General features: G+C 66.0%; 49 protein-coding genes and 1 pseudogene (1 of these 50 running past the window's edge). 14 read left to right on the top strand and 36 right to left on the bottom strand.

Features of this window, described 5'->3' with window-relative positions:
• The 4 genes in view from N1F91_RS10775 to N1F91_RS10760 are tightly spaced (at most 26 nt apart) and all read right to left on the bottom strand, a layout consistent with a single transcriptional unit that may run on beyond the window.
• Positions 1 to 949 carry the 5' portion of a TRAP transporter substrate-binding protein gene (locus N1F91_RS10775; protein ID WP_289992035.1) on the bottom strand. Its footprint begins 110 nt before the window's first position, so the window shows 949 of its 1059 coding nt (coding positions 1–949); the start codon lies at positions 947 to 949; the stop codon falls past the left edge of the window.
• Between the two features lie 26 nt (positions 950 to 975).
• Positions 976 to 2301, bottom strand: a complete 1326-nt coding sequence (locus N1F91_RS10770; protein WP_289992031.1) for a TRAP transporter large permease subunit — start codon at positions 2299 to 2301, stop codon at positions 976 to 978.
• Entirely contained in the window at positions 2298 to 2807 is a 510-nt protein-coding gene (locus N1F91_RS10765; RefSeq protein WP_289992028.1) for a TRAP transporter small permease subunit, read from the bottom strand. The genes N1F91_RS10770 and N1F91_RS10765 overlap by 4 nt, the downstream gene beginning before the upstream one ends.
• Entirely contained in the window at positions 2800 to 3621 is an 822-nt protein-coding gene (locus N1F91_RS10760) for an N-formylglutamate amidohydrolase (RefSeq protein ID WP_289992026.1), read from the bottom strand. Before N1F91_RS10760 ends, N1F91_RS10765 begins: the two co-directional genes overlap by 8 nt.
• A gap of 150 nt (positions 3622 to 3771) precedes the next feature.
• Between N1F91_RS10760 and N1F91_RS10755 the strand changes: the two genes are divergently transcribed.
• From N1F91_RS10755 to N1F91_RS10745, 3 genes are all read left to right on the top strand, one after another.
• Complete coding sequence (locus N1F91_RS10755; RefSeq protein ID WP_289992024.1) at positions 3772 to 4602, top strand: MurR/RpiR family transcriptional regulator; 831 nt, start codon at positions 3772 to 3774, stop codon at positions 4600 to 4602.
• A gap of 208 nt (positions 4603 to 4810) precedes the next feature.
• Positions 4811 to 5995, top strand: a complete 1185-nt coding sequence (locus N1F91_RS10750) for an efflux RND transporter periplasmic adaptor subunit (protein WP_289992215.1) — start codon at positions 4811 to 4813, stop codon at positions 5993 to 5995.
• A 20-nt stretch (positions 5996 to 6015) separates the two neighbouring features.
• The gene (locus N1F91_RS10745) at positions 6016 to 9162 is read left to right on the top strand and encodes an efflux RND transporter permease subunit (RefSeq protein ID WP_289992214.1); all 3147 of its coding nucleotides are present in this window, start codon (positions 6016 to 6018) and stop codon (positions 9160 to 9162) included.
• Positions 9163 to 9180: 18 nt separating this feature from the next.
• Here the strand turns inward: N1F91_RS10745 and N1F91_RS10740 are convergent, their stop codons facing one another.
• The gene (locus N1F91_RS10740; RefSeq protein WP_289992022.1) at positions 9181 to 9912 is read right to left on the bottom strand and encodes a DUF4386 family protein; all 732 of its coding nucleotides are present in this window, start codon (positions 9910 to 9912) and stop codon (positions 9181 to 9183) included.
• A gap of 188 nt (positions 9913 to 10100) precedes the next feature.
• On the opposite strand from N1F91_RS10740, the gene N1F91_RS10735 reads away from it, so the two are divergent.
• Positions 10101 to 10727, top strand: coding sequence for a TetR/AcrR family transcriptional regulator (locus N1F91_RS10735; RefSeq protein ID WP_289992020.1), 627 nt, complete (start codon positions 10101 to 10103; stop codon positions 10725 to 10727).
• A 40-nt stretch (positions 10728 to 10767) separates the two neighbouring features.
• Here N1F91_RS10735 and N1F91_RS10730 read toward each other — a convergent pair whose 3' ends face one another.
• The 11 genes from N1F91_RS10730 to N1F91_RS10680 all read right to left on the bottom strand — a co-directional run bounded on the left by N1F91_RS10730 (position 10768) and on the right by N1F91_RS10680 (position 23312).
• Positions 10768 to 12390 (bottom strand): ABC-F family ATP-binding cassette domain-containing protein, encoded by a 1623-nt coding sequence (locus N1F91_RS10730; protein WP_289992018.1) that lies wholly within the window; start codon positions 12388 to 12390, stop codon positions 10768 to 10770.
• Positions 12391 to 12575: 185 nt separating this feature from the next.
• Positions 12576 to 13751 carry an ABC transporter substrate-binding protein gene (locus tag N1F91_RS10725; protein WP_289992016.1) on the bottom strand — a complete coding sequence of 392 codons (1176 nt, stop codon included), beginning with the start codon at positions 13749 to 13751 and terminating at the stop codon, positions 12576 to 12578.
• 23 nt (positions 13752 to 13774) lie between these two features.
• Positions 13775 to 15688 (bottom strand): long-chain fatty acid--CoA ligase, encoded by a 1914-nt coding sequence (locus tag N1F91_RS10720; protein WP_289992014.1) that lies wholly within the window; start codon positions 15686 to 15688, stop codon positions 13775 to 13777.
• 33 nt (positions 15689 to 15721) lie between these two features.
• A complete protein-coding gene (locus tag N1F91_RS10715; protein ID WP_289992012.1) occupies positions 15722 to 16543 on the bottom strand; it encodes an ABC transporter ATP-binding protein in 822 nt (273 codons plus the stop codon).
• Entirely contained in the window at positions 16543 to 17328 is a 786-nt protein-coding gene (locus tag N1F91_RS10710) for an ABC transporter ATP-binding protein (protein WP_289992010.1), read from the bottom strand. Before N1F91_RS10710 ends, N1F91_RS10715 begins: the two co-directional genes overlap by 1 nt.
• Complete coding sequence (locus N1F91_RS10705) at positions 17325 to 18425, bottom strand: branched-chain amino acid ABC transporter permease (RefSeq protein WP_289992007.1); 1101 nt, start codon at positions 18423 to 18425, stop codon at positions 17325 to 17327. The genes N1F91_RS10710 and N1F91_RS10705 overlap by 4 nt, the downstream gene beginning before the upstream one ends.
• Before the next feature lie 4 nt (positions 18426 to 18429).
• Positions 18430 to 19305, bottom strand: coding sequence for a branched-chain amino acid ABC transporter permease (locus N1F91_RS10700; protein ID WP_289992006.1), 876 nt, complete (start codon positions 19303 to 19305; stop codon positions 18430 to 18432).
• A gap of 96 nt (positions 19306 to 19401) precedes the next feature.
• Positions 19402 to 20442, bottom strand: coding sequence for a zinc-binding dehydrogenase (locus N1F91_RS10695; RefSeq protein WP_289992005.1), 1041 nt, complete (start codon positions 20440 to 20442; stop codon positions 19402 to 19404).
• Between the two features lie 14 nt (positions 20443 to 20456).
• Positions 20457 to 21425, bottom strand: a complete 969-nt coding sequence (locus tag N1F91_RS10690) for an NADPH:quinone oxidoreductase family protein (protein WP_289992004.1) — start codon at positions 21423 to 21425, stop codon at positions 20457 to 20459.
• A gap of 4 nt (positions 21426 to 21429) precedes the next feature.
• Complete coding sequence (locus N1F91_RS10685) at positions 21430 to 22671, bottom strand: acyl-CoA dehydrogenase family protein (RefSeq protein ID WP_289992003.1); 1242 nt, start codon at positions 22669 to 22671, stop codon at positions 21430 to 21432.
• Positions 22668 to 23312 carry a TetR/AcrR family transcriptional regulator gene (locus N1F91_RS10680; RefSeq protein ID WP_289992002.1) on the bottom strand — a complete coding sequence of 215 codons (645 nt, stop codon included), beginning with the start codon at positions 23310 to 23312 and terminating at the stop codon, positions 22668 to 22670. The genes N1F91_RS10685 and N1F91_RS10680 overlap by 4 nt, the downstream gene beginning before the upstream one ends.
• A gap of 145 nt (positions 23313 to 23457) precedes the next feature.
• Between N1F91_RS10680 and N1F91_RS10675 the strand changes: the two genes are divergently transcribed.
• From N1F91_RS10675 to N1F91_RS10660, 4 genes are read left to right on the top strand one after another with little or no spacing between them, the layout of a single operon-like run.
• Complete coding sequence (locus N1F91_RS10675; protein ID WP_289992001.1) at positions 23458 to 24276, top strand: SDR family oxidoreductase; 819 nt, start codon at positions 23458 to 23460, stop codon at positions 24274 to 24276.
• Positions 24277 to 24286: 10 nt separating this feature from the next.
• Positions 24287 to 24778, top strand: coding sequence for a MaoC family dehydratase (locus N1F91_RS10670; protein WP_289992000.1), 492 nt, complete (start codon positions 24287 to 24289; stop codon positions 24776 to 24778).
• On the top strand, positions 24775 to 25809 hold the full coding sequence (locus tag N1F91_RS10665) for a phosphotransferase family protein (protein ID WP_289991999.1): 1035 nt from the start codon (positions 24775 to 24777) through the stop codon (positions 25807 to 25809). The genes N1F91_RS10670 and N1F91_RS10665 overlap by 4 nt, the downstream gene beginning before the upstream one ends.
• A gap of 3 nt (positions 25810 to 25812) precedes the next feature.
• A complete protein-coding gene (locus N1F91_RS10660; protein ID WP_289991998.1) occupies positions 25813 to 26589 on the top strand; it encodes an SDR family oxidoreductase in 777 nt (258 codons plus the stop codon).
• A 29-nt stretch (positions 26590 to 26618) separates the two neighbouring features.
• Here the strand turns inward: N1F91_RS10660 and N1F91_RS10655 are convergent, their stop codons facing one another.
• The 6 genes and pseudogenes from N1F91_RS10655 to N1F91_RS10630 form a co-directional block, all read right to left on the bottom strand.
• Positions 26619 to 27407: a GGDEF domain-containing protein gene (locus tag N1F91_RS10655; RefSeq protein ID WP_289991997.1), complete on the bottom strand. Its 789-nt coding sequence runs from the start codon at positions 27405 to 27407 to the stop codon at positions 26619 to 26621.
• Between the two features lie 89 nt (positions 27408 to 27496).
• Entirely contained in the window at positions 27497 to 28051 is a 555-nt protein-coding gene (locus N1F91_RS10650) for a sarcosine oxidase subunit gamma (protein ID WP_289991996.1), read from the bottom strand.
• Positions 28044 to 31037: a sarcosine oxidase subunit alpha gene (locus tag N1F91_RS10645; protein ID WP_289991995.1), complete on the bottom strand. Its 2994-nt coding sequence runs from the start codon at positions 31035 to 31037 to the stop codon at positions 28044 to 28046. Before N1F91_RS10645 ends, N1F91_RS10650 begins: the two co-directional genes overlap by 8 nt.
• Before the next feature lie 464 nt (positions 31038 to 31501).
• A pseudogene (locus tag N1F91_RS10640) lies at positions 31502 to 31774 on the bottom strand (sarcosine oxidase subunit delta); the annotation flags it as partial.
• A gap of 15 nt (positions 31775 to 31789) precedes the next feature.
• Positions 31790 to 32215 carry a hypothetical protein gene (locus N1F91_RS10635; RefSeq protein WP_289992212.1) on the bottom strand — a complete coding sequence of 142 codons (426 nt, stop codon included), beginning with the start codon at positions 32213 to 32215 and terminating at the stop codon, positions 31790 to 31792.
• Between the two features lie 11 nt (positions 32216 to 32226).
• Positions 32227 to 33480: a sarcosine oxidase subunit beta gene (locus N1F91_RS10630; protein ID WP_289991994.1), complete on the bottom strand. Its 1254-nt coding sequence runs from the start codon at positions 33478 to 33480 to the stop codon at positions 32227 to 32229.
• Between the two features lie 219 nt (positions 33481 to 33699).
• On the opposite strand from N1F91_RS10630, the gene N1F91_RS10625 reads away from it, so the two are divergent.
• The 5 genes from N1F91_RS10625 to N1F91_RS10605 all read left to right on the top strand — a co-directional run bounded on the left by N1F91_RS10625 (position 33700) and on the right by N1F91_RS10605 (position 37770).
• Positions 33700 to 34095, top strand: a complete 396-nt coding sequence (locus tag N1F91_RS10625; RefSeq protein WP_289991993.1) for an SET domain-containing protein-lysine N-methyltransferase — start codon at positions 33700 to 33702, stop codon at positions 34093 to 34095.
• A gap of 190 nt (positions 34096 to 34285) precedes the next feature.
• Complete coding sequence (locus N1F91_RS10620) at positions 34286 to 35806, top strand: ATP-binding protein (protein ID WP_289991992.1); 1521 nt, start codon at positions 34286 to 34288, stop codon at positions 35804 to 35806.
• Between the two features lie 97 nt (positions 35807 to 35903).
• Positions 35904 to 36197, top strand: a complete 294-nt coding sequence (gene rpsU / locus N1F91_RS10615) for a 30S ribosomal protein S21 (protein WP_289991991.1) — start codon at positions 35904 to 35906, stop codon at positions 36195 to 36197.
• Between the two features lie 163 nt (positions 36198 to 36360).
• Positions 36361 to 37203: a tetratricopeptide repeat protein gene (locus N1F91_RS10610; RefSeq protein WP_289991989.1), complete on the top strand. Its 843-nt coding sequence runs from the start codon at positions 36361 to 36363 to the stop codon at positions 37201 to 37203.
• A 90-nt stretch (positions 37204 to 37293) separates the two neighbouring features.
• Positions 37294 to 37770 (top strand): DUF992 domain-containing protein, encoded by a 477-nt coding sequence (locus tag N1F91_RS10605; RefSeq protein WP_289991988.1) that lies wholly within the window; start codon positions 37294 to 37296, stop codon positions 37768 to 37770.
• Between the two features lie 115 nt (positions 37771 to 37885).
• On the opposite strand, the gene N1F91_RS10600 is transcribed toward N1F91_RS10605, so the two are convergent.
• From N1F91_RS10600 to N1F91_RS10585, 4 genes are all read right to left on the bottom strand, one after another.
• A complete protein-coding gene (locus N1F91_RS10600; RefSeq protein ID WP_289991985.1) occupies positions 37886 to 39286 on the bottom strand; it encodes an NAD(P)(+) transhydrogenase (Re/Si-specific) subunit beta in 1401 nt (466 codons plus the stop codon).
• Between the two features lies 1 nt (position 39287).
• Positions 39288 to 39707, bottom strand: a complete 420-nt coding sequence (locus tag N1F91_RS10595; RefSeq protein ID WP_289991984.1) for an NAD(P) transhydrogenase subunit alpha — start codon at positions 39705 to 39707, stop codon at positions 39288 to 39290.
• Positions 39707 to 40981 carry a Re/Si-specific NAD(P)(+) transhydrogenase subunit alpha gene (locus N1F91_RS10590; protein WP_289991982.1) on the bottom strand — a complete coding sequence of 425 codons (1275 nt, stop codon included), beginning with the start codon at positions 40979 to 40981 and terminating at the stop codon, positions 39707 to 39709. The genes N1F91_RS10595 and N1F91_RS10590 overlap by 1 nt, the downstream gene beginning before the upstream one ends.
• A 61-nt stretch (positions 40982 to 41042) precedes the next feature.
• The gene (locus N1F91_RS10585; protein WP_289991981.1) at positions 41043 to 41270 is read right to left on the bottom strand and encodes an aa3-type cytochrome c oxidase subunit IV; all 228 of its coding nucleotides are present in this window, start codon (positions 41268 to 41270) and stop codon (positions 41043 to 41045) included.
• A gap of 117 nt (positions 41271 to 41387) precedes the next feature.
• Between N1F91_RS10585 and N1F91_RS10580 the strand changes: the two genes are divergently transcribed.
• Entirely contained in the window at positions 41388 to 41993 is a 606-nt protein-coding gene (locus N1F91_RS10580; protein WP_289991979.1) for a Uma2 family endonuclease, read from the top strand.
• Between the two features lie 36 nt (positions 41994 to 42029).
• Here the strand turns inward: N1F91_RS10580 and N1F91_RS10575 are convergent, their stop codons facing one another.
• From N1F91_RS10575 to N1F91_RS10530, 10 genes are all read right to left on the bottom strand, one after another.
• Complete coding sequence (locus N1F91_RS10575) at positions 42030 to 42872, bottom strand: ABC transporter ATP-binding protein (protein ID WP_289992211.1); 843 nt, start codon at positions 42870 to 42872, stop codon at positions 42030 to 42032.
• Positions 42873 to 42956: 84 nt separating this feature from the next.
• Positions 42957 to 44279 (bottom strand): ABC transporter substrate-binding protein, encoded by a 1323-nt coding sequence (locus tag N1F91_RS10570; RefSeq protein ID WP_289991978.1) that lies wholly within the window; start codon positions 44277 to 44279, stop codon positions 42957 to 42959.
• A 130-nt stretch (positions 44280 to 44409) separates the two neighbouring features.
• Positions 44410 to 45489 carry a branched-chain amino acid ABC transporter permease gene (locus N1F91_RS10565; protein WP_289991977.1) on the bottom strand — a complete coding sequence of 360 codons (1080 nt, stop codon included), beginning with the start codon at positions 45487 to 45489 and terminating at the stop codon, positions 44410 to 44412.
• Between the two features lie 11 nt (positions 45490 to 45500).
• The gene (locus N1F91_RS10560) at positions 45501 to 46454 is read right to left on the bottom strand and encodes a branched-chain amino acid ABC transporter permease (RefSeq protein WP_289991976.1); all 954 of its coding nucleotides are present in this window, start codon (positions 46452 to 46454) and stop codon (positions 45501 to 45503) included.
• A 9-nt stretch (positions 46455 to 46463) separates the two neighbouring features.
• Positions 46464 to 47288 carry an ABC transporter ATP-binding protein gene (locus tag N1F91_RS10555; RefSeq protein ID WP_289991975.1) on the bottom strand — a complete coding sequence of 275 codons (825 nt, stop codon included), beginning with the start codon at positions 47286 to 47288 and terminating at the stop codon, positions 46464 to 46466.
• Positions 47285 to 49270, bottom strand: a complete 1986-nt coding sequence (locus N1F91_RS10550; RefSeq protein WP_289991974.1) for an AMP-binding protein — start codon at positions 49268 to 49270, stop codon at positions 47285 to 47287. Before N1F91_RS10550 ends, N1F91_RS10555 begins: the two co-directional genes overlap by 4 nt.
• Before the next feature lie 298 nt (positions 49271 to 49568).
• Entirely contained in the window at positions 49569 to 50243 is a 675-nt protein-coding gene (locus tag N1F91_RS10545; RefSeq protein WP_289992210.1) for a Crp/Fnr family transcriptional regulator, read from the bottom strand.
• 107 nt (positions 50244 to 50350) lie between these two features.
• Positions 50351 to 51127 carry a hypothetical protein gene (locus N1F91_RS10540; protein ID WP_289991973.1) on the bottom strand — a complete coding sequence of 259 codons (777 nt, stop codon included), beginning with the start codon at positions 51125 to 51127 and terminating at the stop codon, positions 50351 to 50353.
• Positions 51128 to 51481: 354 nt separating this feature from the next.
• A complete protein-coding gene (locus N1F91_RS10535; RefSeq protein WP_289991972.1) occupies positions 51482 to 53788 on the bottom strand; it encodes an EAL domain-containing protein in 2307 nt (768 codons plus the stop codon).
• 123 nt (positions 53789 to 53911) lie between these two features.
• Positions 53912 to 57379, bottom strand: coding sequence for an indolepyruvate ferredoxin oxidoreductase family protein (locus tag N1F91_RS10530; RefSeq protein ID WP_289991971.1), 3468 nt, complete (start codon positions 57377 to 57379; stop codon positions 53912 to 53914).
• Positions 57380 to 57671: the final 292 nt, after the last annotated feature.

Below are 57671 nucleotides of genomic sequence, written 5' to 3'. Positions count from 1 at the left end.
ACGTCATCGCCGCCGCTTCGACCTGCGCCCATTCCTCTGCCGGAACGGTGGTCAGCTTCAGCTTGTCGCCCGTGGCGCGCAGCTTGGCCTCGCCGCCCCAGTACCACTGGTTGCGATAGGTGTGGCCGGCGTCGACGCAGGCGAGCCAGAGCTGCTTGAGGTGCTCCGGCGTGTCGGCCCACTTCTTCTCGTTGGCGAACCAGGAGCCGATCCACGCGCCGGAGATGTTGTTGGTCGTGAAGTGGTCGGTCACGTCGGCCCAGCCCACCGTGTAGTCCTCGGTGATGCCCGACCAGGACATGCCGTCGAGCTCGCCGGTCTGCACGGCCACCTGCACGTCCTCGTAGGGGATCGACACCGGGACGACGCCGAACTGCGCCAGGAAGCGGCCCGCCGTCGGGAAGGTGTAGAGCCGCAGGCCCTGCAGGTCGGCGAGCGAGTTGATCGGCTTCTTGGTGTTGAAGTGGCAGGGGTCCTGGCCCGCCGCCGACAGCCACACCACGCCTCCGGCCGCCTTGTACTGCTCGCGCCAGATGTCGGCCAGGCCGTACTGGTTGAACAGCACCGGCACGTCGAGGATGTGCTTGGTGGCGAAGGGGAAATAGCCGCCGAAGACAGAGATCTCGACCGGCGCGGCCATCGAATCGTCGTCGGAATGGACGGCATCGATCGTTCCGGCCTGCATGGCACGGAAGAGTTCGCCGGTCGGCACCAGCTGGTCGGCGTAGTAGAGCTCGATCTCCATCTCGCCCTTGGCGGCGGCGTTGAACATGTCGACCGCCGGTTTGGTCACGTGCGGGCCGAGTGCGGCGCCCGCATAGGTCTGGAGCCGCCACTTGATCGGCGCCTGGGCGATCACCGCCGGGGCCGCAAGCGTGGAGGCGCCGGCAGCACCCGCGGTGACGAGGCCGGCCTTCTTGATGAATTCGCGTCTGCTCTGCTTGATCATTGTTCCCATCCTTCTCGTTGCACGCGTCACTTCGAATAGTAGTAGTCGGGCAGCCACGTCGCTATCTCGGGATAGAGCGCGAGAACCAGCAACGTGAACAGCATGATCCCGACGAACGGCCACACAGACTTGTATATGTCCGTCAGGGTCACCTCCGGCGGCGCCATGGCGCGCATCAGGAAGAGATTGTAGCCGAAGGGCGGCGTCAGGTAAGCGATCTGGCATGTGATGGTGTACATCACGCCGAACCAGACGAGATTGTAGCCCAGTGCTCCGGCCAGAGGAATGAAAAGCGGCGCCACGATCACCAGCATGGCGGTGTCGTCGAGGAAGATGCCGAGAATCAGGAAGGTCGCCAGCATGAGGGTCAGGACCTGCCAGGGTTCGAGACCCATGTCACCGAGAAACAGTCCCTCGATCGAACGTACCGCCCCGAGACCGTCGAAGACCGCGCCGAAGCAAAGCGCGGCGGTGATGATCCAGAAGAACATCGCCGAAATGCCGAGCGTCTTGCGTGTCGTCTCATGCAGGACGGCCAGGGTGAGCCGGCGCCGCAGCGCCGCCGCGAGGATCGACGAGACCGCACCGACGGCCGAGCTTTCGACGAGGCTCGTGACGCCGGTGAGGAACAGGCCGGTCATGGCGAGGAAGATCGCAAGCGGTATGAGCCCGGCCTGCGCCAGGGCAATCTTCTGGCCGAGCGTGTAGCTCTCCCGCTCTTCCTTCGGCAAGGCGGGGCCAAGGCTCGGCTGCAGCACGCAGCGCACGACGATGTAGAGGATGAAGAGGCTCGCCATCAGCAGCCCGGGGAACACGCCTGCCATCCACAGATGGCCGACCGGCTGGCGCGCGATCATGCCGTAGAGCACGAGCACGACGCTCGGTGGCACCAGGATGCCGAGCGAAGAACCCGCCTGGATGACGCCGGTAACCATCACCTTGTCGTAGCCGCGCCGCAGCAGCTCCGGCAGCGCGATCGTGGCGCCCACCGCCATGCCGGCCACCGACAGGCCGTTGATGGCCGAGATGATGACCATCATCAGGATCGTGCCGATCGCCAGCCCGCCCCGGACAGGGCCGAACCAGACGTGGAACATCTTGTAGAGGTCGTCGGCGATTCCCGACTCCGCCAGCATGTAGCCCATGAAGACGAACAGCGGCAGGGTCAGCAGCGGATACCACTTCATGACCTTGATGGTGGCCGTGAAGGGGATCTCGATGCCGCCCGTTCCCCACAGGAAGAAGGCCGCGACGGCGCCGACGATGCCGATCACCGCGAAGACCCGCTGCCCGGTCAGGAGCAGCAGCATCATCGAGGAAAACATCAGGAGAGCGATGAGTTCGTAGCTCACTGGATCGGCTCTCCCCGAGCCGTGGCCCAGTCCTTGAAGAAGAGCGAGATCGCCTGCAGCAGCGTGAAGAAGATGCCGACGTTCAGCACCACCTTCACCGGCCACATCTTCGGCGCCCAGGCCGAGAAGCTCTTCTCGCCATATTCGATGGCGTAGATCAGCGAAGAGATACCACCGATCTGCAGCATGACCAGGAACAGGATCAGCGCCACGCCGGTGAAAAGGTCGACACCGGCCTTCTGGCGCACACTCCAGCGTCCGTAGACGAGGTCCATGCGGACGTGATCGCCCTCCTTCAGCGTGAAGGCACCGCCGAGCGTGAAATAGGCCACCATCACGAACTGGGCCATCTCGACGGTCCAGAGCGAGGGCAGGAAGAACACCTTCATGATCGAGGCATAGCCGAGGATGCCGATCATCGCGAAGACGAGATACATCGCGAAGAGCCCCATCCAGTGGCTCATGGCATCCACGACCCTCACATAGGTCTTGATGGCTTCAGGCACGCAGGATGATCCCCTTTTCGCGAGTTGCCTTCGCCTCCCCTTCGGTCACGCCCGGTTCTTGGATGCCGGACAGAATGGTTGCGAGACGGTCGGCCCAGAGTGCCTGGCCGGCCGGATCGCAGATTTCATCATTGCGGATTTCGATCATCGCGCAAGGCAGTTCGCGGGATCGCGCATGCCTTTCGAGCGTGTAGTAGACGCGGTCGGCCGGCGCATAGGGCTCGTTGTTGCCGACGACAACGCCATCGATCACCGAAAGTGCCGCGATCATCGGCGCGGACAATCGCTCGTCCTCGTCATGGATGATGCCGACGTGCCACGGCCGCGAGACACCGCGATAGACGGGCGTGAAGGAATGGACCGAGACCAGCATCGTCGGCCGGCCCGCGGCCAGCCTGTCGGTCACGATGGTCTCGATCGCGTCGTGGAAGGGCACATGGGCGAGCGCGATCCGACGCGCGCGTTCCTCGGCCGGAACGGCCTGGTTGCCAAGAATAGCCGTCGTCTCGCTCAAGGCCGGCATGAGGTCCGGTGCTTCGAGCGGGCGGTTGCAGTCGACGATCAGCCGCGAGATCGCCGATTCCACCAGCACTGCGTCGAGCCGCTCGGCCATGCGGCGAGACACCGGTGCAGCGCCCGGATCCCAGGCGATGTGCCGCGTCAGTTCGCTCTCGGGCAGTCCCAGCGTGCCGTAGTCCTCGGGAATGCGATTGGACGCATGGTCGCAGACAAGCACGAACGGTCCGGCGGCATCACGGTTGAAGACCCGCACGGGTCCCGTCTCTGCCTCGCCTGTCGCCAGCCCCGAAATCATGTCCGACCTGTTCCCGCGCGCTGTATCGATTGTTACGTTTTTGGTATCTTTGCGCCTCGGTGGATGATTTGATACGCCCTCTGCCGGTTTGTCAAACCGCATTTTCCGCCCGGGAGGATCGGGCGCCGGGTTCCTGGCGAAGGAGGTCGCATGGGCACGAGCATTGCCGAGCTGATCACCGACCGCATGGACGCGATGCCGGCGGGCGAGCGTCGCGCTGCCCAGACGCTGATCGCCAACTATCCGCTGGCCGGGCTGAAGACCGTGGCGGACTTTTCCCAGCATGCCGGGGTCAGTTCGCCGACCATCCTGCGCTTCGTCGCCCGCCTCGGCTTCCACAACTACGCGGAGTTCCAGGCAACCCTTCAGCATGAACTCGCCGCACAGCTGCAGTCCCCGCTCTCTCGCACCGAGCGCCAGTCCGGACACCGCGGCGAAGAGCCGGCCATGCTGGCCGCCACGCTCGACAACATCCGCGAAACCTTCGGCCACGTCTCGCCGCGCCAGATGGACGAGATCGTCGCGCTGCTGGCGCATCCCCGCGCGAGCATCCATCTGATCGGCGGCCGCTTCACCGACCCGATCGCGCGCTACATGGCCGCCCACATGACCATCATCCGCCCCGCCGTCTTCCACCTCTCCGGCCAGGAGAGCAACTGGCGCGACCGGCTGATCGACATGGGGCGGCGCGACGTGCTCTTCGTGTTCGACATCCGCCGCTACCAGGACAGCCTGCTGCAACTGGCCGAGACGGCCCACAAGCGCGGCATCCAGATCGTGCTGGTCACCGACCAGTGGCTGTCGCCCATTGCCCGCTTCGCCCGTCATGTCGTGGCCGGTCGCACGGCGGTGCCCTCAGCATGGGATTCCTCGGCCGCGCTCTTCGTCTTCGCCGAGGCGCTGATCGGCGAACTGACGCGCAGATTGGAGAGCGAGAGCGCCAAGCGGATCGGCGAGCTGGAGACGTTGCGCAAGGGCTGACGCCGCTATGCCCGCCTCCATTGATCCGCCGACCCTTTGGACGCGTATTACCGAACGTTAATCCTGTTCCGCGTGCATACCTGCCGCAGGATGTACATAATGGATGCTTATGAGCGTGCGCAGGCGCCGGCGGATGTCGAGCCCTGGAAGCGGAGAGGGGTACGACGGTCCCACCCGCGACGCCACGCATCTCGAAACGGAGTACCGGATGTCGATCTGGAAACAGGCAGCGCTGACCCTCGTTCTTCTCGTTGCCGCATTCTTCGGATGGCTGCAGTTCTACCCCGGCGCGCCCGCGACGCTGGCGAGGCTTGGGATCGAGAACGTCCCCTTCGCCCCGGAAGCGGCGCCCGCGGGACCGGGTGGCGGAGCGCCGGCTCAGGGCGGCAACCGCGGTGGCGGGTTCGGCGGACAGCAGTCCGCGGTCGTGGCGCAGCCGGTTCTCGAACTGACGATCAACGATCGCCTTTCGGCCATCGGCACCGGTCGCGCGGTCCGCTCCGTCGTGGTCACCCCCTTCACGAGCGGCCGGCTGACGGAGGTGCTCGTCGAATCCGGCGCCACCGTCGTTCGCGGTGAGGTCATCGCCCGCCTCGATTCCCAGGCGGAGCGGATCGCGCTCGACCGTGCCCAGGTGGCGATCCGGGACGCGCAGGCGCGGGTGGAGCGGTTCCAGGCGCTGCGCAACTCCGCCGCCGCGACGGCCGTTCAGCTCACCGATGCCGAAGTCCAGCTCGACAATGCGCGGCTTGCGCTGCGCGACGCCGAACTGGCGCTCGAGCGTCGGTCCGTCGAGGCGCCGATCGGCGGCGTGGTTGGCATTCTCCCGATCACCGCGGGCAACTACGTCACGTCGCAGACCGAGATCGCCACCATCGACGACAGGTCCGAAATCCTGGTCGATTTTTGGGTTCCCGAGCGTTTCGCGGGCATGATCACGGTCGGCTCCTCGCTCACCGCCGCTTCCGTGGCGCGCCCGGGCGAAGTTTTCGAGGGCAACGTGAGCGCGGTGGACAACCGGATCGAGACCGACAGCCGGACGCTGCGGGTGCAGGCGCGGCTTCCCAACGCCAACGACAGGCTGCGCGCCGGCATGGCTTTCGAGGTCGGCATGCGCTTCCCGGGAGACACCTTCCCGGCGGTCGATCCGCTGGCTGTGCAATGGGGCACCGAAGGCGCTTTCGTCTGGGCCATCCGTGATGGCCGCGCAGAGCGCGTCGCCGTCCGCATCATCCAGCGCAACACCGACAGCGTTCTTGTCGATGCGCCGCTGACGCTGCAGGACGCCGTGGTGACCGAAGGCCTGCATGCGGTGCGCGATGGCGCGGAGGTGCGGATAGCCGGCCGTGCGGGCGAAACTGCAGCACCCGCGGCCGCGGCCGGCGGTTCCTGAAGGGAGGCTCGACCATGGACATGAAGACCGAACGCCAGGAAAACAGCCTGACCGCGCTGTTCGTGCGTCGTCCCGTTCTCGCCTTCGTGTTCAACACGCTGATCGTGGTGGCGGGCCTGGCCGCCTTGTTCGGCGTCGAGATCCGCGAACTGCCCGACGTCGACCAGCCCGTCATCACCATCCGGACCGATTTCGACGGTGCCGCCGCCGAGACCATCGACCGCGAGCTGACCGGGGTCATCGAAGGCGCGGTCTCGCGCGTGGCGGGCGTGAAATCCATTTCCTCCTCGTCCTCGTTCGGCGAAAGCCGCGTGACGGTCGAATTCCGAGACGACGTCGACATCGACACCGCTGCGTCCGACCTGCGCGACGCCGTCGGACGTGTGGTCAACAACCTTCCCGAAGATGCCGATGCCTCGCGCATCGTCAAGGCGGACGCCAATGCGCAGGCGGTCGTGCGGCTCGGCGTCACCTCCGACCGGATGTCGGTCGAGGACATGACGGTGCTGGTCGAGGATGAGGTCGTCGACGCGCTGTCGGCCGTACCGGGCGTCGCCGACGTCCAGGTCTATGGCGACCGCAGCAAGATCTTCCGCATCGACATCGATCAGGGCAAGATGGCAAGCCTGAACCTGACCGTCGCCGACCTGACGAGCGCCCTCTCCTCGATCTCGTTCGACACGCCGGCCGGCTCGCTCACGTCCAACACCCAGGACCTGATCGTCCGCGCCACTGCCTCCGTGAACTCGCCCGAAGCCTTCGAGGACCTGATCATCAACCGTCGCGTACGTCTGGGCGACTTCGCCACGGTGACGCTCGGCCCCGACATCGGCCAGTCCCAGCTGCGCGCCAACGGCAAGGCGGGCATCGGTCTCGGCATCATCCGCGCGGCGCAGTCGAACACGCTGGAAATCTCGCAAGGCGTCCGCGAAGCCGCCGCCCGAATCCAGCAGAACCTGCCCGCGGGCATGGCCATCGAGATCACCAGCGACGACGCCACCTTCATCAACGGCGCCATCCACGAGGTTGAGATCGCCCTTCTGATTTCGGTCAGCGTGGTGCTGCTGATCATCTTCCTCTTCCTGTGGGACTGGCGCGCCACGATCATCCCTGGCCTCGCAATGCCCGTGGCGCTGATCGGCACGCTGGCGGCGATCTATCTCGTGGGCTTCTCGGTCAACATCCTCACCTTGCTCGCCCTTGTTCTGGCGACGGGCCTCGTCGTCGACGATGCCATCGTCGTGCTTGAAAACATCGTGCGCCGCCGCAACGAGGGCATGGGCCCGCGCGCCGCTGCCGTGCTCGGCACCGAGGAGGTGTTCTTCGCCGTCATCGCCACGACGGCGACGCTGATCGCCGTCTTCGTGCCGCTGTCCTTCCTGCCGGGGCAGACCGGCGGCCTGTTCCGTGAATTCGGCTTCGTGCTCGCCATCGCGGTGTTTCTTTCGTCGCTGGTCGCGCTGTCGCTCTGTCCCATGCTTGCGTCGCGCATCCTCAAGGAAGGCGCGCAGCAGGAGGGGCATGGCGGCGTGATCGGCGGGATCGGCGGCGCTCTCGCCGGAGCCTACCGGCGCATGCTGCGCGCATGTCTCAATGCCCCGATGGTGGTCGTCGCGGTCTCGATCCTATTCGCTGCCCTCGCAGGCAGCCTCTATCCGACGATCAAGTCTGAGCTGACACCCTCCGAGGACCGCTCGCAGGCCTTCCTGCGCATTTCCGCGCCGCAGGGCGTCAGCCTCGACTACCTCGCCCAGCAGATGCGCGCGATCGAGATCCTGCTCCAGCCGCTGCGCGACAAGGGCGAGATCACCAGCACCTTCGCCATCGCCGGTTCCGGCGGCTCGTCGAACAGCGGCTTCATGGTGCTGCGGCTGGCTCCTTGGCAGGACCGCGAGCGCTCGCAGCAGGCGATCGTCGGCGACATCAGCCGCATCGTCCAGAACGTGCCGGGCGTGCGCGCATTCGCCTTCCAGCCCAACAGTCTCGGCATCCGCGGCGCCGGCAGCGGCCTTCAGTTCGCGGTCGCCGGCAATAATTACGCCGACCTGCGCGAGGCAGCGCAGAAGATCGTAGCCGACCTCGAGCGCGACCCGCGGTTCAGCCAGGCGCGGCTGTCGACCGATGCCAGCCAGCCGCAGCTCTCCGTCTCGATCGATCGCGAGCGCGCCTCCGACCTGGGGATCGAGATCAACGGCCTCGGTGCGGCCATGCAGGCGATGCTCGACGGCCGCCAGGTCGGCCAGGTGTTCATCGACGACCGCTCCTTCGACGTGAAGCTGGTCTCGACGACCAATCCGATCAACGATCCGACGGACCTCGAGAACGTCTTCATCCGAACGGGCGACGGCCGCTTCGTGCCGGTCGCCACCATCGCGACGCTGCGCGAGCAGGCTGTTCCGCCCGGACTCGATCGTGAGCAACAGCTTCGATCGGTCGGCATCACGTCAGCGCTTGCACCGAACTTCGCTCTCGGCGAGGCCTACCAGGTCGCACAGGCGGTCGCCGAGCCGCATCTTCCGGCGGGGTCGCGGATCATTCCGCTGGCGGAGGCAGCAACGCTCGGCGAACAGACTTCGTCGATGGCGCGGACGTTCGGCTTCGCCATCGTCATCATCCTGCTGGTGCTCGCCGCGCAGTTCGAGAGCTTCGTCTCGGCCGTCATCATCATGGCGACGGTTCCGCTCGGCCTTGCCTGCGCGGTCTTCGCCATGCTGCTCACCGGAACGAGCATGAACGTCTACAGCCAGATCGGGCTGGTGCTTCTCGTCGGCATCATGGCGAAGAACGGAATCCTGATCGTGGAGTTCGCCAACCAGTTGCGCGACCGCGGCCAGGGCGTTCGCGAGGCGATCGAGAACGCCGCCAACATCCGGCTGCGCCCGGTGATGATGACCATGATCTGCACCATCGTCGGCGGCGTGCCGCTGATCCTGGCGCAGGGCGCCGGTGCGGAGGCCCGCATCGCGCTGGGTTGGGTCATCGTCGGTGGCCTCGGCCTCGCCACCGCCTCGACGCTGTTCCTGACCCCGGTAGCCTACCTGATCCTCGGCCGCTTCGTCACGCCCAAGGCGCACGAGGAGGCCCGGCTGCACCGCGAGATCGAGGCGGCGCGGCAGCCGGGTTCCTACGGGACTGGCGAAGGGGTGCCCGTCGCTCCCGCTGAGTAGGCCGTTTCGAAACGCGGTTCAACGGCGTCTCGCCGCTTCCTGTCCGGCGCGTTCGGGACGAAGATGGACAAGTCCGGTCGCGATCAGCCATACCGTGAGGCCGAGAAATCCGCCGATGGTAAAAAGCGAGAACACGTCCCCGGCGCGGCCGAGCGCAATCGCTATTCCCTCGTTCGTGCCCGTGGCGATCGCCATCGCCGCGAGGAAGCCGATTGCGGGCGCCGCTCTCAGACCTCGGCGCCATTGCAGCGCCGACAGGCTCAGCATGAAGAAGACCAGGAGCCACTGGCCAAGATGCTCCCCGATCGCGACGCCTCCATAGGCGTTGAGCACACCAAAGCTGTGCGCCGCGGCAGCGCGCGCCGCCGCATCCGCCGAGGAAGCGGAGTATTCTCGCGCCAGGTCCGGCACGACGAAGACCCATCGCCATAGCCCTATCGACTGGGTCACGCCCGACAAGGCGCCGGTCAATGCGGCTGCGATCGAGAGCCGCTCGGAAGCCCCGCGGTTCTCCGCCGTCAGGGCGAGGCCGAGGGACAGAGGGACGAACAGGAGGGCAGCCCATGCGAAGGCGTGCCACGTCAGGATGAGCACGGCTCCGCCTTCGCTGAACAGCGTCAGTGCTTCGCCCGCGGGGCGGCGCAACACGGCAGGATAGTCATAGCTTTGCGCAAGAGCGAGGTACGGCAGGTTGAATCCTATCGCCATGCCGATGGCGCTGAGGCCGATGAAGGGAGATCGCTGGGTCATCTGACGGTTCCGCTACGGTTTCGGTCGCAAGGCTGCGGAGACGCGTCGGGGGCGCGCAGCACTGCCGTTGACTGGTGCACTGCTGTGTTAGTCACCGATCGGTGACATTACAAGTCACCTTTCGGTGATACCAGTCTTGCCGGACGCGCGCGCATTGCCTATCACCCTTGGATGCAGTGGAAGTCGAGATGACTGAGGGCAAAGCAGCAACACCGCGAGATCGAGCCGCGACCGAAGATCGGATCGTCGAAGCTGCGCGGCAGATTCTCGTCGAGAAGGGGCCAGCAGCGCTCGGCATCAACGCCGTGGCTCGCGCAGCCCGCGTGGACAAGCAGTTGATCTATCGCTATTTCGATGGGCTGGACGGCCTGCTTGCCGCGCTCGGCGAAAGGATCGCGGCGTGGTGGGTGCAGCGTCTCACCGACGAAGCGCCGGGCGTTGCGCCCTCCTCCTACCCGGAGATGGTCGAACAGCTGGCGCTTCGGCTCCTGCGGGTGATGCGAACGGAGCCGCTGGCGCGCCAGTCCTTGTTGTGGGAGCTCGCAGACACCGCCGGCGCTGTCCAGCCGCTGATACGGGCACGCTCACGGGCGATGGTGGAGTGGTCACAGCGCGTTCGCGGCGACCTCGTCCCGCCGGCTGGCATCGATGCTCCGGGACTCAATGCACTGATTATCGGCGCCGTCAGCTATGTGGCGCTGGCGGAGCAAAACGCCCGCAACGTAGCCGGTCTCGCCTCAAGCGATCCGGCGAACTGGGACCGGATCGAGCAGGCACTCATCCGCATGATCCGCGGTGCCTATCGGCTGGAATGAGGATGCGACGGCGGCCGGCAAGCCCCGCCTGTCCCGGCTGTCAGGTTCTCAAACCAGGCGCTTCCTGGCCTGTCCGCTCGACATACTCGACATACCCGCCGCCATAGGCTTGCATGCCGTCCGGCGTCAGCTCCAGCACCCGGTTCGACAGGGCGGCGAGGAAGTGCCGGTCGTGGCTGACGAACAGCATCGCGCCCTCGTATCGCGCCAGCGCCTCGATCAGCATCTGCTTGGTGGCGATGTCGAGGTGGTTTGTCGGCTCGTCGAGCACGAGGAAGTTCGGCGGGTCGAACAGCATCCGGGCCATGACCAGCCGCACCTTCTCGCCGCCCGACAGCACCCGGCACTTCTTTTCGATCTCGTCGCCGGTGAAGCCGAAGCAGCCCGCGAGCGCCCGGAGCGGCGCCTGGCCGGCCTGCGGAAACGAATCCTCCAGCCACTCCAGGATGGTCGCCTCCCCGTCGAGCAGTTCCATCGCGTGCTGGGCAAAATAGCCCATCTTCACACTCGGGCCGCGCGCGACCGTGCCATCGTCGGGTTCTGCAGCGCCGGCGACCAGCTTGAGCAGCGTCGACTTGCCGGCGCCGTTAACGCCCATGACGCACCAGCGTTCGCCGCGGCGGACCTGGAAGTCGAGGCCTTCGTAGATGCGGCGCGAGCCGTAGCTCTTGTGGACGCTCTTCAGCGTCGCGACATCCTCGCCCGAGCGCGGCGCCGGCTGGAACTCGAACCGCACCGTCTGCTGCCGCTTCGGCGGCTCGACCCGGTCGATCTTGTCGAGCTTCTTCACCCGGCTCTGCACCTGGGCCGCGTGGCTGGCGCGCGCCTTGAAGCGCTCGATGAAGGCGATCTCCTTGGCCAGCATCGCCTGCTGGCGCTCGAACTGCGCCTGCTGCTGCACTTCGGCCAGAGCCCGCTGCTGCCGATAGAACTCGTAGTCGCCCGAATAGGAGGTGAGCGTGCCGCCGTCGATCTCGATGATCTTCGACACGATCCGGTTCATGAACGCGCGGTCGTGCGAGGTCATCACCAATGCGCCGTCGAAGCCCTTGAGGAAGGATTCGAGCCAGATCAGGCTTTCGATGTCGAGATGGTTCGAAGGCTCGTCGAGCAGCATCACATCCGGCCGCATCAGCAGGATCTTCGCGAGCGCCACGCGCATCTTCCAGCCGCCGGACAGCTTTCCGACATCGCCGTTCATCATTTCGTCGCTGAAGCCGAGCCCGCCCAGCACCTCGCGTGCACGACCGTCGAGCGCATAGCCATCCAGTTCGTCGTACTTGGCCTGCACCTCGCCATAGCGCTCGATGATCTCGTCCATGCGGTCGGCCTGCTCCGGATCGCCCATGGCGGCCTCGAGTTCGGCCATCTCGGCTGCCAGCACGCTGACGGGACCAACGCCGTCCATGACCTCGACGACCGCGCTTCGACCAGACATGTCGCCGACATCCTGGTTGAAATAGCCGATGCGCACGCCGCGATCGACCGAGACCTGGCCTTCGTCAGGCAGTTCCTCGCCCGTCATCATGCGAAACAGCGTGGACTTGCCGGCACCGTTAGGACCGACGAGCCCGACCTTCTCGCCGCGCTGGATCGCCGCCGACGCCTCGATGAAGACGATCTGCTTGCCGTTCTGCTTGCCGATGCTTTCAAGACGAATCATGCGGATGGAACCTGGTTTCCGGGGGCTGACGCCCTTCGCAACTGCGAACGGACGCGTTCCTAAACCATCGCGGCGGCGCGGGCGCAAGTCCCGTCGCATAACCGGCCGTACAGCCTGGCATTGACTGGAACGAGAAGAGGCCGGCGGATCGCTCCGCCGGCCTCCTGTTCGTCAGTTTCGATCGATCAGTTCGACTTGGTCGGGTCCACGCGGCCGACCTCGACCCACTTGCCGCCATCCACCTTGGAGATGACGATCAGGTCGCCGCCCTGGTGGTCGGCGCCGTAGTTGACCGGCACGTCGTTGACGACGTCATCGTACTGCAGGCCTTCCATCGCCGTGCGGAAGCTGTCCGAGGTCAGGTCCTTGCCAGCCGCCTCGAGCGCCTTCACCAGAGTATCGGCTGCGCTGTAGCCGAGCTGGGCGGCCGTGTCGGCCGGCTGCCCGGCAAAGGCCTGGAACTTGTCGGCCCATTCCTTCACGGCCGGAGTGTCGAGACGGTTCTCGTAGTCCGACCAGCCGGCGGCGGCGTAGTAACCCTCGGTCACGCCTTCCGGCACCTTGGCGACGGCGGTGTTGAAGCCCGCCGACGAGCCGATGAACGACACGTCCGTCCAGCCGAGCTTCTTGGCCGTGCCGAAGGCGACGATGGTCTGGCGCACGCCGAGCGCGGTGGCGACGATGTCGCAGCCCGCCTCCTTCAGCTTCTGGATCGAGCCCACGAAGTCCTGCTCGTCGGGCTTGTGCGTGGTCTCGGCCGCCCAGGTCAGGCCCATGGCCTCGGCCTGTTCCTTGGCGCCTTCCTCGATCTCCTTGCCGAAGTCCGACGGGATGTACATGGCGCAGACTTCCTTGGCGCCCTTCTCCTCCGCGAGCAGCTTCACGCCGGCGCGCAGCTGGTCGTAATAGGACGAGAAGCCGGCATACTTGAAGGCGATGTCGCCCTCGAGCATCTGGCGCGCCGCCGTCAGCGGACCGACATTGGCGACCTGCTTGGAAGCCATGATCGGGAAGCCGGCGATGTTGTGCGGCGTCCCGAGGTTCAGGATCATCGCGAAGACCTGGTCGGAATTGACCAGCTTGTTGAAGTTCTGCACCGCCTTCGGCACCTGATAGCCGTGGTCCTCCACCACGAAACGGATCTTGCGGCCGTGGATGCCGCCTGCCGCATTGACTTCCTCGAAGACCTGCTGCGCGGCCTTGATGGCTCCGACGTTGAAGGCGGCGAAGATGCCCGACAGATCGCCATTCGAGCCGATGACGATCTCGGTGTCGGTCACGCCCTGCGTGGCGTGCGCGGCCGAGGCCATGCCGGCCGCAAGGCCCATGGCGAGCACGCTCTTTCCGATGATGGACTTCATGATTTCAGTCTCCTCCTGGTTGTTCAGTTCCCGGCATGGCCGCTCTGGCCATACATATCGTCGATCAGCTTCTTGTGTTTCTGTTCGACGAAACTCCTCTTCAGCTTCATCGTGGCCGTCAGCTCATCGTCCTCCGCGGTGAGCAGCACATCAATGAGGCGAAAGTCCTTGATCTGTTCGACGCGAGCGAACTCGCTGTTGGTCTCGGCGACGACGCCGCCGATCAGGTCGCGCACCTCCTGCGCCGCGCAGAGCGAGCGGAAGTCGTTGAACGGAACCCGGCGCTCCTGCGCGAATTTCTCGACGTTCTCCTGGTCGATCATGATCAGGCACGACAGGAACTTGCGCTTGTCGCCGATCACGACCGCATCGGAGATGTAGGGCGAGAACTTGAGTCGGTTCTCGATCTCGGCGGGCGTGATGTTCTTGCCGCCCGCGGTGATGATGATGTCCTTGACGCGGCCGGTGACGGTGACGAAGCCCTGGTTGTCGATCTTGCCGACGTCGCCCGTCTTCAGCCAGCCGTCCTCGCTGATCGTCTCGGCGGTCTTCTCCGGCTTGTTCCAGTAGCCCTTGAAGACGTTGCCGCCCTTGTACTGGATCTCGCCGTCCGGGGCGATGCGAACCTGCCCGCCCGGCACCACCGGACCGACGCTGCCGGTCTTGTAGGTCTCGATCAGATTGACCGAGATGACGCCGGAACTCTCGGTCATGCCGTAGCCCTCGAGCACCGTGATGCCGACCGACTTGTACCAGCGCAACAGGTCGGGCGAAATCGGCGCTGCCCCCGTCGTTCCGCGGCGCAGCCGCTCGAAGCCGAGCATGCGGCGCAGGTTCTTCAGCACCATGAAGTCCCAGAAGGCGTACGCGAGCCTGGTTCCGACCGGCACCGGATCGCCGTTCTCCAGCGCCTCGGCGCGCGAGCGGCCGGCGGCGAGCGCGCGCCTGTAGGCCCACTTGCCGATTCCCGTCGCCTCGTTGGCCATGATGGTGACGCGCGAATAGATCTTTTCCCAGACGCGCGGCACCGCGGTAAAGACGTGTGGCGAGACTTCGCGGACGTTGTCGAACACCGTTTCCGGGCTCTCCGCGAAGTTCACCGTCGATCGCAGCCCGATCGGCGTGAAGACGCTGATCAGCCGCTCCAGGATGTGGCAGAGAGGCAAGAAGCAGAGCTGTTCGTCGGTATCCTCGACCGGCAGCGTCAGCACCGAGCCGATGATCGACACGATGATGTTCTGGTGGCTGATCATCGCGCCCTTCGGCGGCCCGGTGGTGCCGGAGGTGTAGACGAGGATCGCCGTGTCCTTGGGATCCGACTTCGCGATTTCCTCGTCGAACCGGTTGGGATTGGCCTTCAGGAAGTCGCGGCCGACCCGGTAGAGATCGTCGAGGAAGATCACCTTGTCGTCGGAAAAGTCGTGCAGCCCCTCGCGGTCGTAGACGATGACCTTCGCCAGCCCAGGCATCTGGTCCTTGACCGACAGGTACTTGTCGAGCTGCTCGTCGTTCTCGACGAAGAGGAACCGGCTGTCGGAATCGTTGACCAGGTAGGCAAGCTGTTTTGCCGAATCCGTCGTGTAGACGCCCGACGAGATGCCACCGACCGACTGCACGCCGAGATCGGTGTAGATCCACTCCTTGTTGTCTTCGGACAGGATCGACACGACCTCGCCGCGCTTCAGCCCCAGCGCGACCAGCCCGAGACCGATCAGGCGTGCGTGTTCGTAGAAGTCGGTCCACGTGTAGGACAGCCAGATGCCGTAGTCCTTCTCGCGGTGCGCGACCTTCGTCTTCAATTCCTGGCAGCGCTGCCGGAACAGCTTCGCCAGCGTGTCGCAGCCATCGAAGTAGAACGGCCCGGGCCCTTCCAGTTCGGCATTGAAGGAAAAGCCGCGCACCGTCTGCATCTGCGGCAGTCTCTCGGCGATGGTCATCCAGGTCTCCTCCCTATCCCTTGCCGTCGCCGGCTATCGCCAGGTCTTCTTCTGTTTCCAGCGCTTCTGGCCGCGCTGCGACTCCTCCGACTGGACCCCCAGGTAGAACTCCTGGATATCCTTCGATTGCAGCAGCCGTTTGGCGTCGTCGGCCATGACGATGCGGCCGAGTTCCATCACGTAGCCGTAGTCGGCCACCTCGAGCGCCACCTTGGCATTCTGCTCGACCAGCATCATGGTCACGCCCTGCTCGCGGTTGAGCCGGCGGATGATCTGGAAGATCTCCTTCACCAGCAGCGGCGAGAGGCCGAGGCTCGGCTCGTCGAGCAGCATCAGCTTCGGCCGCGCCATCAGCCCGCGCCCGATCGCCAGCATCTGCTGCTGGCCGCCCGACAGCGTGCCGGCGGCCTGCCGCCGCCGCTCCGCCAGAATGGGGAAGTAGGAGAACACCATCTCCTCGTCCTTGCGCACGCCATCGGCATCGTTGCGCACGAAGGCGCCCATGCGCAGGTTCTCCTCCACCGTCAGCAGCGGAAACACCTCGCGGCCCTCCGGCACGTGGACGATGCCCTTGCGCACCACCTTGTCGGGGGCAGCGCCGGCGATGTTCTCGCCGCCATACATGATCTGGCCCTTCTCCGGGTCCATGACGCCGGAGATGGTCTTCATCAACGTGGTCTTGCCCGCACCGTTGGCGCCGAGCACGGTGACGATCTGCCCTTCCCGCACTTCGAGGCTGCAGCCGCGGATCGCCATGATCGGGCCGTAGTAGCTCTCGAGGTTGCGGACCGAGAGCACGACAGCCTTCTCGGGCGCGGCGGCCGGACGGGCGGCGATGTCGGTGAGCGCGTTCATCAGGCGACCTCCCTTTCCTGCGCGTCGGACCCGCCGATATAGGCCTCAATGACCTTCGGATCGCTCTGCACCTCCTGCGCCGTGCCGAGCGACAGCACCTTGCCGTCGGCCAGCGCCAGCACCCGGTCCGACACAGCCGACACCAGGTGCATGTCGTGCTCCACCATCAGCACCGTCACGCCCATCTGCTTCTTGATGTCCTCGATCCAGAACGCGACGTCCTGCGTCTCCTCGACCGAAAGACCCGAGGCTGGTTCGTCCAGCAGCAGCAGGCGAGGCTCGATCGCCAGCGCTCGGCCCATCTCCACCACCTTGCGCACCCCGTAGGGCAGGCCGGCGATGTACTTGTCGCGGTAGGCCTGGAGTTCCAGGAAATCGATCACCTTCTCGACCGCGGCGCGGTGGCGGCGCTCCCCTTCCCGCACGCCCGGCGTGAACAGGAGTTCGGTGAGGAAGTTCGACTTGCGGTGGCGATGGCGCCCGACCAGCAGGTTCTGCAGCACCGTCGCCTGCTCGAACAGCTCGATGTTCTGGAAGGTGCGCGCGATGCCGAGCTTGGCGATGTCGTGCGGAGGATGCTTCAGCAGGCTTTCGCCGTCGAAGCGGATGTCGCCCTCGACCGGGTCGTAGATACGGCTGATGAGGTTGAACAGCGTCGACTTCCCCGCGCCGTTGGGGCCGACCAGCGCAAAGACCTCGCCCTCCTCCACCGAGAAGGACACCTTGTTGACGGCCACCACGCCGCCGAAGCGCAACGTGACATTGTCGATTTCGAGCAGGCTCATCGCATGCGCTCCGTCTTCAGGTAGCTCTTCTGGCGGCGGAACATGTCCTTCCGGTAGAATGGGAACAGTTCGAAATAGGTGCGTATCTTGAGCCAGCGCCCGTAGATGCCCATCGGCTCGAACAGGATGAACCCGATCAGGAGGGCGCCGAAGATCGCCGATTCGAGGCCCGGGATCGCCACAGTGCCGCCGCCGACGAAGCCGGAGACGAGGTCGCGCGAGATCGCGATGGCCTGCGGCAGCAGCGCCACCACGATCGCCCCGAAGAAGGCACCGTGGATCGACCCCAGCCCACCGATGACGATCATCAGGAGCAGCTGGATCGAGATGATGATGTTGAAGGTCTCGTTGTTGAAGATCCCGGCGAAGTGCCCCATCAGCGCTCCGGCGAGGCCGGTGATCGCGGTGGAGATGCCGAAGGACAGCGCCTTCGTGCGGGCAACGTTCACCCCCATCGCCTGCGCCGAGACCTCCGAGTCGCGCACCGCGGCGAATGCGCGGCCGAGCGGCGAGCGCAGGATGTTGCGATAGACGAGGATGATGACGACTGCCACGAACAGCACCAGCCAGTAGAAGCGGTCCGGCGTCGCATAGCGGTCGAACTGGAGGCCGAAGATGTCGATGGTCGGGGCAAACAGGCCCACCACGCCATTGGTCAGCGGCTCGGCGATCACGATCAGGTCGTCGGTCAGGATCGAGATCGCCAGCGTGCCGATGGCGAGGTAGATGCCGTGCAGCTTGGTCATCGGCATCGCGATCAATGCTCCCGCCAGACCTGCGATCACGCCGGCGAGCGGGAATGAAAGGAGGAAGGGTACGCCCAGCTTCTCCTGCAGCAGCACGTTGGCATAGCAGCCGATCGCCAGGAAGGCGGCGTGGCCGAGGCTCGCCTGGCCGGTCTGGCCGACCAGGATCATCAGTCCCATGCCGGCGATGGCCCAGATCAGCATGTTGGTCATCTCGCCGATCCAGAAGGTTCCCATCAGGAACGGCAGGCAGAGCGCAAGCACCAGCAGCAGCATGTACCAGGCAGCCTGCGCGCCGTGGCGGAAATAGTTGATGTCGGCGTCGTAGGAGGTCTTGAAGACTGTCCGCATGATCTCAGACCTTCTTCCGGTGAACCTGGGCAAGGATGCCGTGCGGCCTGAAGACGAGAATGAGGAAGAGCAACAGGTACGGCATGATCTGCGAGTAGCCGGCCGCGATGTAGTAGGATGCAAAGGGTTCGATCAGCCCGACGATAATGCCGCCGAGCAGGGCCCCTGGCAGCGAGCCGAAGCCGCCGATCACCGCCGCCGCGAAGGCCTTGATTCCGAGCAGGCCGATCGACGGGTCGATCGAGCCCTTGGAGGCGAACAGGATGCCCGCCACGGCTGCTACCGCGCCCGCCAAAGCCCAGATGAGCGAATGGATGCGCTTGACCGGGATGCCCATGTAGTAGGCGGCAAGCTGGTTCTGAGACGCCGCCTGCATGGCGACGCCGAGCTTCGTGCGGTTGAAGTAGAAGTAGAGCAGCACCGTGAGGAGGACGGTGACGACGATGATCGTCACCTCGTCCAGCCCGAGCACCAGCCCACCGAAACGCACGTCCTTGCCGGCGATCGGCGATTCCAGCGAGACCGGCTGGTGGCCCCAGATGACGCCGGCCGCGAAGCGCAGCACGAAACCGAGCGCGATCGTCAGGATGACGACGGCAACCTGGCTCTGGCCGAACATCCGGCGCAGGACCAGCATGTCGAGCAGATATCCGAAGGCACCCATGCAAAGGATGGCGATCGGCACCGACACCCAGAACGGCAGACCCCAGAACTGCTCGTTCGTGAGGCCGAGCGTGATGAAGGCGCCCAGCATCATGAAATCGCCCTGGGCGAAGTTCACAGCCTCCGTCGCCTTGTAGATCAGCACGAAGCCGAGCGCGATCAGGCCATAGACGCAGCCATTCGCGAGGCCGCTGACCAATAGTTGCAGAACGTCCAAGACGCTGCTCCTCCCATATCGGCGCGGTCTGTCGCCGCGCTTTCCTCCACACTACAGATGGGTTGCCTGTTCCCGCAAGCGAACCATCCGGTGACGTTACGGCCGTATGAACACCTTGCCGTTCGGCTTCGCGTGTTCGGCAGGCACCCTCGCGATCGCTTCCTCCAGCGGCACGATGGCATTGACGTCCGTCGCCCAGCGTCCATCTGCAAAGCGCATCTGCGCTTCGCGGATCGTGGCGATCTTGGTTTCGAGCGACGACTTCCGCATCCACTCGGTCAGCCAGAAACCCTCGATCCGCTTGCGCATGAAGATCAACTGGCCCGGTTCGGGGATCGGGGTCATGGCGGTGTCGAGCCGGCCATAGACGATCCAGCGCGCGCCCTTGGGCATCGCGTTGAAGATCTGGCCGGCAAGCGGGCCGGTCACGGCGTCGAGGAAGATGCGCGGCTGCTCGGCCCGCATCACCTCCTGCAGCCTGGCAGCGAAGTCCGGCGCCGTCTCGTTGAGCACGTGCGCCGCGCCTGCCTGCTTCAGCATCTCGATCTGGTCGTCGCGCCGCACGATGGCGATCGGCCGATAGCCCTCGTCCCGCGCGACGCCCATTATCAGCTTGCAGAGCTGGCTCGCCGCCGCCGTCAGCACGAAGGCCTTCTCCCCCTCTTCCTTGGCGATGCCGAACATGGCGAGTGCGGTGAGCGGATTGACGATCATGGCCGCCGCGTCGGCATCCTTCACCCCGTCCATGATGGGAATGCAGGCAGCCGCCTCGGAAATCGCGTACTCGGCCCACGAGCCCCAGTTGGAAAGCCCGGTGGCGAAGGCCACGCGCTGGCCGACGAGGCGCTGCGCCTCAGGACTGTCGCCCGCGGCCGCAACGATGCCGACGCCTTCGAAGCCGGCCGGTTGCCCCTTGCGCCGCGGCTGGCCGTATAGCCCCTTCACGAACATGACGTCGGACGGGTTGATCGAGGCGAGGCTGACCTTCACCAGCACCTGCGAAGGCCCCGGCTTCGGCACGCCGATCTCGCCCACATGCACGTAGGCTCCCATGGAATCGAGCCGGGCGTCCGACCGCTCGGTCGAATAGCCGTCGTCGGCGAGCAGCAGCGCCTTCATCGTCTCGGGGATGGTCAAGGCTGTCGTTCCCTTCATGGCTTCAGGATGATCTTGCCCGCTGAACCGCGGTTCAGTACCCGCGTCAGCACGGCTGCGGCATCCGCGAGCGGATATTCGCCCTCGATGACCGGCTTCACCTTTCCGGCCATGTACCAGCCGATCAGCTCGCGCATGTTGTCGGCATAGACGGCCGGCTCGCGCCGGGTGAAATCGCCCCAGAAAACGCCGACGACGCTGAAGCCCTTGACGAGCGCCAGGTTGACCGGGAATTTCGGGATCGTTCCGGATGCGAAGCCGATGACGAGCAGCCGCCCACCCCAGCCCATGGAGCGCGACAAAGCATCGAAGCTCTCGCCGCCGACCGGGTCGTAGCCGACGTCGACGCCCTTGCCACCCGTCGCCTCCTTCAGCGCATCCTTGAGGTTGTCGTAGCCGAGGACCTCGTCCGCACCGGCCTCGCTGGCGATGTCGCGCTTCTCCTTCGACGAGGCGACACCGATGACGCGGGCGCCCATCGCCTTGCCGATCTGGATCGCGGCCGTACCTGTGAGACCGCCCGCACCGAGCACGCAGAGCGTCTCGCCCGGCTTGATCTGCCCCCGCTGCTTGAGCGCGTAATGCGAGGTGCCGTAGCCGCAGAGCAGCGCACAGGCGTCAGCGGCCGTCACCCCATCGGGAAGCGGCATCACGCTGCCCTCGGGCGCCGCCACCATCTCGGCATAGCCGCCGAGATTGCCGAGCGCGGCGACGCGGTCGCCCACCTTGACCGAACGGACTTCGTCGCCGACGGCAATCACCCGGCCGGCCACTTCCATGCCCGGCACGAAGGGGACTGGCGGCTTCATCTGGTAGAGGCCCTGCACCAGCAGGCCATCGGGGAAATTGACCCCGATGGCTTCCGCCTGGATCACCACCATGCGCCCCTTCGCCTCCGGCTCGGGCCAGTCGGCATAGGCGAGGTTCTCGAGCGGACCGTAGTCGCGGGCGACGATCGCCTTCATGCGCTCATACCTTTTCCTGCGTGTACTTCTTCAGTTCCTGGCGCGCCACCTGGCGGCGATGCACGGCATCGGGACCGTCGGCGAACCGCAGCGTGCGCAGATGCGTCCAGCTGCGCGCCAGCGGCGTGTCCTGGCTGATGCCCTGGGCTCCGAACATCTGCACCGCCTCGTCGGTGACCTTGAGCGCCACCTGCGGCGCGACCACCTTGATCTGGCTGATCCAGGGCGCGGCGGCCTTGGCATCGCCCCGATCCATCATCCAGGCTGCCTTCAGGCACAGCAACCGCGCCATCTCGATTTCCATGCGGCAGTTGGCGATGATGTCGTAATTGGCGCCGAGCTTGGCCAGCGGCTGGCCGAAGGCCTCGCGGCGCATCGCCCGCTGGCACATCAGCTCCAGCGCCCGCTCGGCCTGGCCGACGGCGCGCATGCAGTGGTGGATGCGGCCGGGTCCGAGCCGACCCTGCGCGATCTCGAATCCTGCACCCTCGCGCAGGAGCAGGTTCTCGACCGGTACGCGCACGTTCTCGAAGCGCACATGCATGTGGCCGTGCGGTGCGTCGTCGTCGCCATAGACCTGCATGGCGCGCAGCATGGTGACGCCCGGCGTGCCGGCCGGCACGAGCACCATCGAATGGCGACGATGCTTGGGGTCGTCCTCGCCGCCGGTCTTCACCATGACGATGTAGATCTTGCAGCGCGGATCGCCGGCGCCGGAGGACCACCATTTCTCGCCGTTCATGACGTAATGGTCGCCGTCGCGCACGCAGGACATCGAAATGTTGGTGGCGTCGGAGGAGGCCACGTCCGGCTCCGTCATCAGGAAGGCCGAACGGATCTTGCCGTCCAGCAGTTGCGAGAGCCACTCGTCCTTCTGCGCCTGCGTGCCGTAGCGCTCGAAAACCTCCATGTTGCCGGTGTCGGGCGCGGAACAGTTGAACACCTCAGCCGCCAAGTGCGACTTGCCCATTTCCTCCGCGAGATAGGCGTATTCGACCGTCGTAAGGCCGTAGCCGCGTTCCGAATCCGTCAGCCAGAAGTTCCACAGGCCGCGTTCCCGCGCCTTCGCCTTGAGGCCCTCCAGGATGTCGGTCTGCTTTTGCGTATAGACGAAGCGGTCGCCCGCCTTGCCGATCTCGGCCAGGAACTCCTCGTCGAGCGGGATGATCTCCTCCCGCACCATCCGCGCCACTTTCTCGTGGATCGGCTTCAGGCGTTCGGTCATACCGAGGTTCATGTCCGTCATTTCAGCGTCCCTTGCTCCTTGCACAGCCCGCCCTGGGCGTAGTCGACGACCTGGTCGGCGATGGCTTCGATGTCCGCGCGTGTCTCGCCGGTCCGAGGCGAGTACCAGAAGATCGGCGAATTCAGCGTCATGAACATCAGCTGGCTCGCGATGCTCGGGCTGTCGAACCGGAAGGCGCCTTCCTCGCGCGCCTGCAGCAGCGTCTCCCGGAACTGCGCGCCATAGCGGTCGCGATAGGCGATCAGCTCGTTGAACACGGTGCGCTGTTCCGGCGTGGTCGCCCCGCGCAGATGCATCTCGACACCGAGCCAGACGGCGCGCTGGAACGGCTTGGTGTCGATCATCTGCAGCACATGGGCCTTGGCCATGCGACGCCAGCGCACGAGGGCCGGCCCTGCCATGCCGCGATAAGGCGCCAGCGCCTCGAAATTGATGTCCATGCCATAGCGAAACACTTCCGCGAACAGATCGGCCTTCGACGGAAAGTGGTGGTAGATGCGGCCCTTGGTTGCGCCCAGCCGCCGCGCGACGTCGTCGATCGAGGTCGCGGTATAGCCCCGCTCCATGAAACAGCTGGCCGCCGCGCGCAGGATGTCGATGCGCGAACTGTCGGCAACATGCTCCCTGACGCCCAGCGCCATGCTCGTTGAAACCTCCCGTCGTCGAGCCCGGCCTGTTTTTCCGGCTTTCGCCGTTTGGGCTCTTTACTGACAGGCCGATGATGAACATACTACCCGGTATGTTGTCAACGCGGCAGCGCAAAAAGGCCGCGGACGGGGAGGAACGATGTCTTATCTCGAGGATCTGTTTTCCGTTGCCGGCAAGACGGCACTGATCACCGGTGCGGCCAGCGGCATAGGCCTGATGGCTGCCGAGGCGCTGGTGAGGGCCGGCGCCAACGTGATGATCGCTTCGCGCCGCGGCGCCGAATGCGCGAAGATCGCAGCCGAGCTGAACGCGCTCGGAGCCGGCAGGGCCGACGGCTTCGCCGGCGACGTGTCGTCCGAGGCAGGCGTCTCGGCGCTGGCCGGCGAGGTCAAGGCGCGTACCGGCAGGCTTGACATCCTGATCAACAATGCCGGCCTCTCCTGGGGGGAACCGCTCGACACCTTCCCCTACAAGGCCTGGTCGCGCGTGCTCGACGTCAATGTCACCGGCCTGTTCCACCTGACGCGCGACCTGCTGCCGCTGCTCGACGCCGCCGGCACCCACGAGGACCCGGCCCGCATCATCAATCTCGGCTCTGTCATGGGCACCCAGCCGATCGCCGACGGCGCCTATTCCTACACGGCATCGAAGGCCGCAGTTCACCACCTGACGAAGACGCTCGCCGGCGAACTCGCCGGCCGGCACATCACCGTCAACGCCTTCGCGCCCGGCCCCTTCCAGAGCCGCATGACCGCGTTTGCCACCGGCACGGACGAGAAGGCCGCCAAGGTCGGCAGCCGCGTGCCGCTCGGCCGCATCGGCCGGCCGGATGACATCGCCGGCGCGACGCTCTATCTGTGCAGCCGTGCCGGCAGCTACGTCACGGGGGCGATCCTGCCGCTCGACGGCGGCCAGTCGGTGCAGCACGGCATGTCGCTGTTCAAGGACCTGGATTGACATCCACCCCATGGAAAACACGAAGCAGTCGATCACCACGGACGATCTCCTGGCGGCCGTCGGGACCGAGATAGGCGTCTCGCCCTGGCGCACCGTCAATCAGACGATGATCGACCGCTTCGCCGACGCGACCGACGATCACCAGTTCATCCACGTGGATCCCGATAGAGCCGCCCGCGAGACGCCTTTCGGCGGCACGATCGCGCATGGCTTTCTGTCGCTGTCGCTGCTCTCTACGCTGGCCTACGAGACCATTCCACCGCTCGAAGGCGCAACCGTCGGCATCAACTACGGCTTCGACGAAATCCGCTTCAAGGCGCCCGTCAAGTCCGGCGCCCGCGTGCGCGCCCGCTTCATGCTGGTCAAGGCAAACGTCCGGCCCTCGGGCTGGATCGAGGTGGCACACGACGTGACGATCGAGATCGAGGGCTCCAGGAAGCCCGCGCTCACCGCGCGCTGGCTCACGCTGACCCAGCTACCGCGTCAGGAGGAGACGTCATGAGCGATCCCAATGCGCTCGATCCAGCTGCGCTGGGCCCCTACCTCGAGGCGAACGTGCCCGGCTTCTGCGGCCTGCGCGCCATCGAGAAGTTCAAGTCCGGCCAGTCGAACCCGACTTACCGTCTGAGCGCCGGCAGCGGCGACTACGTGCTGCGCGCCAAGCCACCGGGCCAGCTCCTCAAATCCGCCCACCAGGTCGACCGCGAGTTCCGTGTCATCAAGGCGCTCGGAGCAACCGGATTTCCGGTACCGGAGGTGCTTCACCTGTCGGAGGAGGCCTCGCCGATCGGCCGCATGTTCTACGTCATGGCCTTCGTGGACGGCCGCATCCTGTGGGATCCGGCCCTGCCGGACGTGGCCGATCCGGCCGAGCGCGGCGCGATGTACGACGCGATGAATGCGACGCTGGCAGCGCTCCACTCGGTCGACGTCGAGGCGGCGGGCCTTGCCGACTACGGTCGGCCCGGCAACTATTTCGAGCGTCAGATCGGCCGCTGGGGCGGGCAGTACCGCGCCTCCGAGACCGGAACGGTTCCCGACATGGAAACCCTGATGGCATGGCTGGAGGCCAACCAGCCGCCTGACGACGGGATCGTCGGCCTGGTACACGGCGACTACCGGCTCGACAACATGATCTTCGCCAGGGACGAGGCGAAGGTCGTCGCCGTGCTCGACTGGGAGCTCTCGACGCTGGGGCATCCCTATTCCGACCTGGCCTACCAGTGCATGCAGTGGCGCCTGCCGCATGCCTCCGGCTTCCGCGGCCTGGGCGGCATCGACCGCAAGGCGATCGGCCTGCCGACCGAGGAGGAGTACGTCGCCGCCTACTGCCGTCGCCGCGGCATCGACGGCATAGGCGACTGGACCTTCTATCTCGCCTTCTCCTTCTTCCGCCTCGCCGCCATCTGCCAGGGCGTCTACAAGCGCGCGCTGGACGGCAACGCGTCCAACCCGGAGAAGGCCCGCACCTATGGCGAGGCGGTGAAACTGCTGGCCGGGCTCGCCGTCCGGCGCATCGAGACGGGGGAGTAGTCCATGGGACGGTTTTCGGATCAGGTCGTCATCATCACCGGCGCCTGCGGTGGCTTCGGCAGCCGCACGGCGGAGCGGATGGCCGCGGAAGGCGCGAGCCTCGTCCTGTCGGACATGGACCAGGCGCGCCTCGAACGCATGGCCGCCGGCCTGTCGGCACCCGTGGCGACGCTGGCCGGCGACGTATCGGACGAGGCCCTGTCGCGCGACCTCGTCGCGCTCGCAGTCGAGCGCTTCGGCAGGCTCGACATCGCCATCAACAACGCCGGCATCGCGCAGAGTTTCGTCAAGCTGGCGCAGCTCACGGCCGAGGAGGCCCGCCGCATCTTCGACATCGACCTTCTCGGCGTCTTCTTCGCCATGAAGCACCAGCTGCTGGCGATGGAGAGACAGTACAAGGCGGACGGCAAGGGCGGCACGATCGTCAATATCGCCTCGGTGGCGGGCCTCGCCGGCGCGCCGAAGCTGTCTGTCTACGCCGCCGCCAAGCACGGCGTCGTCGGGCTGACCCGGTCGGGTGCCGCGGAGTATGCCTCGCGCGGCATCCGCGTCAACGCGGTCTGTCCGTCCTTCGCCCGCACCGCCATGGTCGACGCCTTCGTCCAGATCTCCGGCCGGGGCGAGGCCGAGGCGCTCGACGAACTGACGCGCGGCGTGCCGATGAAGCGGGTGGCAGAAGTCGACGAGATCGTCGAAGCCATCCTCTTTGCCGCCGATCCGAAGAACTCCTTCATGAACGGCCACGCGCTCGCGGTGGATGGCGGCATAACGGCTCTTTGAGAGCTTGACGGCGAGCGGCGCCCGGGCCGTTACCCGGCGGCGACGTGGGGCGCGGGGTCAACTGCGGACTCCGCCGCCGCTATGACGACGCGGTTCCGGCCGGAGCGCTTTGCCTGGTAGAGCAGATCGTCGGCGATGCGATAGAGCTCGCTGAACGGCTTCGGAGCGTCGAAGAAGACGCAGCCGATGCTGGCCGTCAGCGGCCAAGGCGTGCCGTCTGGCCGGAAACGCACCGTCTCCACCGCCCTGCGGATCCGGCCGGCTATGGCACCCGCATCGCAAGGCCCCGCCAGGTACACGGCGAACTCCTCTCCTCCCAGGCGACCGACGGCGTCCTGGCTGCGGATGGCCGAGCGGATCGCCGAGGCCATCAGCCGCAGCGCCTCGTCGCCGTTGCCGTGCCCGAATCGATCGTTGATTCGCTTGAACTGGTCGGCGTCGATGACCATCAGCGCCCCCGCACGTCGATCCTCCGATACGCGCGCGTCGGCCAGGGTCGCCTCGACATGCGCCGCGAAGGCGCCGCGGTTGAGACAGGCCGTGAGCGAATCGGTCGTGGCAGCGGTCACGAGCCTGTGGTTGGCGATGGCGAGTTCCCGCAGTTTGAGCGACAGGTAAAAGAACAGCGGCCCGGCGAGCATGAGCGGGATGATGGTGCCGCTGAAGATCGCAAGGCCGAGCGCCGGCTGGCCGAGGTTGCGGAACAGGAGCCAGTTGGCGGTCTGTGCGAACAGGATGCAGCCGAAGGTGCCGAACGCTGTCCAGCGGGCGAGCGTTCGCCTTCTCCGCGGTGACATGTCCTTCAGCGTCGCCAGCACCGCATCCTCCGAACCCGAGGCGGCATATTAGCGAACGGTTATGAAGGACGCGTTAGTGGGATGCCGAAGATTGTCGGGATCGACAGAACTCAGCTGTCCCGCGCCGCCTCCTCCAGGAAATCCCACGCATAGTCCGAGAAGGAGCGCCAGACCTCGACGCGGAACGCCGTCTCGGCAGTCCTGAGCAGAACCACCTCGATCTTGCCGAGCACCGTGCGCGAGCAGGCGCCGACCGGAAAAGCGCGGAGCGAAAGATCCTGCGGACAGCCCGCGTTGAGGCAGGCTGCGGCTCCCGGGCCTTCGACGAGGATTGCCAGGTTGCGGTGGGACACGTCGACCGCAGAGTGAAGCGACGCCGCGCCGGCGCAGAGGGCTTCAAGGTCTGCTCCATCCTCGTCGATCACCAGCCATTCGTCTGGACCGAGCCAGAGCGCGCCGCGGCGCAGTCCATCCGAGGCGGCCGAACTCTTCGGCGCGGTCGGCAGCGTCACGTCCAGCGCGCGTGACAGCGAGGCCAGCGACAGGTCAGGCGCTCGCAGGACGAGCCGTGAGGCCGGCGCTGCGGCGGTCAGCGTCGCGCTGCCGGCCGACGCCTTGCGGCCGGCGTGCTTCTGCCGGCGAGCAGCGAGAGCGATCTCAGCCATGGAGCCTTTCTCCCTTCTGGTCGAAGAAGACGGTGTCGCAGACCTCGACCTCGATCGTCGTCGACGGCATCGGCACGAAAAGTGTCTGGCCCATCCGGGCGCGGCCACCCTCGATCACCGCGAGCGCGATCGAATGGCCGCAATTCTCCGACCAGTAGGAGGACGTGACGTGGCCGATCATCGTCATCGGAACCGGCTGCTTCGGGTCGGCGACGATCTGCGCCCCCTCCTCCAGCACGGTCTTCGGATCCTTCGTGCGCAATCCCACGAGTTGGCGGCGGCCGGGCGCCACGAGATCGGGACGCCTGAGCCCGCGGATGCCGACGAAGTCCGGCTTCCTCTTGCCCACCGCCCAGTCGAGACCCGCGTCGTCCGGCGTCACCGTCCCATCGGTGTCCTGGCCGACGATGATGTAGCCCTTCTCGGCACGCAGCACGTGCATGGCCTCGGTTCCGTAGGCGCAGGCGCCGTGCTTCCGGCCCTCGGCCCACAGCGCTTCCCAGACGGCTTCGCCGAAGTCGGCCGGCACGTTGACCTCGAAGCCGCGCTCGCCGGTGAACGACATGCGGAACAGCCGCGTCGGCACGCCGCAGATTTTTCCCTCGCGCACCGACATGTGCGGCATGGCGCCGTCCGACAGGTCGATACCCTCGACCAGCGGCGCGATGATGTCGCGCGACTTCGGGCCCTGCACCGCAATTACGGCCCACTGCTCGGAGGCGGAGGTCAGCCAGACCGAAAGGTCCGGGAACTCGGTCTGCAGGTAGTCCTCCATGTGGTTGAGGACCCGCGCCGCGCCGCCCGTCGTCGTCGTGACGTGGAACCGGTCATGCGCGAGCCGTCCCACCACGCCGTCGTCGTAGATGAAGCCATCCTCGCGCAGCATGATGCCGTAGCGGCAGCGGCCGGGTTCCAGCTTCTGCCAGGGATTGGTGTAGAGGAGTTCCATGAAGGCGGCGGCATCCGGGCCGACCACCTCGATCTTGCCGAGTGTCGAGGCATCGAACAGGCCGGCGGCCTGACGCACCGTGCGGCACTCGCGGTTCACCGCCGCGTGCATGTCCTCGCCAGCCTGCGGATAGTACCAGGCGCGCTTCCATTGCCCGACGTCCTCGAACACCGCTCCATGCCGTTCCTCCCAGCCATGGATCGGCGTCCTGCGCGTCGGATCGAACAGTTCGCCGCGCGCATGGTTGACGATCGCACCGTAGGTCACAGGCGTGTAGGGTGCTCGGAACGTCGTGAGACCGACCTCGGGAATGTCCTTGCCCAGCATCTCGGCCGCGATGGCGAGCCCGTGCAGGTTGGAGGTCTTGCCCTGGTCCGTCGCCATGCCGTTGGTGGTGAAGCGCTTGACGTGCTCGATCGAGCGCATGCCTTCCTTCACCGCCTGGCGGATGTCCTTCGCGGTAACGTCGTTCTGGAAATCGACGAAGGCCTTCACCTTCGTGCCCTTTCCGGCACCGGGGGCAGCGCCGACCATACCGGCCGACCAGCCCTCGCTGGCCTCCACCCTGATCGCAGGACGCGCGCCGCCGGAGCGGCCGGCGGCTTTCGCCGCGCGCTCGCCCGCCGCCACCGCCTCGCGGACCGCCGCAGCGAGATCGTCGGTGCCGTTGCACGATCCCACGCTTGCGCAGTCTTGCGCATAGGTGCCGGGAACGAAGCGCTGGGTGCCGGGCTCGAACGCCACCTTGCCGCGCGACTGCGAAAAGAGGTGCACGCTGGGCGTCCAGCCGGCCGACATCAGCAGCGCGTCCACGGGGATCAGTCGGCCGGTGCCCTCCCCGGTCTTGGGCTGCACCGTGATCGACTTGACCCGCAAGGAGCCACCCACGGACGTCACCGCCCGGCCGGGCAGCACCTCTATGCCGAGCCCCTTGGCTTCATCGATGGCGGGACCCGTGGGATTGTCGCGAAGGTCGACGATGACACGGACATCGACGCCTGCCTTCTTCAGGTCTATCGCGCCACGATAGGCGGATTCGTTGGCCGTGTAGACGCCGACCGTACGGCCCACCGAGACGCCGTAGTGGTTCAGGTAGGTCCGCGCCGCCGATGCGAGCATGATGCCCGGGCGGTCGTTGCCTGCGAACACCATGTGCCGCTCGATCGAGCCGGTGGCGAGGATGACCCGCTTCGCCCGCACCTGCCACAGGCGCTCGCGCGGCAGGTCGCCTGGCTCGGCCATATGCTCGGTCACGCGCTCGACGAGGCCGACGAAGTTCTGGGCGTAGTAACCGAAGGCGGTGGTGCGGGCGAGCAGCGTCACGCCGTCCATCTCCGACAACCGCCGCGCTACCGCCTGGGTCCAGTCCCAGCCGTCGAGCCCGTCGATCCGGGCGCCGCTCTCATAGCGCATGGCGCCGCCGAAGCCGGCCTGTTCGTCGCACAGGATGACGCGCGCGCCGCTTTCGGCGGCCGAGAGCGCGGCGGCGAGACCGGCGGCCCCCCCGCCGACCACCAGCACGTCGCAGTGGGCGAAGCGCGAGGAATAGTGGTCAGGGTCGGGCTTGTCGGGCGCCACGCCGAGGCCCGCCGCAGAGCGGATATTCGGCTCATAGAGCTTCGCCCACGCGGCCTTCGGCCACATGAACGTCTTGTAGTAGAAGCCGGCCGAGAAGAACGGCGAGGCGAGGTCGTTGACCGCACCGATGTCGAAGGCGAGCGAAGGCCAGCGGTTCTGCGACACAGCCGTCAGCCCGTCGTAGAGTTCCTGAACCGTGGCGCGCACGTTGGGCGTCCTGCGCGCGGCGTCGCGGTGGATGCCGACGAGCGCGTTCGGTTCCTCTGCCCCGGCCGAAAGAATGCCGCGCGGACGGTGGTACTTGAACGAGCGGCCGACGAGATGCACCCCGTTGGCCAGCAGCGCGGAGGCCAGCGTGTCGCCTTCGCGCCCGGCATGGGGCTCGCCGTCGAAGGTGAAGCGGACCGGTTTCGCACCGGCGAGACGCCCGGTGCCTGCGATACGATGCGTCTCGGCCATCAGGCCTCACCCTTCTTCACTGGAGCAGTGCGCGTCCGCTTCGGTGCCGGCTTGAGCTTGCCGGCCTCGTCCCGCTTCTCCGGCGCGAGGGCGTCGGACGGATTTTCCGCCTTCGCCGCCCCGGCAGCCTTCCTGGCCTTGCCGGCAGGCGCCTTTGCCGTCGGCTCCGCGGTTTTCGACGTCGCCGACGTCTTGCGTTGCGGCTTTTCCTCGACGACAGCCGAGGCGGCTTCCGGCATGGCGGCCGACTTGGCCCGACGTGCGGACCGCCTCGTCTCCTCGGATGCGGTCGCCGCGTCCGCGTCCGGCGTGGCAACGGTCGTGTCCTCGACGGCCGGCTGCGTTGTCGTCTTGCGGGGTGCTCTCGCGGGTGCGGCGGGCTTCGGCTGGGCAGCGACCACAGGCGTTGCAGGCTCGGCGACCAGCGGCTCGACTGCCGCCACCGCCTTGGCGAAGCGCGCCGGGTCGGGCTTCGGCTGGCCCGCTCTGTAGGTGGTGAAGAAGCGGTCGGTCACAGAATCGCGCACCGCGTTGAAAAAGCGACCGCAGCCATGCACGTGCCGCCAGCGTTCGTAGACGAGCCCCTTCGTATTGGTGCGAAGGTAGAGGAAGGCTTCGAAATCCTCATCGCTGGTTTCGGTGATGTTGGCCGAACGCGCGATGTGGGCCTCGCCGGCGTGCCTGAATTCGAGTTCCGGCCGTTCTTCGCCGCAATAGGGGCAGTGGATCAGGAGCATGGTCTTGTCCGCTCTTCAGAGTTCGCCATGGCCGAGACGGGTACCGGGCGGCTGGTCGCAGAGCCTCCGCGCAGTGGTGACATAGGGCGCGACGCGGCGGATGAGCTCTTCGATACTGTCGAAGGGCGCGAAGAGATCGCGAAAGCCGATATTCTGCACCGCCAGGTCGAAGGGATTCACCGACAGCAGCAGCCGGCGCGGTTGTGAGGTACCGCCACCAGGGGAATCCCCGTCATCCGGCTCTTCTTCGATGAACAGGGCTATCTTCTGGCCTCCCGCCCAGCCGCAGGCCAGCGTTCCGCGCTCGACGCTGAACGGCCACTCCGTCTCCCTCTCTTCACGTTCGATCGATTGCAGCCGCACGTCTTCCACCCGCGGCAGGTGGAAGAAATCCTGCTCGCCCGCCAGGACGAACGGGACGGCCAGCACGGCGTTGGTCATCGCCAGCACGGTCAATGCGCCACGGCGGCCGCAGCCGCCTCGTCGATCAGCCGCCCGGTGCGGAAGCGTTCCAGCGTGAAGGGAGCATTGATCGGGTGAGGCTCGTCGCGGGCGATCGTGTGGGCGAAGACGTTGCCCGAACCCGGCGTCGCCTTGAATCCCCCGGTGCCCCAGCCGCAGTTGACGTAGAGGCCCTTCACCGGCGTCTTGGCGAGGATCGGCGAGCGGTCCGGCGTCACGTCGACGATGCCGCCCCACGAGCGCAGCATCTTCATGCGCGTGAACACCGGGAACATCTCGCAGATGGCATCCAGCGTGTGGTTGATGATGTGCAGCCCGCCCGTCTGCGAGTAGGACGTGTACTGGTCGGTGCCGGCACCGATCACCAGTTCGCCCTTGTCGGACTGGGAGATGTAGGCATGCACGGTGTTCGACATCACCACGCAGGGGAAGCAGGGCTTCACCGGCTCCGATACCAGCGCCTGCAGCGGATAGCTCTCGAGCGGCATCCGCACGCCGGCCATGGCCATCAGCACCGAGGTGTGACCGGCGGCGACCACGCCCACCTTCTTCGCCCGGATCGGCCCGCGGCTCGTCTCGACGCCGGTGACGGCACCGTCGGGGCCGCGGTTGATGGCGGTGACTTCGCAGTTCTGGATGATGTGGACGCCGCGCGCCGAGGCGCCACGGGCATAGCCCCAGGCAACCGCGTCGTGCCGCGCCGTGCCGCCCCGCCGCTGCAGCGCCGCGCCGACCACGGGATAGCGCGCGTCCTTCGAGATGTTCAGCGGCGGGCAGAACGCCTTCGCCTGCTCCGGCGTCAGCCACTCGTTGTCGATGCCGTTCAGCCGGTTGGCATGGACGTGGCGCTTCAGCACCTGCACGTCGTGCACGTTGTGCGCCAGCATCATCACGCCCCGCGGGGAGTACATGACGTTGTAGTTGAGCTCCTGGGAAAGCCCTTCCCACAGCTTCACCGCATGCTCGTAGATGCCGGCGGACTCGTCGTAGAGATAGTTGGAGCGGATGATGGTGGTGTTGCGGCCGGTGTTGCCGCCGCCGAGCCAGCCCTTCTCCAGCACCGCCACGTTGGTGATGCCGTGCTCCTTGGCCAGATAGTAGGCGGTTGCCAGCCCGTGCCCGCCCGCGCCCACGATGATGGCGTCGTATTCGGCCTTCGGCTCCGGAGAAGACCACTGCTCCTCCCAGCCGGTGTGGCCGCGGAGCGCCTCTCGGGCGATGGCGAAAACGGAATACTTGCGCATCAGCGGGAAGCCTCGCGTCCTGTTCGTGCGGCCGTAACCATTGAGACGGCGGGTGTAGCACTAGCCAAATCCCGATGCCACCCTTGCGCTGTTTGCGACGGGCGATGGCGGTTTGCGACGTCACCCCCGCGACATCGGGGACGACTGCCGAATCCATCTTGAAAACGCCACGGGGTTGGAGAATGGCTTGTCCATAATCGAGACCATGGAGTGAGGTCGATGCTGTTGGTGAATACCTTCGTCGGTGCGAGCGCGATCGAGGGCGTCGGCGTCTTCGCGGCCGATCCGATCCCCCGGGGCACCCTGATCTGGCGGCTGGAGCCGGACTTCGACCGGCTCATCCCCGTCGAGAAGTATGAGACCGCCGAGCCGCGGCTCAAGGACTTCCTCGACCGCTACGCCTATCCGAGCCCCGACAAGCCGGGCTTCATCGTCTACGAGGTCGACAACGGCCGCTTCATGAACCACTCTGACGACCCGAATACGGACTTCTCCGACGCAGGCGGCGCCACGACGATCCGCGACATCGCGGCGGGCGAGGAACTCACCTGCAACTATGCCGACTTCTACCCGCAGTTCGAGCTGATGCCGACGGCCGAGGCGGCGAAGCGCTGAGCGGCTGGACCGGTCCTGCCGCCCGCAGCGCCGTTCGGCATGGCGGCCAAATTGCCTGTGAATCGCGCTCCGGACGGGGCGCGATATCCGGCTGCGGGTGCTATCCACCGTCCCGGTCGGACCGCCCCGCCACGGCGGAATCGGGCGAAAGGAACGTTGCGATGACCGCGCGGACGGTCAGGGAAACGGAATGAAGATCGCGATCGACATGGGGCTGGACGGCGCGGGCAAGCCGGCCACGATGGACCTCGAGGAACTGCTGGCCACCCGCCTGCTCGTGCAGGGCAATTCGGGTTCCGGCAAGTCGCATCTGCTGCGGCGCCTGCTCGAGCAGAGCGCGCCCTGGGTGCAGCAGTGCATCATCGATCCCGAGGGCGATTTCGTCACGCTGGCCGACCGTTTCGGCCACCTGGTGGTCGACGCCACCCGCACCGAGGCCGAACTGACCCGCATCGCCGCCCGCGTCCGGCAGCACCGCGTGTCGGTGGTGCTGAACCTCGAAGGCCTCGATTCGGAGCAGCAGATGCGCGCCGCCGCGGCCTTTCTGGGCGGCATGTTCGATGCCGAGCGCGACCACTGGTACCCCGTGCTTGTCGTGGTCGACGAGGCGCAGCTCTTCGCGCCGGCCGCCGCCGGCGAGGTGGCCGACGATGCGCGCAAGCTGTCGCTCGGTGCCATGACCAACCTGATGTGCCGCGGCCGCAAGCGGGGGCTGGCCGGCGTCATCGCCACCCAGAGGCTTGCCAAGCTCGCCAAGAACGTCGCCGCAGAAGCCTCCAACTTCCTGATGGGCCGCACCTTCCTCGACATCGACATGGCGCGCGCAGCCGATCTGCTCGGCATGGACCGGCGCCAGGCAGAGATGTTCCGCGATCTGGCGCGCGGCCGGTTCGTGGCGCTCGGCCCCGCCGTGTCGCGACGCCCCCTGCCCATCGAGATCGGTACGGTCGAGACCGCCGCCCGGTCCACCAGCCCGAAGCTGATGCCCCTGCCCGACACCGCGCCGGAGGCCGCTGCCGACCTGATCTTCACACCCGGCCCCGAGGAACTGCGCGCCCCGCCGCGGCGGCCCGCGCCTCCCCAGCCCACGCCCACCGCCGACATCCTGGCGCAGCTCACCGCGTCCAGGCCGCAGCTTCAGCCGCAGCCGGTGAAGGCGGAGGAGGCCCTGCCCGAAGTGGATATGGCCGAGCGCGAGCGGCTGCTCTCCGCTGTCATGCGCGAGATCCTCGAGGACCCGGACGCCGCCTACCGCTCCGACGCCGTGCTCTACCAGGATTTCCTGGTGCGCTGCCGTATTCGCCGCGTCCCGGGCGAGCCGCTGCCTTTGCGCGCCTTCCGCCGCGGACTGGCCGTCGCCCGCGCCGGGCTCGACGGCGAGCCGGAGGATGGCTCCGCATGGCAGACGGCACTGGAACTCTCGAAATCGCTGCCGGACGATCTCCAGGGCGTCTTCCTGCTGGTGGCCCGCGCCGCCATCGAGCGCGCGCCCTGCCCGCCGGACGCGGTGATCGCCCGCGCCTATGGCACGCACTCGGCGCGCCGAGCCCGCAAGCTCCTGAGCTTCTTCGAGGAACGCGAGCTATTGGTGATGCGCACCGATTTCCACGGAAAGCGGATCGCCGCCTTTCCGGACCTCGACTGCGAGACGCTCGCGGGCGACCCGGATGCCGCAGATACGGGGTCGGATCTGCCTCACGCCGCGGAATAGAACAGCTCTGCTGGCTGCGGTTTTGGCGATGGACAAACCCGGCTGATTCTGCTATTTCGCGCCCACTCGCGGCAAGCCGGCCGCGTGCGGATGCCCCTTGGCCGGGCGCTGCAGCAATTTTCGACCGACAAACCGAATTGGATCGACAGGAACACCCGTGCAGGTACTCGTCCGCGACAACAACGTAGACCAGGCGCTTCGCGCACTGAAGAAGAAAATGCAGCGCGAAGGCATCTTCCGCGAAATGAAGATGCGCGGTCACTATGAGAAGCCCTCGGAGAAGCGCGCCCGCGAGAAGGCTGAGGCCGTGCGCCGCGCCCGCAAGCTCGCACGCAAGCGCGCCCAGCGCGAAGGCCTCGTTGCAGGCCCGCGTCCGGCTCCGGCACGCTGAGACCGGTCAAGCTTTCGACTTTTTCGGGCGATACCGAAGGTGGCGCGATGCGAATCGCCGCCACCTTTTCTATTTTGGCCACGGCTTCACCGCGGCCGGGTTTCGATGCGACGGGGGAACTCGCGCGGCGAGCGGATCGGGAAACAAGATCGAGATGGATGGAATGAAGAGCAACAACACGGCTTCGCGACGCGTCTTCGCGGCTGCCGCGCTGCTGGGCGCAGGCCTCCTCCTGTCGGGGTGCCAGACCGCGTCCGGGCCCGCCGCACAGATCGCGTCGATCGATACCGCGCAGGGGTCCGCCGAAAACATCGCATCGCTGACCGCCGTCATCGACCGCGCGCCGAGCGACCCCAATGCCTACAACGTCCGCGGCTCTGCCTTCGGCAAGGCCGGGCGCTACCCGGAAGCGATCCAGGATTTCGACACGGCGATCCGGCTCAACCCCAACTTCTACCAGGCCTATGCGAATCGCGCGCTGATCTGGCGCTTCTCCGGCGACAACGCGAAATCGCTGCAGGACTATAATCGCGCACTGCAGCTCAACTCGAGCTATGACGCCGCCTATATAGGCCGTGGCAATCTCTATCGCCTCGCAGGCCGCCCAGCCGAAGCGTTCGCGGATTTCGAGCGGGCGATCAAGCTCGACACGACGGACCCGCGTGCCTACCACAACCGGGGGCTGCTCTATCAGGCGCAAGGCCAGCACAGCTTTGCTCTCGAAGATTTCTCGACCGCGATATCGATGGCTCCCGACGCTGCCGAACCCTACAACGGACGCGGCGTCTCCTACCTCGCCCTCGGCGATGAGGAAAATGCCTTCGCCGACTTCAACACCGCCATCAAGCTCGACGAATCGAACGCGGAGGGCTGGGCAAACCAGGCGCTGATCTATGAAAAGCGGGGCGAGAAGGCCCGCGCACGACGCTCCTACGAGCAGTCGCTGAAGCTCGACCCCAATTACGGACCGGCCATGTCCGGTCTGGAACGGACGCGCAGCGGCTGACCGGCGCCACGTCGCCGGTATCTCGCCACAGCATCGGAACCTTTCGAACGGGCCGGCCATTCAAGGAGCGACTCGCAGGAGGTTCAAACAATGAATTCACGTACGCTTTTCGCCGCTGCTGCCCTTTTCAGTCTTCCCTTCCATGCACAGGCGCAGGAGGGCGTCGAGCTTGGCCTCCTCGACTGCCTGGTCGAGGGCGGCGCCGGCTTCATCGTGGGGTCGAGCAAGGACGTGAGTTGCACCTACGATCCGGCCGATGACGCGCTGCCGGTCGAGCAATATTTCGGCAACATCTCGAAATTCGGTCTCGACGTCGGCGTCACCGGTGCCTCCGTCATGCAGTGGCTCGTGCTCGCGCCGACGGCCGACATTTATGCACCAGGCGCGCTCGCCGGTGACTATGTCGGCGCCAGCGCGCAGGCCACGGCCGGCGTCGGCGTCGGTGCCAACCTGCTGGTCGGCGGCTCCGACCAGAGCTTCACGCTGCAGCCGCTCAGCGTCCAGGCGCAGACCGGCCTGAACCTCGCAGTCGGCGTAAGCCGGTTCGAGCTCCGTTCGGCGCAGTAGGCGGTAGCCGGCCACTGCACTTTCCGGTGCCGGCGCAAAATGAAACACGCCGCCGCGGTACTCCCGGGGCGGCGTTTTCGTAACGACGAGGCGTCCTGGCGCAGACGGATCCGGCCTAGTGGTCCATCGCCTTGACGATCTCCTCGGTCATCTTCTTGGCGTCGCCGAGCAGCATCATCGTGCCGTCCTTGTAGAACAGCGTGTTGTCGATGCCGGCATAGCCCGAGCCGAGCGAGCGCTTGACGAAGAGGCAGGTGCGCGCCTTGTCGACGTCCAGGATCGGCATGCCGTAGATCGGCGAGGACTTGTCGTCGCGGGCCGACGGGTTGGTCACGTCGTTGGCGCCGATGACGTAGGCGACGTCGGCCTGCGCGAACTCCGAGTTGATGTCCTCGAGCTCGAAGACCTCGTCGTAGGGCACATTGGCTTCGGCCAGAAGCACGTTCATGTGGCCGGGCATGCGGCCAGCGACGGGATGGATCGCGTACTTCACCTCGACGCCGTTGGCCTTGAGCTTGTCGGCCAGTTCGCGCAGCGCATGCTGCGCCTGCGCCACCGCCATGCCGTAGCCCGGCACGATGATCACCTTCTGCGCGTTCATCATCAGGTAGGCCGCGTCGTCGGCCGCGCCCGTCTTGACGGTACGCTGGACGCCGTCGTCGCCGGCAGCTGCGGCGGTTTCACCGCCGAAACCGCCGAGAATGACGGAGATGAAGGAGCGGTTCATGCCCCTGCACATGATGTAGGACAGGATCGCGCCCGACGAGCCGACCAGCGCGCCGGTGATGATCAGCGCCAGATTGCCGAGCGTGAAGCCCAGCGCCGCCGCGGCCCAGCCGGAATAGGAGTTGAGCATCGAAACGACGACCGGCATGTCGGCGCCGCCGATCGGGATGATGAGCAGCACGCCCAGAGCCAGCGAGGCGACCACGATCAGCCAGAACACCGCATAGCTCTCGGTCATGACCAGCATGACGATGAGCACAATCAGCGCGAGGCCGAGCGCGGCGTTGATGAAGTGCCGCCCGCCGATCATGATCGGCTTGCCGGACATGCGGCCGTCGAGCTTCAGGAAGGCGATGACCGAGCCCGTGAAGGTGATCGCGCCGATGGCGACGCCGAGGCTCATCTCGACCAGGGCCTGGCCATGGATGTCGCCGATCGTTCCGATGCCGAAGCTCTCCGGAGCATACATCGCCGCAGCGGCGACCATGACGGCCGCGAGGCCGACGAGCGAGTGGAAGGCGGCCACGAGCTGCGGCATCGACGTCATGGCGATGCGACGCGCGGTGACCGCGCCGACGCCGCCGCCGATGGCGAGGCCGAGCACGATCAGCGCAAAGCCGCCCATCGAAGGCTTGGCCAGCGCCAGCGTGGTGACGATGGCAATGCCCATGCCCACCATGCCGTACAGATTGCCCTGTCGGCTGGTCGTCGGATGCGACAGCCCGCGCAGCGCCATGATGAACAGCACGCCGGAGACGAGGTAGAGGAAGGAGGCGAAGTCGGCGTTCACGTCACTTCTCCTTCTTCTTGTACATGGCCAGCATGCGCTGGGTGACGAGGAAGCCGCCGAAGATGTTGACCGAGGCCAGCACCAGCGCCACGAAACCGAAGCCCGTGGCGAGCCCCGAGGCCGAGATGCCGACCGCGAGCAGCGCCCCCACCACGATGACCGACGAGATGGCGTTGGTGACGGCCATCAACGGCGTGTGCAGGGCGGGCGTGACCGACCACACCACGTAGTAGCCGACGAAGATTGCCAGCACGAAGATCGCGAAGCGGAAGACGAAAGGATCGATCGCCCCGCCGGAGGCCGCATGCGCAGCCGCACCAGCGGCGTCGGCGGCGTCCTGCACCTGGCCCAGCGCCAGCCTTGCCGCGGCCGATGCCTGGTCGAGCTGGTCGAGAGCCTGTTCGAGAGCCGTCTTTTCCATCAAACCTCTCCCTCGGGCTTGGCCTTCGCCTCGGCCCGCTTTGCAGGGGCCCTGGCCGGAGCTTTCTTCTTCGGCGCCTCGCCCATGGCGGCAGCCGTCATGTCCGGGTCCGGGGCAGCTTCGGCGACGGCCGCCGGCTCCACCGGCACGGACGCGAAGTTGGGATGCACGATCGCGCCACCGTGGGTCAGCATCGTCGCCTTGACGAGTTCGTCCTCGGCGTTGATCGAAAGCGTTCCGGTCGACTTGTCGACCAGCGTCTCGAGGAAAGCCTGAAGGTTGCGCGCGTAGAGCAGCGACGCCGACGCGGAGATCCGGCCCGGAACGTTCAGATGGCCGAGGATCTTCACGTCGTTGGCGGTCGTGACCACCTCGCCCGCGACGGCACCCTCGACGTTTCCGCCGCGCTCGACCGCGAGGTCGACGATGACCGATCCGGGCCGCATCGACTTGACCATGTCCGCCGATACCAGCCGCGGCGCCGGACGGCCCGGGATCAGCGCGGTGGTGATGACGATGTCCTGCTTGGCGATGTGCTCGGCGACGAGAGCCGACTGCGCCTTCTTCTCGTCGTCCGTGAGTTCGCGCGCATAGCCGCCGCTGCCCGAGGCATCTTTCAGTGCCTCGGTCATGATGAACTTGGCGCCGAGCGAGGCGACCTGCTCTCCGGCCGCTGCGCGCACGTCGGTTGCGGTGACGACCGCACCCATGCGTCGCGCGGTGGCGATGGCCTGAAGCCCTGCGACGCCCGCGCCCATGACAAAGACTTTGGCCGCGGGGACGGTGCCGGCCGCCGTCATCATCATCGGCAGCGCGCGGTCATAGGCTGCGGCTGCGTCGATGACGGCCTGATAGCCGGCGAGATTCGCCTGGCTGGACAGCACGTCCATGACCTGGGCGCGCGTGATGCGCGGCATGAACTCCATCGCGAAAGCGGTGACACCCGCCCGCGCCATGGCGGCGACGGAACTCTCGCTGCCATAGGGATCCATCGTCGCGATGACGGCGGCGCCGGACTTGTAGCCCTTCAGCTCCGCATCGCTCGGACGGCGGACGCGCAGCACGATGTCGGCCCGGCCGGCATCCGAAGCCGCGCCCAGACTGGCCCCGACCTTGGTATACTCCTCGTCGGTGATGCGCGAGGCGCGGCCGGCACCTGCCTCCACCACCACGTCGAGACCCAGCGCCTTGATGCGCTTGACCGTATCGGGCGAGGCCGCGACCCGCGGCTCCCCATGACCCGTCTCGTTCGGTACGAAAACTGTCTGACCCACCGCCTGCTCCTCTCCGGTTGGACCCTTGCCTCTCCCCCCGCGGAGGGGAGGACCGGCCGGCTCAGCGCGCCAGGTAGGAGGCGACGGCCACGAGCAGGACGAAGAGGATGGTCGACGAAATGAAGCCGCCGCCGGCGAAGAACCCGAACGCCATCGCCACGAGCAGCGACACGCACAGGATGGTGCCGTATTTCGCCATGGCGAGGAACAGCGAGTATGTCTTCTCGTGTTCCGAATAGTCCATCTCGGCGCCCATTTCGACCGGACCGGTCGGCGTGTTGTCAGCCATCGGATAACCCCGTTGCAAGATCCTCGTGCGCACATATCGAAAAGCCGCGGCAAGGGCAATGGCGCGCGAAGCCGCATCCCGAACGGCCTCTTCAGGACGCGGTCCCGATCTGGTATCATGACCCGACCGATGGACGGGACAGCCATGTCGCAGGCGAAGCAGACCAAGATGACCGTCGAGGAGTTCTTCGACTGGCAGCAGCGCCAGGACAGGAACTACGAACTCGTCGACGGCGTGCCGGTGCTCACGGTCAAGGCGATGACAGGCGCGAGCCGTCGGCACGACCGGGTGACCGTAAACGCCCTCGCAACACTGCACGCAGCTTTGCGCGGCAAGCCATGCAGCGCCACGACCGACGACCAGTCGGTGCTGACCGACCGCGGCACTCGCCGACCCGACATCACCGTCGATTGCGGCAGGGCCGACGACCGGTCGATGTCGACGGCCGACCCCCGCGTCGTCGTCGAGGTCCTGTCGCCGTCGACGGTCCGCTATGACCGCTTCCAGAAGCTCGAGGAGTACAAGCGTCACCCGGCGATCAAGGTGATCCTCCTCGTCGATTCAGAGGCGCCGCAAGTCACTGTGTGGCGGCGGGTCGACGGAGAGTGGACCTACGCGGAACAGATCGGCCTTGACGCCGTCATCGCCTTGCCGGAGATCGACGCCGAACTGCCGCTGTCGGAACTCTACGCTGACCTGACCTTCGATACCCCCTCGGGCTGAAGGGCATCGCTTCCCTTCAGCTGCGCGTACGGCCCCTCACGCCAGCCACCGCTTCCGCCGCTTGTAGTGCTTGACGTTCTTGAACGAGCGGCGGCCGTCGCCGGCCACGCCCAGATAGAATTCCTTGACGTCCTCGTTCTCGCGCAGCGCCTTTGCGTCGCCGTCGAGCACGATGCGGCCGGATTCGAGGATGTAGCCATACGTGGCATAGCGCAGAGCGATGTTGGTGTTCTGCTCTGCGAGCAGGAAGGAGACGCCCTGCTCCTCGTTCAGCTTGCGCACGATCTCGAAGATCTCCTCGACGAGCTGCGGCGCGAGCCCCATCGAGGGCTCGTCGAGCAGGATCATCTTGGGGCGCGACATCAGCGCCCGTCCGATGGCGGTCATCTGCTGCTCACCGCCCGACGTGTACCCGGCCTGGGACGAACGCCTGACCCGCAGGCGCGGAAAATAGTCGTAGACCATCTCGAGGTCGCGCTTGATGCCCGCCGAACCGTCGCGGCGCGTGAAGGCACCCGTCAGCAGGTTCTCCTCCACCGTCAGGTGGCCGAAGCAGTGGCGGCCCTCCATCACCTGGATGCAGCCGCGCCGAACGAGATCGTTGGGCGACAGCGCCTCGACGCGCTCGCCCTGAAACAGGATGTTGCCCTTGGTGACCACGCCGCGCTCGGCGTGCAGCAGATTGGAGATCGCCTTCAGCGTCGTCGTCTTGCCGGCCCCGTTGGCGCCCAGCAGGGCCACGATCCCGCCACGCGGCACCGTCAGCGACACGCCCTTCAGGACGAGGATGACGTGGTTGTAGATCACCTCGATGTTGTTGACCGACAGGATGACGTCGGTCACGGCTTCGGGCGCAGGGCTTTCCCCGGCGGCTCCCATCATGTCGACTGTCATGCTGATCCTTCCCTGGTGGTGGAGTGTCCGGCCCGCTGGATGGCGGGCCGGACCTGACTGCGGGCCTCGTCAGTTCGACAGGCAGGGTTCCGTGCGCTCCGGCCACGGTGCGTTGGCGGTCTTGTACTCTTCCGCTGCCTTCTCCAGCATCGGACGCACCACCTCCGTCATCGGCGAGAACCACTCACCGGACTTCTGCCAGTCCTTGCCGTCCCACTCGACGACATAGACCTGGTGATGGCCGGAATGGTCCGAACAGGAGAGCTTGAGCGCTCCCGCGAAGCCTTCCATGCCCATTTCCTTCAGCCGGGCTTCATCCACGTTGAGGTTTTCGAGGCCGGCCCGCATGTCGGTGGCGTCGATCACCTTCTTGCCCGACAGTTCCTGCGCGCGGCGGATGCCTTCCGCGATCAGCATCGAGTTGTAGACACCGCGGTTGTAGAGGTTGTCGGCGAACTTCGCCGGATCGACCTGGCTCTTGCCCGCATCGACGACATACTTCTTGATGTCCTGGATGACCGGATAGTCGCTGCCGACGCCGTGGAAGTTGAGCGTGCGGTAGCCCTTGGCGTCCTCGCCGCCGGCCGCCGCATCGTCATTGCCGCCCGACCACCAGACGCCATAGAACTTGTCCATCGGATAGCGGATCTTGACGGCCTCCTTGACCGCGGTCGGGTTCATTGCGCCCCAGCCCCACATGATCATGTAGTCGGGACGGTCGCGCCGGACGTTGAGCCACTGCGACGACTGGTTCTGCATCTCCTTGCCGGGAACCGGATAGAGGGTGAGTTCGAAGCCGTACTGCTTGGAGAAATCCTCCAGCAGCGGAATCGCCTCCTTGCCGTAGCCGGCGTCGAGATAGATGTAGCCGATCTTCTTGCCCTTCAGGCTTTCCAGCCCACCCTCGCGCCTTGCGATGTCGGCGACGATTGCCGAAGCGCCGTCCCAGTAGGTTGCGGGCGGGTTGAACACCCAGGGAAAGACGTTGCCGACGGCCGCCGCGGAGAGGCCGTAGGCCATCGACAGCACCGGAATCTTGTCGACGCCGGCCTTCGGGATGACCTGCAGCGTGATGCCCGTCGAATAGGGGGAGATCACCAGCGGGTTCTTGGCCTTGACCTGCTCGTAGCACTCCACGCCCTTCTGCGTGTCGTAGCCCGTCTCGCATTCCTCGATGTTGATCTTGACGCCGTTGATGCCGCCGTCACGCTCGTTGAGCATGGTGAGGTAGTCGCTCATGCCGTTGGCGATCGGGATGCCCGATCCGGCGAAGGGACCCGTACGGTAGCTGAACAGCGGCACGTAGACGCTGTCCTCGGCGAAGGCGGGCAGTGCCGCCGTCGACGCCATCGCGGCGAGGATGCCGCCGGCAATAAGCGATCTCAGTCTCATGTCGTTCCTCCCGTTGCACTGGCCGCAAGGCCGTGAGTGAGCCTTTTCCTCCAGCAGGATCCGGTCAAGGCTCGAAGCCCGGATCGTAGGCTGTCGTCCTGCTCGCGCAGGCATGGTTCGGCGTGGACCCTCACGCGTAGGGGAAGGGCCACACCCTGAGCTTCTCCTTGCCGATCTGCCACAGGCGGGCGAGGCCGTGCGGCTCGAGGATCAGGAAGGTCACGATCAGCGCCCCGACGATCATCGAGGTGACGTGGAATGCGGTTTCGGCCGCGATCGGGATGCCGATCATCGGCGGCCCCGCGCGCAGGATGATCGGCAGCGCCCAGATGAAGGCCGCGCCGAAGAAGCAGCCCACCAGCGACCCCAGCCCGCCCAGGATCGCCATGAACAGGACCTGGAAGGACAGGGTGATGGAGAAGGCCGAAGGCTCGGCTGCGCCGAGATAGAAGAACACGAACATCGCACCCGCCACGCCGCAGAGATAGGACGAGACGGCGAAGGCGGAGAGCTTGGCGTAGAGCGGGCGAACACCCATCAGTTCGGCGGCGATGTCCATGTCGCGGATCATCATCCATTGCCGCCCGATGCGTCCGCGCAGAAGGTTCTTCACCAGCACGGTGAGCAGGATGACGATGGCGAGCACCGTGAAGTAGCGCGGCACGCTGCCGGCGGAGGCGCCGGTCACCATGGTGCCGAAGACCTCGCGGCCCGGCACCTCGATCGCGCCCGAGGCATTGTAGTTGTAGAGCCAGGGAATCCGGATGAAGCACCATTCGAGGAAGAACTGCGCCGCCAGTGTCGTCACCGCCAGGTATAGGCCTTTGATGCGCAGCGACGGCATGCCGAACACCATGCCGACGGCCGCCGCCGCAAATCCCGAGAGCAGGATATGCACGACGATCGAGACGTCGGGAAAGATCGTCGTCAGCTTGTAGCAGGCATAGGCCCCGACCCCCATGAACCCGCCGGTTCCGAGCGACAGCTGCCCGGCATAGCCGGTCAGCACGTTGAGCCCGATGGTGGCGAGCGCCAGGATGAGGAAGGGAATGGCGATCGCCGACAGGAAGAAGTCGTTGGCGACGAAGGGCACGACGAAGACGGCGATGCCCAGGATGACGGCGACGCCGATGCGGTCCTGCAGGATCGGGAAGACCTGTTGGTCGGCTGCGTAGGACGTCTTGAACTGCCCTGCTTCGCGATAGAACATGGTGCCGCCCCTCAGACCCGTTCGATGATGCGTTCGCCGAACAGGCCCTGCGGCCTGAACAGCAGGAAGACGAGGGCGATCATGTAGGCGAGCCAGCTCTCGATGCCGCCACCGACCAGCGGACCCCAGTAGATCTCGCCGATCTTCTCGCCGATGCCGATGATGAGCCCGCCGACGATGGCGCCGGGGATCGAGGTGAAGCCGCCGAGGATCAGCACCGGCAGCGCCTTCAGCGCCACGATCTCCAGGGCGAAGGACACGTCGGAGCGCGCGCCCCACATGATGCCTGTGGCGAGCGCCACGATACCGGCCGCGAACCATACGATCGCCCAGATCTGGTTGAGCGAGATGCCCACCGACTGGGCCGCCTGATGATCGTCGGCCACCGCGCGCAGCGCCCGCCCGATGCGGGTCTTGTTGAAGAACAGCGCCAGCGCCGACACCATGATGATGGCGATGACGGCGGCCGCAATGTCGATGTGCTGCAGGATGACGAGCCCCCGCTCGCCGATCTCGATTTCGGTCGAACCCGTGGGCAGTCCGAGTTCCTGCGTGATCATCTTCTTCGGCTCGCCACCGAAGACGAACTCCCCGAGCCCGATCAGGAAATATGTCATGCCGATGGTCGACATGAGGAGGATGATGTCGGGCTGGTTCACCAGGGGGCGCATGACGAACCGCTCGACCGCGATGGCCAGCACGGCCATGACGCCGATGGCAAGGACCAGCGCCAGGTAGGCCGGCACGCCGGCTTCGTGCAGGCCGACCAGTGTCAGGCCCGCAAACACCACCATGATGCCCTGGGCGAAGTTGAAGACGCCCGACGCCTTGAAGATGAGGACGAAACCGAGCGCGATCAGCGCGTAGAGCACGCCGGCCACGAAACCCTCCCAGATCACCTGCAGCAGGAAATCCGGCATGTCCACCATCTGGACGAAGGGATCGATGAAGATCTGGTACAGCACGGTCCCCTCCTAATGCGAAACGCCGAGATAGGCGTCAATGACGTCCTGGCTGGACTTGACCTCGTCGGGCGTGCCGTCGCCGATCTTGCGGCCGTAATCCAGCACCACCACCCGGTCGGAAATATCCATCACCACGCCCATGTCGTGTTCGATCAGGGCGATCGTCGTGCCGAACTGCGCGTTGACGTCGAGGATGAAGCGGCTCATGTCCTCCTTCTCCTCGAGGTTCATGCCCGCCATGGGTTCGTCGAGAAGCAGGAGCGATGGCTCTGCCGCCAGCGCCCGTCCCAGCTCCACGCGCTTCTGCAGGCCATAGGGCAGCCGCCCCACCGGCGTCTTGCGAATGTGCTGGATCTCGAGGAAGTCGATGATCTCCTCCACCTTGCGCCGGTTGGCGATTTCCTCGCGCAGCGCCGGCCCGTAGTAGAGCAGCTGCCAGAAGAAGTTGCGGTGCATGGCCAGCGTCCGGCCCGCCATGATGTTGTCGAGCGTCGACATGCCCTTGAACAGGGCAACGTTCTGGAACGTCCGCGCGATACCGGACGCCGCCGCCTCGTAGGGCGCGATCTTCTGGCGCTCCTTGCCACGGAACACGATCGAGCCTTCCTGCGGGGTGTAGAAGCCGTTGATGACGTTGAGCATCGAGGTCTTGCCGGCACCGTTCGGGCCGATGATGGCGCGGATCTCCCCCTTTCGGATGTCGAAGGAAATATCGCTGATCGCCTTCACGCCGCCGAAGCGCAGCGACACGTTGCGTACGTCGAGCAGCACCTCGCCCATGGCGATGCCGTCGCCGTCGGAAAGCGCCTCACGGGGATCGACATGCCGGTTCATTCGGCTGCCTCCATGACCGGCGCGGCCGCGACGCCGAACACCGGCGCATCGACGATGCGCACCGTCGCGCGAACGCGCCCCTTGCGCCCGTCCTCGAAGGTCATCTCGGTCTCCACGTATTTCTCGGTCGAGCCGTCATAGAGCGCCTCGATCAGTTCGCCGTAGCGCTCGGCGATGAAGGACCGGCGGACCTTCTGCGTGCGCGTCAGTTCTCCGTCGTCCGCGTCGAGTTCCTTGTGCAGGACGAGGAAACGGCGGATCTGCGAGGCCGCCATCATCGGTTCCTCCGCGAGCTTGCGGTTGGCCGCCTCGACGTGGGTGCCGACGATCCGATAGACCTCGGGATGGTTCGCGAGTTCCTGGTAGGATGCGTAGGAGACGTTGTTGCGTTCCGCCCAGCTTCCCACCGACTGGAGATCGATGTTGATGAAGGCGGCACAGAAATCGCGCCCGTCGCCGAAGGCCACGACCTCCTTGATGTCCGGGAAGAACTTCAGCATGTTCTCGACGTATTTCGGCGCGAACAGTCCGCCCGTTTGCAGCTTGCCGACATCCTTGGCGCGGTCGATGATCTTGAGGTGTCCCTCGCCGTCGATGAAACCGGCGTCTCCGGTATGCACCCAGCCGTCAGGCGACTTGGTGGCGCGGGTCGCTTCCTCGTTCTTGTAATAGCCGACGAAAGTGCCGTCCGACCGGTAGAGAACCTCGCCGTTCTCGGCGATCCGGATCTCGACGCCCGGCGAGGGAATGCCCACCGTATCGGCCCGGATGTTTCCGTCCGGCTGCGCGGTGATGTAGACGCAGGCTTCCGTCTGTCCGTAGAGCTGCTTCAGGTTGAGCCCGATCGACCGGTAGAAGCGGAACAGTTCCGGCCCGATCGCCTCGCCGGCCGTGTAGGCGACCCTGAGGCGCGTCATCCCCATGCGGTTCTTCAGCGGCCCGTAGACGAGGATTTCGCCAAGGAGATACCGGAAGCGGTCGAGCAGGCCGACGGATTCGCCGTTCAGGATCTTCTCCCCGACCTTGCGGGCGTGAGCGAGATAGTGGTCGAACATGCGCTTCTTCAGGCGCCCGGCATCCTCCATCCGCACCATCAACGCGGTGAGCAGCCCTTCGAAGACGCGCGGCGGCGCGAAGAAGTAGGTCGGCGCGATCTCGCGGCGGTCTTCAGTCACCGTCTCCGGGCTCTCCGGACAGGAGACGCAGAAGCCGGCCGTGTAGGATTGCGTGTAGGAGAAGACGTGGTCGCCGACCCAGGCGAGCGGCAGATAGGCGATGATGTCCTCGTCGGGGCCGAGCTTGTCGAAGGCGTTGCCGTGCAGCGCCGACTTCACCAGGTTGTCGTTCGACAGCATCACGCCCTTCGGACGGCCGGTCGTGCCGGAGGTGTAGAGGATGACGCCGAGATCGGCGCCGCTTCCCTGATCGACCGACGCATGCCACTGCGCGATGGCCTCCGGTGAGGCTTCGATCGCCGACTGCCCTTTCTCCTGCACCTCCTCGAAGCCGTGCAGGTGCGTATGGTCGTAGTCGCGCAGCCCGCGCGTCTCGTCGTAGACGATCTCCTTCAGCGACGGCACCTTCTCGGCGATCGACAGCAGCTTGTCGACCTGCTCCTGGTCCTCGACGACGGCGAAACGGACCTCCGCATGGTCGAGCACATAGGCGATCTCCTCGGCGACCGAGTCGGCGTAGACGGGAACCGGCACCGCCCCGAGAGACTGGATCGCCGCGAAGCTCCAGTAGAGCCGCGGCCGGTTCGACCCGACCACTGCGACCTTGTCGCCCCGCTTCAGACCGATCGCCGAAAGCCCGATGGCAAAGCGGCGCACCTCGTCGAGCTGCTGCCTCCACGTCCAGCCCTGCCAGATGCCGAGGTCCTTGTGCCGCATGGCAGGGCGATCGGCGAAACGCTCCGCGTTCAGCACCAGATATTTCGGAAATGTATCGAGTATGGTGCCGGCTTTAGCCTTGGCAAGCATCTCCAGCGTTCCTCCCGGGACCCCACCTTGTTTCCGGCGGTTGGTCCGATGTTTATGACCCGGCATGTCCCAGCGCGCAAGTTGGCTGTGCAACCATGCCTCGCCGGCCACGTTCCTGCCCCACATCGCGAGGCATCCTCTATCGACGACGCTCCCATGTCGCACCCCTGGAAGCAACTTCTCGATTGACAGACACAGGTGCCTTTGCTCTGCTAGTGATGCGCAGTTTGCTCGCGCAACTTGCTGAAATCATTCGTTCGCTGTTCCACCTCCGCCAGACGGGGTCCCCTGCTCGGGGTCAGGATTCATAGCGTTTCAGCGTTTCGAGATCGATCACGCGAATCCTGCCGTGCTCCACGGCGATCAGCTTCTCGTCGGCCAGTTCCTGCAGCGAGCGGTTGGCGACCGCTCGCGACACGCCGGCGAGCAGGCCGAGTTCCTCCTGCGAGATTGCGATCTCCGTGCGCACGTGCGGGTAGAGCACGGGGTTGAAGAACCATGACAGGTGCCGCGCGACGCGGGCGCGGGGGCTGAGGATGCGATCATGCTCTATGGTGGCGATGAACTGCCCGACCCGCTCGTTCAGCTGGCGCACGAGGAAACGGTTGAATCCCTTGCTGTTCTCGTAGAGCCAGTCGAACGTGCCGCGATTGAGCATGGCAAGCCGCGTGTCGCGGATGGCGACCACGTCGTACTGGCGCGGCTCGCCCTTCAGCACGGAGCCCTCCCCGAACCAGCTGCCGGTGGTGACGCCCGCGAACGTCATCGGCTTGCCGCCGCGCGAGATCGCCGAGACCTTCACGAGCCCCTCGAGCACGCCGGTCCAGTAGTCGAGCCTGTCGCCGCGATGGCAGACATAGGCGCCCTTGGCGAAACTGCGCTCGGTAAGGCCGCGCGCGGCGCGCTCGATCTCGTCCTCGGTCAGCTCGCTGGCCCAGATGGTGGCGCGGACGGTGTCTTCGCGTGGGTTCATCATGCCTCATCGCTGGCGCCGCCCCCGGCGGCGCGTTGCGGGGCAAGCTTATGCCTCTCCACCGGTGCGATACAAGCCGACGGATGACTGCCTTGCAGCGTCCGCGCTCAGGCGGCCTTCTTCATGTAGCGCGCGGTCGGCAGGATCGTCAGCGATCCCACCTCTCCCATCGTGGCCCGCCCGAACAGCAGCCGACGCTCGAGCGCCGTCGACCGGAAGAAGGGGAAGCGATCCAAGGTCGGCTTCATGTTGATTGCACAGGTCGAGTCGTACAGCATGACCGGCACGCTGAAGGGCGGATAGGCCCTCGGCTCCCCGACCTGTGCCGACCCGAACACCCGCCGATAGAACGCGGTGTGCTCCTCCCGGATGACGCAGGTGCAGCTCGTGGTGTCGAAATAGCTGTTCGCAAGAACCGCGATACGAAGGGTGACGTAGGGCAGAGCCCTGTAGATCGTCGCGTAGTAGGGATCGGCCGCCAGCAGCGTCGGATTGACGAATGTCTCGCCCCGCGCGAGCCTTGGCTCGAGGATATCGCGGAAGGCGCCCAGAATCGGCGAATAGGGCTGCTGGGGCGTGACGTGATGAATGCGAACCGTGCTCACCAGCGTGTCGTCGACCCACACGCCGAAACGGTAGGAATTGGGAGTGTCGTCGAAGGCATCGGTCGTCATCCGGTCAGGCGATTCCGCCACGAAGCCGTTCGTGCGATAGGCCTTGTAGCGGAGGCGGTAGATCGCCTCGAGATCCTCGCCCTTCTCGCAACGTCTGTATTCGACACGCTCCAGCAGCGATGCGACGTTGTCCGCGAACGCCGACCCTCCGACATTTCCATCCGTCGATGGCGCACGCTTGAGGGTGCTGCTGTTCACTGAAACGGTCATATCGCTCTATCCCCGCACGCGCCGCCTTCCCGAACCGTACCCTAAGGTTGCGTTCAGTAAAGTCGAAAATTGGCTTCGTCCCGTTTACCTTCTGTTAACGTTAATGCAAGGGAGCGCCCATGGGTCCTTCGGACGTTTCAATCAGGAGACGCAGGAAGGCGGACGCCTGCGCCGCGCCGTTTGTACCGCAGAAACCGCAAGGTTGGACGCTCGACGATCGCAACGATGCGACGTCATGCCGCTGGATCGGGCCGCGGCGAAGTAGCGGAAGCCGGAGTTCCCATGTCCCGGACCCGGCGCGCCGGGGTGCGACGCTGCCGACCAATGGCGGACCGTCGCCGGTTGCGTCTCCCGCTAGCGGCCGGCGAAGAACTTCAGCCGCGAGATGTCCTCGCCGAAGGGCACGGCAGTCTTCGACATGGCCTCGATGCCAGATGCGCTGAGCGCTGCGCCGAACAGGAACCCCTGCAGCAAGTCCGGCTTGACCCGCGAGGACAGCAGCTTGAGCTGCTCGAACGTCTCCACACCTTCGATGGTGATGGTCAGTCCGAGCTTGCGCGACAGCGAAACGATGCCGCACAGGAGTTCAAGCGACCTGTCGTCCGACGTGATGTCCTGCAGGAACGACCGGTCGATCTTCACCTTGTCGAGCGGCAGCGTGTGCAGGTAGCTCAGGCTTGAATAGCCGGTTCCGAAATCGTCGAGCGCGATCTGCACGCCGAGCCCGCGGATCTGCTCGAGGTAGATCCGGGTCGAGAGCTTGTCGTCGAGAATCGCCGTCTCCGTCACCTCGACCTCGAGGCGGTGCGGCGGCAGTCCGGAGTTCACGAGCGCATCGCGCACATGGTCGACGATGCCCGCGGTGCGGAAGTCGCGCGCCGACAGGTTGACCGAAACGCCGATCGGTTCGGGCCATTTCGCGCATTCCTCGCAGGCCGTCTTCAGCACCTGGATGCTGATATCGGAGATGATTCCCATCTCTTCGGCCAGCGGGATGAAGACACCCGGGGACACCGCGCCGAGTTCGGGATGGTCCCACCGGCAGAGCGCCTCGCAGGTCACCACGGACATGTTCTTGATGTCGATGATCGGCTGGAACACCACGCGCAGGGTCTCTGCCTGCACGGCGTTGCGAAGGTCGGCCTTGAGCATCTGCTTCTGGCGGAACGCCGCGTCCATCGTCGCCTCGAACAGCCGCCAGCTGTTCTTGCCGGTCTCCTTGGCCTCGTACAATGCCAGGTCGGCCTTGACGATCATGCCCTCGGCATCGCCGTAGCTGACCGGCAGGAACACCGCCCCGGCGCTGAACTGGGCGCGAAGCGCATGGCCCGCCACGTCGACCTCCTCCTGGAGACCTTCGAAGATGCCGTCGAGCAGCATGCCGAGATGGTTTTCGTCCTCGATCCTGTCGAAGTAGATGACGAACTCGTCGCCGCCGAACCGGCTGATCTTCACGTCGTCGTCGGCGAAGAAGGCAAGCTTCTCGGCAATGGCGTAGATCAGTCCGTCGCCGACCGGATGGCCGAGCGTGTCATTGATGCTCTTGAAGTCGTCGAGGTCGAAGATCGCCAGCGCGCAGAGCCGTTCGCGATCGCCCGTCACCATGCACTCGGCGACGATCTCGTGAAAATAGGCGCGGTTCGGCAGGCCGGTCAGGTTGTCGTAACGCGCCATCGTGCGGATCTTCTCTTCCGCCTGCACGCGCGACGTCACGTCCTCGAAGGTGATGACGCTGAGCTCGTCGCTGCCTTCGCGCGCCGAGAATTCGAGGCAGCGGCCATTGGTGAGGGTGACGAGCAGCTTGCGGCCGCAGCCCTCCCGCAGCGCCAGCGTCAGCTGGGCCTCGATGAAGCTGCAGTCGCGCCGGCTGATCAACCCACCCGCAGCGCCGCGCAGCAGCAGCGCCTTCAGGCTGCGACCGATCAGCCGGTCGGTCTTGCCCAGTCCGATCAGTTCGGCGGCTTCCGCATTGGCCACGATCACCCGGCTGTCGGGACCGAGCATCACCAGCCCGTGTGTCATCGTGTTCAGCGCTCGGTCGAAGCGTTGCGCGAGTTTCGTCGCCTTCTTTTCCTGGCTGATGGCCGTGAAGAGCGTCACCCGCACGAGATCGGCCATCTTCATGGTGATGATCATGAAGGGGATGATGAACAGGCCGAGGGTGAAGGTGTAGAATTCGCCCTTCAACATCAATCCGATGGCGATCGGGCCAATCACCGTCAGCGAGAGGATCGCCACCATAGTGCGCGATCCGTAGTTTCGCCCGGCAATGGTGATCGCTCCGCCCATCACGACGCCGATGGCCGCGACTTCGCTGAATTCGTCGGGCAGGAAGTAGATCGCAACCAGGGCAAAGAGGCCGACCGCAGTGCCCTGCACCGTTCCCGCCAGGATGTAGAACCGCTCACGCGCGATGGCTGTGCGAAGATCGGTGATGCTTGAAGCCTCGACACCCCGCATCGCGACGTAGCGGCAGATGCCGGCACAGAGCATGAGCGCGGAAAGGCCGAGGTAAATCGAGTGCCCGGACTTCAGGTACACGAGCAGCCCGATCAGCCCATGACAGCATGCGCCGATCAGCAGGATGCCAGGGTCGAGGAAGAGCGACCTGACGAACCCCACGTAGACGTCTTCGGGAATGGTGTCCTTGCTGTGCTTCACTGCCGGCAACCGATTTGTATGCGAACCTGTCGCACATTCACATTAACAAACGTTTAGACGCGAGCGGGTGCGGGTCGGGCAAGGACGAAAGCCGTTGCGCGCCTCCCCGCGGCGATGGATCGGCTACTCCGCTGCCTGCAAAACCTCGGGCGACTGCGCGAACCTTTCCATCAGCCGCTTGCGCTCCGCGGCCGCCTTCTGCGCATTCGCCGCCTTGACGTGGCCGAAGCCGCGCACGAGCGACGGCACCGAGGCCAGCGCACAGGCTGCCTCGAGCCGCGCCGCGGTGAGCTCCCGGACGAGCAGGGCCAGGTCCTGTTCGTACTCGGCAAGAAGCCGCCGCTCCATGCGCCGCTCTTCCGTGCGGCCGAACACGTCGAGCATGGTTCCGCGCAGGCCCTTCAGCCGCGCCAGGATGCGGAATCCGGACATCATCCATGGGCCGAAAGACGATTTCACCGGCTTGCCGTCGGAGCCGGTCCGCCCGAGGATCGGCGGCGCGAGGTGGAACTCCAGCCGCTCGACGCTCTCGAACTGCGCCGCCACCTGCTTCGCAAAGGAGCCGTCGGTGTAGAGCCTGGCGACCTCGTACTCGTCCTTGATGGCCATTGCCTTGAACAGGTTGCGCGCCACGGCCTCGGTCAGCGCCGTCGATCCTGGCCGGGCCTTGGCCTCCGCCGCCCGCACGGCCGCAACCTGCCGCTCGTAGCGCTCGGCATAGGCGCGGTTCTGATAGGATGCGAGGAATGCAGAGCGCCTGGCCACGATGTCGTCTAGGGTGTCGGCCAGCGTCCGCTCGCCTTGTCCGGACGTCGCGGCGGCGACGCGTGCGCGCACGAACTCCGGATCGTGCGCAGCGCGACGGCCCCAGCGGAAGGCGCCGAGATTCATTGCCACCGCCTGACCGTTGAGCTCGATCGCCTTCTCGATCGCTTGGGGTGATACCGGCAGCCCGCCGAGCTGGCAGGCAAAGCCGAGCATGAACATGTTGGCACCGAGCGAATTGCCGAACAGCGCCGTGGCGGTGCGCGTGGCGTCGAAGAAATGCGCGTTGCGCTCGCCGGCTGCCGATCGGATCGCCTTGCGCAGGCGCTCGGTCGGAAGCGAGAAGTCGGCCGAGCGGGCGAAGTCGCCCGGCATCACCTCGGCCGTGTTGGCGACGAAGATGGTGTGGTTCTCGCGCACCGCGCCCAGCACCTTCTTCGATCCCGACACGACCAGGTCGCAGCCGAGCACGAGGTCGGCCTTGCCGGCCGAGACGCGGATGGCGTGGATGTCGTCCGGCGTCGCCGCCACGCGGACGTGGCTGTAGACCGCCCCGCCCTTCTGTGCGAGCCCGGCCATGTCGATGAGCCCGCAGCCCTTGCCTTCGAGATGCGCGGCCATGCCCAGCACCGCCCCGATCGTCACCACGCCCGTCCCGCCGATACCGTCGATGATCGCCGCCCAGCCCCGGGCCGCATCCGCGACACTGGCTGCCGGCACGCCCTCCAGCGGATCGGCGCCGCCGGCCGCGCCCGCGGCCTTGCGGATCTTGCCGCCATGCACCGTGACGAAGGAGGGGCAGAAGCCCTTCACGCAGGAGAAATCCTTGTTGCAGCTCGACTGGTCGATGCGCCGCTTGCGCCCGAACTCGGTCTCCACCGGCTGCACGGACACGCAGTTGGACTGGACGCCGCAATCGCCGCAGCCTTCGCAGACCAGTTCGTTGATGATCACCCGCTTGTCGGGATCGGGGAAGGTGCCGCGCTTGCGCCGCCGACGTTTCTCCGCCGCGCAGGTCTGGTCGTAGAGCAGCACCGAGACGCCCTTCACCTCGCGCAGTTCGCGCTGCACCGCGTCGAGGTCGTCACGGTGATGTACGGTCGCACCTAGCGGGACCGGGAGAGCGTCGTACTTGTCCGGCTCGTCGGTGACGATGGCGATGCGCTCGACGCCCTCCGCGCGCACCTGCTCGGCGATCATCGGCGCGGAAAGCCCGCCCTCGTGTGGCTGGCCACCGGTCATGGCGACCGCATCGTTGTAGAGAATCTTGTAGGTGATGTTGGCGCCCGACGCGACAGCGAAGCGGATCGCCAGCGAGCCGGAATGGTTGTAGGTGCCGTCGCCGAGGTTCTGGAACAGGTGCTCGCGCTTCGAGAACGGCGCCTGGCCGATCCACTGCGCGCCCTCCCCGCCCATGGCCGTGAAGCCGACCGTCTTGCGGTCCATCCACAGCGCCATGAAGTGACAGCCGATGCCGGCGCCGGCCAGCGATCCCTCCGGCACCTTCGTCGAGGAGTTATGCGGACAGCCCGAGCAGAAATACGGCGTGCGCACTCCCACGTCCTTCGTGTCGGCCAGCATCGCCTGGAACTGCTTGAGCTGGCTGACGCGTGCGGCGATGTCGTCGGCATGACCGGTGACGCGCAGCACCCGCTCGCCGAGCGCGATCGCGATCTCGTTGGGGTCGAGCGCACCCTGCGGCTGGAACAGCGTGTGGCCGTGCTCGTCGCGCTTGCCCACCACCACGGGCTGCATGCCCGTCCCGTAGAGCTGTTCGCGCACCTGCGCCTCGATCAGCGACCGCTTCTCTTCCACCACGACGATCATCTCGAGACCGCGCGCGAAATCGCGCAGATGCTCGAAGTCGAGCGGCCAGGGACAGCCGAGCTTGAACAGGCGTACGCCGAGGCGGTTGGCCCGCGCCTCGTCGATGCCGATGTCCTCCAGCGCCTGACGCACGTCGAGATAGCTTTTGCCGATGGTGATGATGCCGATCCTGGCGTCCGCGCCGCCCGAATAGACGATCCGGTTGATGCCGTTGGCGCGGATGAAGGCGCTGGCCGCCGCGCGCTTGAAGTTGTGCAGGCGGGCTTCCTGGCCCATCTGGTCGAGTTCGTGGCGGATGTTCAGCCCGCCGGCCGGCAGGTCGATCTCGGGAAGCACGATGTTCAAGCGTTCGAGAGAGACGTCGACCGAGGCGGTCGATTCGATGTTCTCCTTCACGCATTTCATCGCCGCCCAGGTGCCAGCGAACCGCGACATGGCGTAGCCGAGCAGGCCGTAGTCGACGATCTCCTGCACGCCGGCGGGATTGAGGATCGGGATCATGGTGTCGACGAACTGCAGTTCGGTCGCATGCGCATTGGTCGATGATTCGGCCGTGTGATCGTCGCCCATCAGCGCCAGCACGCCGCCGTGCCGCGACGACCCGGCAAGATTGGCATGACGGAACACGTCGCCCGCGCGATCGACGCCCGGCCCCTTGCCGTACCAGAGCGCGAAGACGCCATCGTACCGGCCTTCGCCCAGAAGCTCCGTCTGCTGGGCGCCCCAGCACGCCGTGGCAGCCAGCTCCTCGTTCAGGCCCGGCTGGAACACGATGTCGGCGCTGGAAAGCTGGCGCCGGGCCTTCCACAGCTGCTGGTCGAGCCCGCCCAGCGGCGATCCGCGATAGCCGGTCACGAAGCCGGCGGTGTTGAGACCGGCCAGCCGGTCCCGATCGCGCTGCATCAGAAGCATACGGATGATCGCCTGGGCGCCGGAGACGAAGATGCGATCCTTGCCGAGGTCGAACTTGTCGTCGAGCGATACGTCGTGAAGCGTCATCGGGCTTTCCCTGGATCCTCGCCGCGCAAGGCGGAACCGGTCTTGGTCTTTGGGCCAGAGTCTTTCGTCGTAAGCTTCTCGCGTCAAACGAAATCGGCGAGACGGCCGCATCCGGCGGTGCCGCCCCCACGTGCCGGTTGCGGCGGAGCGGCAATGACGTGGCCACAGGACCGCTAGCCCGTCTTATTCATGACGGCGTTTTCGCAAGGCTGGCGGATGTAGCATAAGCGGTTGATTTGGCGTAGGATTCGGTTGCTTAGGCCAATCCTGCCGACAACATCGCGCGAGCCAC

It is taken from the genome of Aquibium sp. ELW1220 (assembly GCF_030398385.1).
Lineage (GTDB): Bacteria > Pseudomonadota > Alphaproteobacteria > Rhizobiales > Rhizobiaceae > Aquibium.
The sequence above is the reverse complement of the archived record's forward strand: the minus strand, read 5'-3'. Positions and strand labels throughout refer to the sequence as shown.

Excerpts from the sequence above, each read along its gene's own strand:
- N1F91_RS10760 (WP_289992026.1), bottom strand. The coding sequence starts at position 3,621 with ATGATTTCGGGGCTGGCGACAGGCGAGGCAGAGACGGGACCCGTGCGG.
- N1F91_RS10755 (WP_289992024.1), top strand. The coding sequence starts at position 3,772 with ATGGGCACGAGCATTGCCGAGCTGATCACCGACCGCATGGACGCGATG.
- N1F91_RS10750 (WP_289992215.1), top strand. The coding sequence starts at position 4,811 with ATGTCGATCTGGAAACAGGCAGCGCTGACCCTCGTTCTTCTCGTTGCC.
- N1F91_RS10745 (WP_289992214.1), top strand. The coding sequence starts at position 6,016 with ATGAAGACCGAACGCCAGGAAAACAGCCTGACCGCGCTGTTCGTGCGT.
- N1F91_RS10740 (WP_289992022.1), bottom strand. The coding sequence starts at position 9,912 with ATGACCCAGCGATCTCCCTTCATCGGCCTCAGCGCCATCGGCATGGCG.
- N1F91_RS10735 (WP_289992020.1), top strand. The coding sequence starts at position 10,101 with ATGACTGAGGGCAAAGCAGCAACACCGCGAGATCGAGCCGCGACCGAA.
- N1F91_RS10730 (WP_289992018.1), bottom strand. The coding sequence starts at position 12,390 with ATGATTCGTCTTGAAAGCATCGGCAAGCAGAACGGCAAGCAGATCGTC.
- N1F91_RS10725 (WP_289992016.1), bottom strand. The coding sequence starts at position 13,751 with ATGAAGTCCATCATCGGAAAGAGCGTGCTCGCCATGGGCCTTGCGGCC.
- N1F91_RS10720 (WP_289992014.1), bottom strand. The coding sequence starts at position 15,688 with ATGACCATCGCCGAGAGACTGCCGCAGATGCAGACGGTGCGCGGCTTT.
- N1F91_RS10715 (WP_289992012.1), bottom strand. The coding sequence starts at position 16,543 with ATGAACGCGCTCACCGACATCGCCGCCCGTCCGGCCGCCGCGCCCGAG.
- N1F91_RS10710 (WP_289992010.1), bottom strand. The coding sequence starts at position 17,328 with ATGAGCCTGCTCGAAATCGACAATGTCACGTTGCGCTTCGGCGGCGTG.
- N1F91_RS10705 (WP_289992007.1), bottom strand. The coding sequence starts at position 18,425 with ATGCGGACAGTCTTCAAGACCTCCTACGACGCCGACATCAACTATTTC.
- N1F91_RS10690 (WP_289992004.1), bottom strand. The coding sequence starts at position 21,425 with ATGAAGGCGATCGTCGCCCGCGACTACGGTCCGCTCGAGAACCTCGCC.
- N1F91_RS10685 (WP_289992003.1), bottom strand. The coding sequence starts at position 22,671 with ATGACGGACATGAACCTCGGTATGACCGAACGCCTGAAGCCGATCCAC.
- N1F91_RS10680 (WP_289992002.1), bottom strand. The coding sequence starts at position 23,312 with ATGGCGCTGGGCGTCAGGGAGCATGTTGCCGACAGTTCGCGCATCGAC.
- N1F91_RS10675 (WP_289992001.1), top strand. The coding sequence starts at position 23,458 with ATGTCTTATCTCGAGGATCTGTTTTCCGTTGCCGGCAAGACGGCACTG.
- N1F91_RS10670 (WP_289992000.1), top strand. The coding sequence starts at position 24,287 with ATGGAAAACACGAAGCAGTCGATCACCACGGACGATCTCCTGGCGGCC.
- N1F91_RS10665 (WP_289991999.1), top strand. The coding sequence starts at position 24,775 with ATGAGCGATCCCAATGCGCTCGATCCAGCTGCGCTGGGCCCCTACCTC.
- N1F91_RS10660 (WP_289991998.1), top strand. The coding sequence starts at position 25,813 with ATGGGACGGTTTTCGGATCAGGTCGTCATCATCACCGGCGCCTGCGGT.
- N1F91_RS10650 (WP_289991996.1), bottom strand. The coding sequence starts at position 28,051 with ATGGCTGAGATCGCTCTCGCTGCTCGCCGGCAGAAGCACGCCGGCCGC.
- N1F91_RS10645 (WP_289991995.1), bottom strand. The coding sequence starts at position 31,037 with ATGGCCGAGACGCATCGTATCGCAGGCACCGGGCGTCTCGCCGGTGCG.
- N1F91_RS10635 (WP_289992212.1), bottom strand. The coding sequence starts at position 32,215 with ATGACCAACGCCGTGCTGGCCGTCCCGTTCGTCCTGGCGGGCGAGCAG.
- N1F91_RS10630 (WP_289991994.1), bottom strand. The coding sequence starts at position 33,480 with ATGCGCAAGTATTCCGTTTTCGCCATCGCCCGAGAGGCGCTCCGCGGC.
- N1F91_RS10625 (WP_289991993.1), top strand. The coding sequence starts at position 33,700 with ATGCTGTTGGTGAATACCTTCGTCGGTGCGAGCGCGATCGAGGGCGTC.
- N1F91_RS10620 (WP_289991992.1), top strand. The coding sequence starts at position 34,286 with ATGAAGATCGCGATCGACATGGGGCTGGACGGCGCGGGCAAGCCGGCC.
- N1F91_RS10610 (WP_289991989.1), top strand. The coding sequence starts at position 36,361 with ATGAAGAGCAACAACACGGCTTCGCGACGCGTCTTCGCGGCTGCCGCG.
- N1F91_RS10605 (WP_289991988.1), top strand. The coding sequence starts at position 37,294 with ATGAATTCACGTACGCTTTTCGCCGCTGCTGCCCTTTTCAGTCTTCCC.
- N1F91_RS10595 (WP_289991984.1), bottom strand. The coding sequence starts at position 39,707 with ATGGAAAAGACGGCTCTCGAACAGGCTCTCGACCAGCTCGACCAGGCA.
- N1F91_RS10585 (WP_289991981.1), bottom strand. The coding sequence starts at position 41,270 with ATGGCTGACAACACGCCGACCGGTCCGGTCGAAATGGGCGCCGAGATG.
- N1F91_RS10580 (WP_289991979.1), top strand. The coding sequence starts at position 41,388 with ATGACCCGACCGATGGACGGGACAGCCATGTCGCAGGCGAAGCAGACC.
- N1F91_RS10575 (WP_289992211.1), bottom strand. The coding sequence starts at position 42,872 with ATGGGAGCCGCCGGGGAAAGCCCTGCGCCCGAAGCCGTGACCGACGTC.
- N1F91_RS10570 (WP_289991978.1), bottom strand. The coding sequence starts at position 44,279 with ATGAGACTGAGATCGCTTATTGCCGGCGGCATCCTCGCCGCGATGGCG.
- N1F91_RS10565 (WP_289991977.1), bottom strand. The coding sequence starts at position 45,489 with ATGTTCTATCGCGAAGCAGGGCAGTTCAAGACGTCCTACGCAGCCGAC.
- N1F91_RS10555 (WP_289991975.1), bottom strand. The coding sequence starts at position 47,288 with ATGAACCGGCATGTCGATCCCCGTGAGGCGCTTTCCGACGGCGACGGC.
- N1F91_RS10550 (WP_289991974.1), bottom strand. The coding sequence starts at position 49,270 with ATGCTTGCCAAGGCTAAAGCCGGCACCATACTCGATACATTTCCGAAA.
- N1F91_RS10545 (WP_289992210.1), bottom strand. The coding sequence starts at position 50,243 with ATGAACCCACGCGAAGACACCGTCCGCGCCACCATCTGGGCCAGCGAG.
- N1F91_RS10540 (WP_289991973.1), bottom strand. The coding sequence starts at position 51,127 with ATGACCGTTTCAGTGAACAGCAGCACCCTCAAGCGTGCGCCATCGACG.
- N1F91_RS10530 (WP_289991971.1), bottom strand. The coding sequence starts at position 57,379 with ATGACGCTTCACGACGTATCGCTCGACGACAAGTTCGACCTCGGCAAG.